This window comes from Mycobacterium sp. E2462 (genome assembly GCF_001672685.1).
Taxonomy (GTDB): domain Bacteria; phylum Actinomycetota; class Actinomycetes; order Mycobacteriales; family Mycobacteriaceae; genus Mycobacterium.
Genome location: NZ_LZKC01000446.1, coordinates 1 through 52,791 on the forward strand (window position 1 = coordinate 1; position 52,791 = coordinate 52,791).

55 protein-coding genes and 2 pseudogenes are annotated in these 52,791 nt (G+C 69.6%); 33 read left to right on the forward strand and 24 right to left on the reverse strand.

Features of this window, described 5'->3' with window-relative positions:
- On the reverse strand, positions 1–522 hold a 522-nt coding region (locus tag A5714_RS22930; protein ID WP_068289324.1), incomplete at its 3' end, for a peptide deformylase.
- A 202-nt stretch (positions 523–724) separates the two neighbouring features.
- Here A5714_RS22930 and A5714_RS22935 point away from each other — a divergent pair.
- The 7 genes from A5714_RS22935 (at position 725) to A5714_RS22965 (ending at position 6,074) form a co-directional block, all read left to right on the forward strand.
- Positions 725–1,033: a DUF3263 domain-containing protein gene (locus A5714_RS22935; protein WP_003873790.1), complete on the forward strand. Its 309-nt coding sequence runs from the start codon at positions 725–727 to the stop codon at positions 1,031–1,033.
- Positions 1,034–1,052: 19 nt separating this feature from the next.
- The gene (locus tag A5714_RS22940; protein WP_068071024.1) at positions 1,053–1,532 is read left to right on the forward strand and encodes a LytR C-terminal domain-containing protein; all 480 of its coding nucleotides are present in this window, start codon (positions 1,053–1,055) and stop codon (positions 1,530–1,532) included.
- A 184-nt stretch (positions 1,533–1,716) separates the two neighbouring features.
- Positions 1,717–2,430: a superoxide dismutase family protein gene (locus A5714_RS22945; RefSeq protein WP_068289225.1), complete on the forward strand. Its 714-nt coding sequence runs from the start codon at positions 1,717–1,719 to the stop codon at positions 2,428–2,430.
- Positions 2,411–3,574, forward strand: a complete 1,164-nt coding sequence (locus A5714_RS22950) for a glutamate--cysteine ligase (RefSeq protein WP_068289228.1) — start codon at positions 2,411–2,413, stop codon at positions 3,572–3,574. The genes A5714_RS22945 and A5714_RS22950 overlap by 20 nt, the downstream gene beginning before the upstream one ends.
- Positions 3,574–4,218 (forward strand): LON peptidase substrate-binding domain-containing protein, encoded by a 645-nt coding sequence (locus A5714_RS22955; protein ID WP_068289231.1) that lies wholly within the window; start codon positions 3,574–3,576, stop codon positions 4,216–4,218. Before A5714_RS22950 ends, A5714_RS22955 begins: the two co-directional genes overlap by 1 nt.
- A gap of 27 nt (positions 4,219–4,245) precedes the next feature.
- Positions 4,246–5,268: a TIGR03617 family F420-dependent LLM class oxidoreductase gene (locus A5714_RS22960; protein WP_068289234.1), complete on the forward strand. Its 1,023-nt coding sequence runs from the start codon at positions 4,246–4,248 to the stop codon at positions 5,266–5,268.
- Positions 5,265–6,074: an enoyl-CoA hydratase-related protein gene (locus A5714_RS22965; RefSeq protein ID WP_068289236.1), complete on the forward strand. Its 810-nt coding sequence runs from the start codon at positions 5,265–5,267 to the stop codon at positions 6,072–6,074. The genes A5714_RS22960 and A5714_RS22965 overlap by 4 nt, the downstream gene beginning before the upstream one ends.
- On the opposite strand, the gene A5714_RS22970 is transcribed toward A5714_RS22965, so the two are convergent.
- The 4 genes from A5714_RS22970 to A5714_RS22985 form a co-directional block, all read right to left on the reverse strand.
- Positions 6,028–7,371 carry an MFS transporter gene (locus A5714_RS22970; RefSeq protein WP_068289239.1) on the reverse strand — a complete coding sequence of 448 codons (1,344 nt, stop codon included), beginning with the start codon at positions 7,369–7,371 and terminating at the stop codon, positions 6,028–6,030. The genes A5714_RS22965 and A5714_RS22970 overlap by 47 nt on opposite strands.
- A gap of 232 nt (positions 7,372–7,603) precedes the next feature.
- On the reverse strand, positions 7,604–9,784 hold the full coding sequence (locus A5714_RS22975) for an AAA family ATPase (RefSeq protein ID WP_068289243.1): 2,181 nt from the start codon (positions 9,782–9,784) through the stop codon (positions 7,604–7,606).
- Entirely contained in the window at positions 9,781–10,647 is an 867-nt protein-coding gene (gene pssA / locus A5714_RS22980; protein ID WP_068071039.1) for a CDP-diacylglycerol--serine O-phosphatidyltransferase, read from the reverse strand. The genes A5714_RS22975 and pssA overlap by 4 nt, the downstream gene beginning before the upstream one ends.
- Entirely contained in the window at positions 10,644–11,366 is a 723-nt protein-coding gene (locus A5714_RS22985) for a phosphatidylserine decarboxylase (protein WP_082959927.1), read from the reverse strand. Before A5714_RS22985 ends, pssA begins: the two co-directional genes overlap by 4 nt.
- A gap of 66 nt (positions 11,367–11,432) precedes the next feature.
- On the opposite strand from A5714_RS22985, the gene A5714_RS27345 reads away from it, so the two are divergent.
- Positions 11,433–11,639, forward strand: coding sequence for a hypothetical protein (locus A5714_RS27345; RefSeq protein ID WP_068289245.1), 207 nt, complete (start codon positions 11,433–11,435; stop codon positions 11,637–11,639).
- Between the two features lie 24 nt (positions 11,640–11,663).
- Here the strand turns inward: A5714_RS27345 and A5714_RS26775 are convergent.
- Positions 11,664–11,912 (reverse strand): annotated as a pseudogene (locus A5714_RS26775) (MFS transporter); the annotation flags it as partial.
- A 3-nt stretch (positions 11,913–11,915) separates the two neighbouring features.
- Here A5714_RS26775 and A5714_RS23000 point away from each other — a divergent pair.
- Positions 11,916–12,653, forward strand: coding sequence for an MFS transporter (locus A5714_RS23000; protein WP_068289252.1), 738 nt, complete (start codon positions 11,916–11,918; stop codon positions 12,651–12,653).
- Positions 12,654–12,659: 6 nt separating this feature from the next.
- Here A5714_RS23000 and glp read toward each other — a convergent pair whose 3' ends face one another.
- Genes glp through A5714_RS23015 form a run of 3 tightly spaced genes read right to left on the reverse strand, consistent with a single transcriptional unit; the run spans position 12,660 to position 15,383 of the window.
- Positions 12,660–13,865 carry a gephyrin-like molybdotransferase Glp gene (gene glp / locus A5714_RS23005; protein WP_068289255.1) on the reverse strand — a complete coding sequence of 402 codons (1,206 nt, stop codon included), beginning with the start codon at positions 13,863–13,865 and terminating at the stop codon, positions 12,660–12,662.
- An 18-nt stretch (positions 13,866–13,883) separates the two neighbouring features.
- Entirely contained in the window at positions 13,884–14,819 is a 936-nt protein-coding gene (locus A5714_RS23010) for an SDR family NAD(P)-dependent oxidoreductase (protein ID WP_068289329.1), read from the reverse strand.
- 60 nt (positions 14,820–14,879) lie between these two features.
- Complete coding sequence (locus A5714_RS23015) at positions 14,880–15,383, reverse strand: cupin domain-containing protein (RefSeq protein WP_068289258.1); 504 nt, start codon at positions 15,381–15,383, stop codon at positions 14,880–14,882.
- Positions 15,384–15,413: 30 nt separating this feature from the next.
- Between A5714_RS23015 and A5714_RS23020 the strand changes: the two genes are divergently transcribed.
- On the forward strand, positions 15,414–16,106 hold the full coding sequence (locus tag A5714_RS23020) for a M24 family metallopeptidase (RefSeq protein ID WP_068289261.1): 693 nt from the start codon (positions 15,414–15,416) through the stop codon (positions 16,104–16,106).
- On the opposite strand, the gene A5714_RS23025 is transcribed toward A5714_RS23020, so the two are convergent.
- A complete protein-coding gene (locus A5714_RS23025) occupies positions 16,103–17,017 on the reverse strand; it encodes an SDR family NAD(P)-dependent oxidoreductase (RefSeq protein ID WP_068289264.1) in 915 nt (304 codons plus the stop codon). The two genes, A5714_RS23020 and A5714_RS23025, sit on opposite strands and share 4 nt — an antisense overlap.
- Before the next feature lie 102 nt (positions 17,018–17,119).
- Between A5714_RS23025 and A5714_RS23030 the strand changes: the two genes are divergently transcribed.
- From A5714_RS23030 to A5714_RS23040, 3 genes are all read left to right on the forward strand, one after another.
- On the forward strand, positions 17,120–17,683 hold the full coding sequence (locus tag A5714_RS23030) for a TetR/AcrR family transcriptional regulator (protein ID WP_068289267.1): 564 nt from the start codon (positions 17,120–17,122) through the stop codon (positions 17,681–17,683).
- A gap of 176 nt (positions 17,684–17,859) precedes the next feature.
- Positions 17,860–19,485, forward strand: a complete 1,626-nt coding sequence (groL, locus tag A5714_RS23035; protein ID WP_068073530.1) for a chaperonin GroEL — start codon at positions 17,860–17,862, stop codon at positions 19,483–19,485.
- Positions 19,486–19,651: 166 nt separating this feature from the next.
- A complete protein-coding gene (locus tag A5714_RS23040; protein ID WP_068289271.1) occupies positions 19,652–20,476 on the forward strand; it encodes an SDR family oxidoreductase in 825 nt (274 codons plus the stop codon).
- Here A5714_RS23040 and A5714_RS23045 read toward each other — a convergent pair.
- From A5714_RS23045 to A5714_RS23060, 4 genes and pseudogenes are all read right to left on the reverse strand, one after another.
- Positions 20,465–21,025 (reverse strand): carboxymuconolactone decarboxylase family protein, encoded by a 561-nt coding sequence (locus A5714_RS23045; protein WP_068289274.1) that lies wholly within the window; start codon positions 21,023–21,025, stop codon positions 20,465–20,467. The two genes, A5714_RS23040 and A5714_RS23045, sit on opposite strands and share 12 nt — an antisense overlap.
- 48 nt (positions 21,026–21,073) lie before the next feature.
- Positions 21,074–21,469, reverse strand: a complete 396-nt coding sequence (locus tag A5714_RS23050; RefSeq protein WP_068073537.1) for a hypothetical protein — start codon at positions 21,467–21,469, stop codon at positions 21,074–21,076.
- 127 nt (positions 21,470–21,596) lie between these two features.
- A pseudogene (locus A5714_RS23055) lies at positions 21,597–22,133 on the reverse strand (PPE family protein); the annotation flags it as partial.
- A 39-nt stretch (positions 22,134–22,172) separates the two neighbouring features.
- Complete coding sequence (locus A5714_RS23060) at positions 22,173–23,903, reverse strand: amidohydrolase family protein (protein WP_068289278.1); 1,731 nt, start codon at positions 23,901–23,903, stop codon at positions 22,173–22,175.
- A 47-nt stretch (positions 23,904–23,950) separates the two neighbouring features.
- Here A5714_RS23060 and A5714_RS23065 point away from each other — a divergent pair, with 47 nt between their 5' ends.
- Together A5714_RS23065 and A5714_RS23070 are read left to right on the forward strand one after the other, a co-directional pair.
- A complete protein-coding gene (locus A5714_RS23065; RefSeq protein ID WP_068289280.1) occupies positions 23,951–24,463 on the forward strand; it encodes a mycothiol transferase in 513 nt (170 codons plus the stop codon).
- A 9-nt stretch (positions 24,464–24,472) separates the two neighbouring features.
- Positions 24,473–25,333: a hypothetical protein gene (locus A5714_RS23070; RefSeq protein WP_068289285.1), complete on the forward strand. Its 861-nt coding sequence runs from the start codon at positions 24,473–24,475 to the stop codon at positions 25,331–25,333.
- Here A5714_RS23070 and A5714_RS23075 read toward each other — a convergent pair.
- Positions 25,330–27,063, reverse strand: a complete 1,734-nt coding sequence (locus A5714_RS23075) for a cytochrome c biogenesis protein DipZ (RefSeq protein WP_068289287.1) — start codon at positions 27,061–27,063, stop codon at positions 25,330–25,332. The two genes, A5714_RS23070 and A5714_RS23075, sit on opposite strands and share 4 nt — an antisense overlap.
- A 107-nt stretch (positions 27,064–27,170) precedes the next feature.
- On the opposite strand from A5714_RS23075, the gene A5714_RS23080 reads away from it, so the two are divergent.
- The 3 genes from A5714_RS23080 to A5714_RS23090 are packed head-to-tail and all read left to right on the forward strand — an operon-like array spanning position 27,171 to position 31,367.
- Positions 27,171–27,857 carry a TetR family transcriptional regulator gene (locus tag A5714_RS23080; protein ID WP_156671382.1) on the forward strand — a complete coding sequence of 229 codons (687 nt, stop codon included), beginning with the start codon at positions 27,171–27,173 and terminating at the stop codon, positions 27,855–27,857.
- A gap of 34 nt (positions 27,858–27,891) precedes the next feature.
- Positions 27,892–28,440, forward strand: a complete 549-nt coding sequence (locus A5714_RS23085; RefSeq protein ID WP_068073547.1) for an MmpS family transport accessory protein — start codon at positions 27,892–27,894, stop codon at positions 28,438–28,440.
- Positions 28,437–31,367 carry an RND family transporter gene (locus A5714_RS23090; RefSeq protein ID WP_068073548.1) on the forward strand — a complete coding sequence of 977 codons (2,931 nt, stop codon included), beginning with the start codon at positions 28,437–28,439 and terminating at the stop codon, positions 31,365–31,367. Before A5714_RS23085 ends, A5714_RS23090 begins: the two co-directional genes overlap by 4 nt.
- 145 nt (positions 31,368–31,512) lie before the next feature.
- Here A5714_RS23090 and A5714_RS23095 read toward each other — a convergent pair whose 3' ends face one another.
- The 4 genes from A5714_RS23095 to A5714_RS23110 are packed head-to-tail and all read right to left on the reverse strand — an operon-like array spanning position 31,513 to position 35,408.
- Positions 31,513–31,959 carry a DUF5078 domain-containing protein gene (locus A5714_RS23095; RefSeq protein ID WP_068289290.1) on the reverse strand — a complete coding sequence of 149 codons (447 nt, stop codon included), beginning with the start codon at positions 31,957–31,959 and terminating at the stop codon, positions 31,513–31,515.
- 57 nt (positions 31,960–32,016) lie between these two features.
- A complete protein-coding gene (locus A5714_RS23100) occupies positions 32,017–32,940 on the reverse strand; it encodes a crotonase/enoyl-CoA hydratase family protein (RefSeq protein WP_068289293.1) in 924 nt (307 codons plus the stop codon).
- A 41-nt stretch (positions 32,941–32,981) separates the two neighbouring features.
- Positions 32,982–33,293, reverse strand: coding sequence for a hypothetical protein (locus tag A5714_RS23105; RefSeq protein WP_068073553.1), 312 nt, complete (start codon positions 33,291–33,293; stop codon positions 32,982–32,984).
- 9 nt (positions 33,294–33,302) lie between these two features.
- Complete coding sequence (locus A5714_RS23110; RefSeq protein ID WP_068289296.1) at positions 33,303–35,408, reverse strand: prolyl oligopeptidase family protein; 2,106 nt, start codon at positions 35,406–35,408, stop codon at positions 33,303–33,305.
- A gap of 66 nt (positions 35,409–35,474) precedes the next feature.
- On the opposite strand from A5714_RS23110, the gene A5714_RS23115 reads away from it, so the two are divergent.
- Genes A5714_RS23115 through A5714_RS23140 form a run of 6 tightly spaced genes read left to right on the forward strand, consistent with a single transcriptional unit; the run spans position 35,475 to position 40,063 of the window.
- Positions 35,475–36,998 (forward strand): aldehyde dehydrogenase family protein, encoded by a 1,524-nt coding sequence (locus A5714_RS23115; protein ID WP_068289299.1) that lies wholly within the window; start codon positions 35,475–35,477, stop codon positions 36,996–36,998.
- Positions 36,998–37,468: a DUF779 domain-containing protein gene (locus A5714_RS23120; protein ID WP_068289302.1), complete on the forward strand. Its 471-nt coding sequence runs from the start codon at positions 36,998–37,000 to the stop codon at positions 37,466–37,468. The genes A5714_RS23115 and A5714_RS23120 overlap by 1 nt, the downstream gene beginning before the upstream one ends.
- A 19-nt stretch (positions 37,469–37,487) precedes the next feature.
- The gene (locus A5714_RS23125; protein WP_197513892.1) at positions 37,488–37,766 is read left to right on the forward strand and encodes a putative holin; all 279 of its coding nucleotides are present in this window, start codon (positions 37,488–37,490) and stop codon (positions 37,764–37,766) included.
- Entirely contained in the window at positions 37,759–38,343 is a 585-nt protein-coding gene (locus tag A5714_RS23130) for a hypothetical protein (protein WP_068289305.1), read from the forward strand. Before A5714_RS23125 ends, A5714_RS23130 begins: the two co-directional genes overlap by 8 nt.
- 32 nt (positions 38,344–38,375) lie before the next feature.
- Entirely contained in the window at positions 38,376–39,773 is a 1,398-nt protein-coding gene (gene lpdA / locus A5714_RS23135) for a dihydrolipoyl dehydrogenase (protein WP_068073559.1), read from the forward strand.
- Between the two features lie 5 nt (positions 39,774–39,778).
- Entirely contained in the window at positions 39,779–40,063 is a 285-nt protein-coding gene (locus A5714_RS23140; protein WP_068289308.1) for a hypothetical protein, read from the forward strand.
- Here the strand turns inward: A5714_RS23140 and A5714_RS23145 are convergent.
- Both A5714_RS23145 and ramB read right to left on the reverse strand, forming a co-directional pair.
- Positions 40,054–40,623 carry a carboxymuconolactone decarboxylase family protein gene (locus tag A5714_RS23145; RefSeq protein ID WP_068289311.1) on the reverse strand — a complete coding sequence of 190 codons (570 nt, stop codon included), beginning with the start codon at positions 40,621–40,623 and terminating at the stop codon, positions 40,054–40,056. The two genes, A5714_RS23140 and A5714_RS23145, sit on opposite strands and share 10 nt — an antisense overlap.
- Positions 40,620–42,044, reverse strand: a complete 1,425-nt coding sequence (ramB, locus tag A5714_RS23150) for an acetate metabolism transcriptional regulator RamB (RefSeq protein ID WP_068073563.1) — start codon at positions 42,042–42,044, stop codon at positions 40,620–40,622. Before ramB ends, A5714_RS23145 begins: the two co-directional genes overlap by 4 nt.
- A 162-nt stretch (positions 42,045–42,206) precedes the next feature.
- Here ramB and A5714_RS23155 point away from each other — a divergent pair, with 162 nt between their 5' ends.
- The 3 genes from A5714_RS23155 (at position 42,207) to A5714_RS23165 (ending at position 45,561) form a co-directional block, all read left to right on the forward strand.
- Positions 42,207–43,001 (forward strand): acyl-[acyl-carrier-protein] thioesterase, encoded by a 795-nt coding sequence (locus A5714_RS23155; protein WP_068073564.1) that lies wholly within the window; start codon positions 42,207–42,209, stop codon positions 42,999–43,001.
- Positions 43,002–43,268: 267 nt separating this feature from the next.
- A complete protein-coding gene (gene aceA, locus A5714_RS23160) occupies positions 43,269–44,555 on the forward strand; it encodes an isocitrate lyase (protein WP_068073566.1) in 1,287 nt (428 codons plus the stop codon).
- Between the two features lie 142 nt (positions 44,556–44,697).
- Positions 44,698–45,561 carry a 3-hydroxybutyryl-CoA dehydrogenase gene (locus A5714_RS23165; RefSeq protein ID WP_068073567.1) on the forward strand — a complete coding sequence of 288 codons (864 nt, stop codon included), beginning with the start codon at positions 44,698–44,700 and terminating at the stop codon, positions 45,559–45,561.
- Between the two features lie 133 nt (positions 45,562–45,694).
- On the opposite strand, the gene pcaA is transcribed toward A5714_RS23165, so the two are convergent.
- Entirely contained in the window at positions 45,695–46,567 is an 873-nt protein-coding gene (gene pcaA / locus A5714_RS23170) for a cyclopropane mycolic acid synthase PcaA (RefSeq protein WP_068289315.1), read from the reverse strand.
- A 187-nt stretch (positions 46,568–46,754) separates the two neighbouring features.
- Complete coding sequence (locus tag A5714_RS23175) at positions 46,755–47,441, reverse strand: TetR/AcrR family transcriptional regulator (RefSeq protein WP_082959932.1); 687 nt, start codon at positions 47,439–47,441, stop codon at positions 46,755–46,757.
- A gap of 223 nt (positions 47,442–47,664) precedes the next feature.
- On the opposite strand from A5714_RS23175, the gene A5714_RS23180 reads away from it, so the two are divergent.
- The 6 genes from A5714_RS23180 to deoC all read left to right on the forward strand — a co-directional run bounded on the left by A5714_RS23180 (position 47,665) and on the right by deoC (position 51,888).
- Positions 47,665–48,990 carry a DUF445 domain-containing protein gene (locus A5714_RS23180; RefSeq protein WP_068289320.1) on the forward strand — a complete coding sequence of 442 codons (1,326 nt, stop codon included), beginning with the start codon at positions 47,665–47,667 and terminating at the stop codon, positions 48,988–48,990.
- Positions 48,991–49,068: 78 nt separating this feature from the next.
- Positions 49,069–49,485 carry a helix-turn-helix transcriptional regulator gene (locus tag A5714_RS23185; protein WP_068073694.1) on the forward strand — a complete coding sequence of 139 codons (417 nt, stop codon included), beginning with the start codon at positions 49,069–49,071 and terminating at the stop codon, positions 49,483–49,485.
- Positions 49,486–49,727: 242 nt separating this feature from the next.
- On the forward strand, positions 49,728–50,357 hold the full coding sequence (gene hbhA / locus A5714_RS23190) for a heparin-binding hemagglutinin HbhA (protein WP_068073575.1): 630 nt from the start codon (positions 49,728–49,730) through the stop codon (positions 50,355–50,357).
- Between the two features lie 109 nt (positions 50,358–50,466).
- Positions 50,467–50,754 (forward strand): DUF2516 family protein, encoded by a 288-nt coding sequence (locus A5714_RS23195; protein ID WP_068073577.1) that lies wholly within the window; start codon positions 50,467–50,469, stop codon positions 50,752–50,754.
- Positions 50,755–50,758: 4 nt separating this feature from the next.
- Positions 50,759–51,199, forward strand: coding sequence for a DUF2599 domain-containing protein (locus A5714_RS23200; protein WP_068073579.1), 441 nt, complete (start codon positions 50,759–50,761; stop codon positions 51,197–51,199).
- On the forward strand, positions 51,196–51,888 hold the full coding sequence (gene deoC / locus A5714_RS23205) for a deoxyribose-phosphate aldolase (RefSeq protein WP_068073581.1): 693 nt from the start codon (positions 51,196–51,198) through the stop codon (positions 51,886–51,888). The genes A5714_RS23200 and deoC overlap by 4 nt, the downstream gene beginning before the upstream one ends.
- A 6-nt stretch (positions 51,889–51,894) precedes the next feature.
- Here deoC and A5714_RS23210 read toward each other — a convergent pair.
- The coding region (locus tag A5714_RS23210; protein ID WP_231975965.1) for an LmeA family phospholipid-binding protein at positions 51,895–52,791 on the reverse strand (897 nt) is incomplete at its 5' end.

Consider the following 52,791-nt stretch of genomic DNA (forward strand, 5'->3'; position numbering starts at 1 on the left):
CACGGCCCGCTTCGCGCCGCGGGCGTGCCGCCCGATCAGGCGGTCCAGGTAGAGAAAGCCGTCGAGGTGCCCGGTCTCGTGCTGCAGCATCCGCGCGAACAGCCCGGTGCCCTCCAGCGTGATCGCGCTGCCGTCGGCGTCGAGCCCGGTCACCCGGGCCCACTGCGCGCGACCGGTGGGGAAGGATTCGCCGGGGACCGATAGGCAACCCTCGTCGTCATTGTCCGGATCCGGCATGGTTTCCGGGATTTCGGAGGTCTCCAGCACCGGGTTGATCACCACGCCCCGGCGCCGCTGGGTCTGGCCGCGGTCGTCGGCGCAGTCGTAGACGAACACCCGCAACGCAACCCCGATTTGGTTGGCCGCCAGGCCGACGCCGTGCGCGGCGTCCATGGTGTCGTACAGGTCGGTGATCAGACCGGGCAGCTCGGGCGGCAACGCACCGTCGGCGCCGACGGCTACCGGCGTCGTCGGGGTGTGCAACACGGGGTCTCCCACGATGCGGATCGGTACCACTGCCATGGTCGGCTAAAGTACCGCACGCCCTGCGCCCGGAGGCCGGGCGATCCGGCGCGGGCAATCTCTCGCCAATCGGCCGACTCGCGGGTCTGGATGACGGCTTGAGGGTTTGGGCCGTGTTTCAATGATCGCCGAAACACGCGCTTAGCTAAGTCAAGTCATTCGAGCAGTTCGCAATTCGCCGAAAGGGTCCAGGGGTAGCGATATGGACAGCGCCATGGCGCGGGCAAATCGATCGGGGGACGATGCCGAGATCGCAGATGGCCTCACACGCCGCGAACACGACATCCTCGCCTTCGAACGACAGTGGTGGAAATTCGCGGGCGTGAAGGAAGACGCCATCAAGGAACTGTTCTCGATGTCGGCGACGCGGTACTACCAAGTGCTCAACGCGCTCGTCGATCGGCCCGAGGCGCTGGCCGCCGACCCGATGCTGGTGAAACGGCTGCGCCGGCTGCGCGCCAGCCGTCAGAAGGCGCGGGCGGCGCGGCGCCTCGGCTTCGAGGTGACCTGACTCGTTACAGTAGGGCTCGATGAAAGAGCGCGTACCCGACTCCACGGGATTGCCCCTGCGGGCCATGGTGATGGTGCTGTTGTTCCTGGGCGTCATCTTCCTGCTTCTCGGCTGGCAGGCCGTGGGCTCCTCCGGGAACGCCGACGACGACACGGCGTCGCCCGCGTCCAGCGCCACGAGCAGTGTGAGCGCGTCGCCCACCTCGCCGAGCAACAAGCCGGCGGGCAACCAGGCCGACGTGCAGGTTTACAACATCTCCTCGAAAGAGGGCGTTGCCGCCAAGACGAAGGACCAGCTGACGTCGGCCGGGTTCAAGGTGACCAAGGTGGACAACCTGACCGTGCCCGACGTGTCGGCGACGACGGTGTACTACACCGACACCGGCGACGAGCACGCCACCGCGGACGCCGTCGGCAAGAACCTCGGCGCCCCCGTCGAGCCGCGGATTCCCGCGCTCAACAGCGAACCGCCGGGCGTCATCGTCCTCGTCGCGGGCTAGCCGCAGGGCGTGCGGCGCGGCTCCTGCGCGCGCCATGCCGGCGCGCATCGTCGCCACGCTAGGTCCGATGGCGCGGCTCCTGCGCGCGCCATGCCGGCGCGCATCGTCGCCACGCTAGGTCCGATGGCGCGGCTCCTCCGCGCGCCATGCCGGCGCGCATCGTCGCCACGCTAGGCTTTTGGGCATGCCTCAGCTCGCCGGTCTCCGCCACGCCGTCGCCCGCCCGTCCGCGCTGCCCCCGCTGATCCTGGCCGGCGCCGCCCTGCTCGGCGCGTGCTCGTCTCCCCAGCACGCGTCGTCCGTGCCGGGCACCACGCCCGCGGTGTGGACGGGGTCGCCCGAGCCGTCGTCGGCAAAGTCCGCCGAGAACCCGGCGGCCGCCGCCCCATCGTCGGCGCCCAACATCACCACTCACCTCAAGGGTCCCGACGGCACCGAGATCGCGACCGCGACGTTCGTGTTCAACAACGGCTACGCCACCGTCACCATCGAGACGACGGCCAACGGCGTGCTGGCCCCCGGCTTCCACGACGTGCACATCCACCGGGTGGGCAAGTGCGAACCCAACTCGGTGGCGCCGACGGGCGGCGCCCCGGGCGACTTCCTCTCGGCCGGTGACCACCTGCAGGTCGGCGGGCGCACCGGCGAGCCGGCCAGCGGGGACCTGTCGGTGCTGCAGGTGCGCAAAGACGGGTCGGGGACGCTGGTCACCACCACCGACGCCTTCACCGAGCAGGACCTGCTCAGCGGCGAGAAGACGGCGATCGTGATCCACGCCGGAGCGAAAGACCAGCCCAGCATGCCGCCCAGCAGCGGGACGCCGACGTCGGACCAGATGGCGATGAGCGCCGGTGACGCCGGCAAGCGGGTGGCGTGCGGTGTCATCGGTGCCGGCTAGCCAAGCCCCGACCAGTGCCGCCACCCGCGGCGAGGCGCGCATCGACTTCGCCCGCTCGCCGCGGCCGACCATCGGCGTCGAGTGGGAGTTCGCACTCGTGGACGCGCAGACCCGCGACCTGAGCAACGAAGCCACGGCGGTGATCGACGAGATCGGTGAAAACCCGCGCGTACACAAGGAATTGCTACGCAACACCGTCGAGGTGGTCACCGGCATCTGTGACAGCGCGCCGCAAGCGATCGAGGACCTGCGCGGCACGCTCGGGCCGGCCCGCCGGATCGTCCGCGACCGCGGCATGGAGCTGTTCTGCGCCGGCACCCACCCGTTCGCCCGCTGGTCGGCCCAGGAACTCACCGACGGCGCCCGCTACGCCGAACTCATCAAACGCACCCAGTGGTGGGGCCGGCAGATGCTGATCTGGGGCGTGCACGTGCACGTGGGAATCTCCTCGCCGCACAAGGTGATGCCGATCATGACGTCGCTGCTCAACTACTATCCGCACCTGCTGGCGCTGTCCGCCTCGTCGCCGTGGTGGGGCGGCGAGGACACCGGGTACGCCAGCAACCGGGCCATGATGTTCCAGCAGCTGCCCACCGCCGGGCTGCCGTTCCACTTCCAGACCTGGAAAGAATTCGAAGGCTTCGTCTACGACCAGAAGAAGACCGGCATCATCGACCACGTCGACGAGGTGCGCTGGGACATCCGACCGTCGCCGCACCTGGGGACGCTCGAGGTGCGAATCTTCGACGGGGTGTCCAACCTGCGCGAGCTGGGCGCCCTGGTCGCGTTAACCCATTGCCTCATCGTCGATCTGGACCGCAGGCTGGAGGCCGACGAGTCGCTGCCGACCATGCCGCCCTGGCACGCCCAGGAGAACAAATGGCGCGCCGCCCGCTACGGCCTGGACGCCATCATCATCCTGGACGCGGAGAGCAACGAGCGGTTGGTGACCGAGGACCTCGACGACGTGCTGACCCGGCTCGAGCCGGTGGCCAAGAGCCTGCACTGCGTCGACGAGCTGGCCGCCGTCGCCGACATCCCCCGGCGCGGCGCGTCGTATCAGCGGCAGCGCCGCGTCGCCGAGGAGCACGACGGTGACCTGCGCGCGGTGGTCGACGTCCTGGTCGGTGAGCTGGACGTCTGATGACCGCCCCGGAATTCGTTGCGCTGGCCATGTTTCCGCTGGAGTCGGTGTTCCTGCCGGGCCAGCACCTCCCGCTGCGAATCTTCGAGCCGCGCTACGGCGCCCTGGTGCGGCACTGCCTGGAGGCGGGTGAGCCCTTCGGTGTGGTGCTCATCTCGCGCGGCCGCGAGGTCGGCGGCGGTGACGCCCGCTGCGACGTCGGGGTGCTGGCCAGCATCGTCGAGTGCGTCGACGAGGGCGCCGGGCGCTATACGCTCAGCTGCCGCACGGGAGCGCGAATCCTGTTGTCGCAGTGGCTACCCGATGATCCCTACCCGCGGGCGCACGCGACGGTGTGGCCCGACCAGCCCGGCGAACCGGTGTCCCGCGCCCAGGTGCTCGAGGTGGAAGACAAGGCGATGGCGCTGTTCGAGCGGATCGCGGACGCGCGGGGGGTGACGCTGCCCAGCCGTGAGGTGCTGTTGGGAGGCGACACGTCCGGTGACGCCGGGGACCGCCTGCTCACCCTGGCCGCCCGCATTCCGATCGGCACCGCGGATCGCTACTCGGTGCTGGCGGCGCCGTCGGCCGCCGAGCGCCTGGCCGCGCTGAGCGAGGCCGTGGACGCCGTCGCCGAGGTGGTGGAGTTCCAGCTCTCCGAATAGCCGACCGGTGACGGCTAGGGTGAGCCCATGAAGGTGCATTTGCAGGTCAACGGTTCCCCGGTGCGGGCGGCCGCCAGCGCCGCCGACATCGCCGCGACGGGCGCCGACGGCCTGTTCACCTTCGAGGGCCAGCACGACGTGTTCTTCCCGCTGCTGGTTGCGGCGGGCGCCACCGGTCTGGACTTGATGACCAACGTGGCCATCGCCCCGCCGCGCAGCCCGTTGCACCTGGCGCACGCCGCCTACGACCTGCAACTGGTCAGCGAGGGCCGGTTCCGGCTGGGCCTGGGCTCCCAGGTGCGGGCCCACATCGAAAAGCGTTACGGCAGTAAGTGGGAGCGGCCCGCGGCGCGGATGGCCGAGACCGTCGCGGCGATCAAGGCGATCTTCGCGGCGTGGGAGGGTCAGTCCCGCTTGGACTTTCGCGGCGAGTTCTTCACGCACACCATCATGGCGCCGAACTTCAGCCCGGGGCCGAATCCGTTCGGCCCGCCGCCGGTGCTGCTGGGTGCGCTGGGCCCGGTGATGACGCGCACCGCCGCGGAAGTGGCCGACGGCCTGCTCGTGATGCCGTTCAACAGCGCGCGCCACTTCGAGGAACGCACGCTGCCGGCCGTCGCCGAGGGCCTGCGGCGGGCGGGCCGCGCGCGAGAGGACCTGCAGATCATCGTCGCGGCCATGGTCGCGGTCGGCCGCGACGAGGCCGACCTGGCCGCCGCGATCGACGGTGTGGCGTCGCTGATTTCGTTCTACGGGTCCACGCCCGCCTACCTGCCCGTCCTCGAGGTCGAGGGCTGGGCCGACGTCCAGCCCGAGCTCAACGCGCTGTCCAAGCAGGGCCGGTTCGCCGACATGCGTCGGCTCGTCGGCGACGAGGTGGTGTCGCGGATCGGAGTCGTCGGCACCCCGGAGGATTGCGCGCGGCAGATCGCCGCGCGGTTCGGTGACCATGCCGCCGAGGTGTGTTGCTACTTCCCGGGTTACACCCCGCGGCCCGCGGACGTCGCGGACCTGATCGGTGCCTTGCACCGCACCCCGGCCCTACGATGAGCGCGGTGACGGTCGAGGTCGACGCCGGGGTCGCGGTGCTCACCCTCAACCGGCCCGACCGTCTCAACGCCTACACCGCCGACATGGGGGCGGCGCTGGGCCGGGCCTACCGTGACTGTGACGAGGACGACGACGTGCGGGCCATCGTCCTGACCGGTGCCGGCGCGGCGTTCTGCGCCGGTGCCGACTTCTCCGGCGGCGCAAGCCCATTCGGCGCCGCGGCCGAGGGCTTCTCCGCGTCGCCGATCGCCCCGGCCGCCTTCGAGCTGCGCAAGCCGGTGATCGCCGCGGTCAACGGCCACGCGATCGGCATCGGGCTCACCATCGCCCTGCAGGCCGATCTGCGCCTCGTCGCCGAGGACGCCCAATACGGTGTGGTGCAGGTCCGCCGCGGGGTGCTGCCCGACTGCATGGCGCACTGGACGCTGGCGCGGCTGACCAACCTCGGCGTGGCCGCCGACATCCTGCTGACCGGCCGGACTTTCGGCGGGGCGGAGGCCGTGCGGCTCGGCATCGCCAACCGGGCCCTGCCCGCGGCCCGGGTGCTCGCCGACGCGGTGGGGATGGCCCGCGACATCGCCGTCAACGTGGCCCCGATGTCGGCGGCGCTGACCAAGCGGCTGCTGTGGGACACCGCGATCAACGCCTACACGCCGCGCGACGTTGCGGCGCTGGAAACGCAGCTGCATCACCGGGTGCTGGGAACCCCCGACGCGGCCGAGGGGGTGGCCGCGTTCCTCGAGCGGCGGCCGCCGTCCTTCACCGCGCGGGTGTCGCGCGACTGGGCGCCGCTGCCCGAGCCGTGAGCACCGCCGCGAGGGTTGCGGCGACGAAGAACAGCGCCGCCGCGTCGCGCAGCAGCCGGGTGAAGCTGGCCTCGGTGAGCGCGCCCGCCGCGATCAACCCCACGCAGGCGACGGACGTCAGCGCCGACGTCCGGCCCACCGCGTTCTGGACGGCCGCCGCGATGCCGCTGCTCGCCGGGTCGACGGACGACAGGTTCAGGGTGGCCAACGGTGTGCTGGTGAGCACCAAACCGATTGCCACGACCAGCGTTCCGGGCAGCAGATGGGTCACGATGTGGAACCCGTGCGCGGCCGGTCGGATCAGTAGCAGCCCGAGCCCGGCCAGCAGCGGACCGGCGATCAGAAAGCGCCGGGCACCGATTCGCGCGGCCAGGTTTCCGACCCGCCTGGCGAACAGAAACGACATCAGGGGAGTGGGCAATGTCGCCAGGCCCGCGACCGTCGCGCAATAGTGGGCCACCTCCTGGGTGTACAGCGAGATGGCGAGGGACCCCATGGTGAGCGCGGCGTAGACGAACGCGGTCGTGAGGTTCGCGGCAAGGAAGTCGCGGTTGGCGAAAAGCGCGAGCGGCAGCAACGGATGGGCGGCCCGGCGCTGCCAGGCCGCGAACGCCGTCAAGGCGGCGACGCCGCCCAGCAGCGACGCGACCAGCGGGGGATGCCAGCCGTGCCGGCCCGCTTCGATGAGGGCATACACGGTGGCGGCCAATCCCGACGCCGACAGCGCGGCCCCCGCGACGTCGAGGTGGCCCGGCCGCGCGATGCGGGGCAGCGACGGCAGCCAATACGTCAGCGTGAAACCGACGACCATCGGGACCGCGGACAACACGTAGATCCACCGCCAACCCAGCAGGTCGACCGCCACGCCGCCCAGCAACGGACCCAACGCGAAAGCGGTTCCGGTCCACGCGGTCCAACACCCCACGGCGGCGGAGCGTCGGGAGGCGTCGAAGGTGGAGTTGATCAGCGCCAGCGATCCGGGCACCAGGAAGGCCGCGCCCAGGCCCTGGGTCATCCGCGCGGCGATCAGCATGGTCGGTGACAGCGCGGCCGCCGCCAACGCCGAGCCGATCCCGAACGCCACCAGTCCGAACCGCATCACCTGCACCCGCCCGAACCGGTCGGAGATCGCGCCCCCCGGCAGGATCGTCGCCGCGAGCGCCAGAAGGTAGCCGTCGACCACCCACTGCTGCAGGCACATGCCGCCGCCGAGGTCGCGCTCCGTCGCCGGCAGCGCCAGGTTCACCACCGAGCTGTCGAGGAACGCGACCATCGACACCAGGATCGCCACCAGCATGACCCGGCTCGTCGGCGCGGTATCGCGAAATCGATTGCGCGGCAGTGTGATTCGCGGAGGCGCGACCGGGGCGCCGGGAAGGGGTCGGGTCGCGGTCATGGCCGCGCCGCCGCGGGCCGCTGTTCGTCCATGCGTTCACTCCTTTGCGCGCGTCGGCAACACCGTTCGACATGAGGTATGCGCACTGGTTACGAGGCGAGGGCGGCGGCCGGTTCAGTCGCGATCCGCCGCGTTACGGGGCTTGGGCGAAGGCCCGCAGCGACTGCACCTGCGCGGCCTCCAGCGAGGGACGCACGGCCTGGCGCGCCGCCGCGATATCGGCGGCCGTCACGTCGGTGGCGTCGATGGAGCGGCGCATCGCGGTCAGGGCGGCCTCGCGCAGCAAGGCGACGCAGTCCGCGGCGCTGTAGCCGTCGAGCCCGGCGGCCACCTCGTCGAGGTCGACGTCGTCGCTCAATGGAACGGATTTGCCCGCGGTGCGCAAGATGTCGCGGCGCGCCGCGGCGTCCGGCGGCTCGACGAACACCAGCCGTTCCAGGCGTCCCGGGCGCAGCAGCGCGGGGTCGATCAATTCGGGCCGGTTGGTGGCGCCCAGCACGACGACGTCGCGCAGCGGATTGACGCCGTCGAGCTCGGTCAGCAGCGCGGCCACCACCCGGTCGGTCACCCCCGAGTCGAAGCTCTGTCCGCGCCGCGGCGCCAGCGCGTCGATCTCGTCGAGGAAGACCAACGACGGCGCGGAATCGCGCGCGCGCCGAAACAGTTCCCGCACCGCCCGTTCCGAGCTGCCGACCCACTTGTCCATCAGCTCGGAGCCCTTGACGGCGTGCACCGACAGCTGCCCGGTGCTGGCCAGGGCGCGCACAACGAAGGTCTTGCCGCACCCGGGCGGGCCGTACAGGAGCACCCCGCGCGGCGGGTCGACGCCCAACCGGGCGAAGGTGTCGGGATGTTGCAGCGGCCACAACACCGCCTCGGTGAGCGCCTGCCGGGCCTCGGCCATGTCGCCGACGTCGTCGAGGGTGACGTTGCCGACGGTCACCTCCTCGCTTGCCGAGCGGGACAGCGGCCGGATGACGGTTAACGCGCCGAGCAGGTCGTCCTGGTCGAGTCGGGGCGGCTCGCCGTCGGCGCTGGCCCGCGACGCCGCGCGCAACGCCGCCTCGCGCACCAGCGCGGCCAGGTCAGCGACGACGAACGCGGGGGTGCGGCTGGCGATTTCGTCGAAGTCGAGGTCGCCGGTCGGCACCGATTTCAGCAGCGCTTCCAGCAGCGATCGGCGGGTCCCGGCGTCGGGCAGGGGCAGGCTGAGCTCCCGGTCGCACAGGTCGGGCGCCCGCAGCCGGGCGTCGAGCTGGTCGGGGCGGGCCGACGTGGCGACGAGCGCGACACCCTCGGTGGCGACGGCGGTGCGCAGCTCGCCGAGGATCAGCGCGGCGACCGGCTCCGCAGTCGCCGGCAGCAGGGCGTCCACATCGGAGATCAGCAGGACGCCGCCGCCGTCGCGCACCGCGCGTGACGCGCCGGCCACGGCCTTGAGCCGGTCCTCGGCGGTCAGCGCGCCGATCTCCGGGCCGTCCAGAGTCACCATCCGGCGGCCGGCGCACACCGCCCGCACCAGCGTCACCTTCCCGACGCCGGCCGGGCCGGACACCAGCACGCCGAGGTTCGCGCCCGCACCCAACGCCCTGAGCAGGTGCGGCTCGTCGAGGGCCAGCTTGAGCCATTCGGTGAGCTTGGCGGCCTGCGGCTGCGAGCCCTTGAGTTCCTCCACGACCGTGTCGGGACTCGACACCTCCACCGCCGCCCGGGGCGCCGCCTGACCGCCGGCCGGCACGCCCGCGCCCCAGGACACCAGCGAGTTCGGTTGCACGCTGACCGGCCCGCTCGGGTCGACCCCGGTGACCGTCAGCAGCTCCGAGGTCCAGCTGATGCCGACCGCGGCGGCCAACGCGCGGGTGGCGGCGGACGTCGACGTGCCCGGCCCCAGATCGCGGGGCAGCAGGGACACCGCGTCGCCGACCGTGAGGACCTTGCCCAGCAGGGCCTGGCGCAGCGTGACCGGCGAGATCGACTGCGTCGCCAGCCCCGAGCCGGACAGGGTCACCGACCGGGCGCCGTAGACGGTGACCGCGCCGACGATCACCGCGGTGCCCTCGCGCAGGCCGGCGTTGGACAGCGTCACGTCGTCGAGCAGCGCCGTGCCGACCGGGGTGTCCGGCCCGGCCAACCCCACCACCGCCGCCGTGGTGCGCGACCCGATCAGCGCTACCGCGTCCCATTCGCGGATGCCGAGCGCGGCGACGGCGCTCGGGTGCAACCGGACGACGCCGCGGCGCGAGTCGACGGCCGAGGTGTTCAGCCGAGCGGTGAGCGTGAGCTGACGGGCCGCGTCCTCGCCCGGGCGGGTCATGGCAGGCGGCCGCCCGGCTTGCGCAGCCCCAGGCGGGCGACCGACCGGCGGTGCGGCTGGGCCCGCCGGGTCGCGCGCCGGGCGGCGCGGCGCTGCTTGGGCTTGTCGGCGAGCGCTTCGGGGTGCGCGGCGAGCCAGCGCTGGTTGCGGATCGCGAACGGCACGTGGCACAGGTAGGCGACGATGATCACCCAGATCAACACGTAGGGGGCCAGCACGGCGGCGGCCGCGCAGATCGCCAACGCCGCCAGCAGCGGGGCGGCCCAGCTCGGCGGCACCGCGACCGCGTGCATCTTGCGCATCGGGATCTTGCTGACCAGCAGCACCGACGTGCCGGCGATCCACACGCACAGGAACACCGGCGACGTCCACCATCCGTCGCCGAACTGCAGCTTCAGCCCGATCAGCCCGATCAGCGACACCGCGCCCGCCGGCGCCGGCATGCCGACGAAGAATTCGTGCGTGTAGGCGGGCTGGGTGCCGTCGTCGAGCAGCGCGTTGTACCGGGCCAGCCGCAGCACCACGCACACCGCGTAGAGCAGCACCACGATCCACCCGGACGGGGACTGCGCGAACAGCGTCAGGTACACGACGATGGCCGGCGTCACCCCGAAGTTCACGGCGTCGGCCAGCGAGTCGATCTCCTCGCCCATCCGCGACTGCGCGTCCAGGATGCGGGCGACCCGGCCGTCGAGCCCGTCGAGGATGGCGGCGGCGGCGATCAGCGCCATCGCGGCCTTCGGCTGGTGCTCGAGCGCGAACTTGATGGCGGTCAGGCCGGCGCAGATGGACAGCACCGTCATGGCGCTGGGCAGGATCTGCAGGTTCACCGGGGGGCGCCGGGCGCGCGGCTTGCTGATCACGGCAGCTCGGCCAGCAAGGTCTCGCCGGCGATGGCGCGCTGGCCCACCCGCACCCGCGGCTGCGTGCCCGCCGGCAGGTAGGTGTCCAGCCGGGAACCGAACCGGATGAGGCCGTAGGTGTCACCGATCGACAGCCGTTCGCCGACGCGGGCGTCGCAGATGATGCGCCGCGCCAGCAGGCCGGCGACCTGCACCGCGACGACGTCGGCGCCGCCGTCGGTGCGGATCCGCAGGCTGGTGCGCTCGTTTTCGGTGCTGGCGGCGGCCAGGTCCGCGGACCCGAAGCGGCCCGGCCGGTGGTGCACCGCGACGACCTGGCCACCGACCGGCGCCCGCTGGACGTGGGCGTCGAGCAGCGACAGGAAGATGCTGACCCGCGGCAGCGGCGCGTCGCCCATGCCGAGCTCGGCGGGCGGGGCGGCCGAGTCGATGACGCAGACCTCGCCGTCGGCGGGGGCGACGATCGCGCCGGGCCGGGTCGGCGGCACCCGCGGGGGGTGGCGGAAGAAGCCCGCGCACGCGCCCGCCGCGAGCAGGCCGGCCCGCCGCACCCACCGGTGGTTGCGGCCGGTGACGGCCAGGGCGAGGCCCGCCGCGACGAACGGTCGCCCGGCCGGGTGCAGGGGTGGGATCGCCGATCGCACCAGTTCCAGCGCGTGCGCGGGGCTGAAGGTCGGTTCCTCGGCGGTGGGGCCGACCGTGCGGGGGCGTTTTGCCACGCGGCCATCTTACGGAGACCGGAACCCGGTTGGTGTGCGCCCGCAACGGGAACGCTGCCCAGCACCATGCATCCGACCGAAGCCGCGAGCCTGCGCCGCGCGAAGATCGGCGTCACCGTCACTTTCCTCGCTCACGCCATGGTGGCCTCGTCGTGGGTCGCCCACATTCCGCAGATCAAGGGCCACCTGGGCCTCTCCGACGCCGCGCTGGGGACGGCGTTGTTCGGCGCGCCGCTCGACCGTCGCGGCCTGGGTGTTCATCGCCACGTCTAGTCCACCCTGAAACAGGCCCCACCCGACCAGCGCAGCGAACAGCGACGCCCAGGACCCGGCCAGCCCGATGGTGACCGACGCCGCGGCGTAAGCGATCACCGTGAGCCGGACCAGACGGCGGCTGCCCCATCGCGGCAGCGCCCAGTGGCTCGCCACGGTGGCCGCGACGGCGCCCAGCGGCGCGCCGAACAACGCCGTCCCCAGCGCGGCGTCGGAGAGGCCCAGGTGGCCCTTGATCTGCGGAATGTGGGCGACCCACGACGAGGCCACCATGGCGTGAGCGAGGAAAGTGACGGTGACGCCGATCTTCGCGCGGCGCAACTGCTGGTGCTCGCCGTCGTCGTCGTGGGCGGGGTGGAGGGGTGCACCGGCGCCCTGCTACCCGACCGCGAGCCCGAGCGGGCCCGGGACCGCCCGAAGCGCGGCTGGTTGAGCCCCACGGTCGCGATCCTGGCGGGCGTGTCGTTCGCGTCGTTCATCTGCGAGGGCGCGGCCGGGGACTGGTCGGGGGACTACCTGCGCAACGTGGTGGGCGCCGGGCCGGGACTGTCCGCGCTGAGCTACGCGGCCTACACCCTGACGATGGTGATCACCCGGTTCGCCGCGCTACGGCTGCACTCCCGCATCCCCAGCCGGCGGCTGCTGCCGGCGCTGGCCCTGCTCGCCGCGCTGGGCATGGGCGTGACGCTGGCGGTGGCCGACCCGGTCGTCAGCGTCGCGGGGTTCGCGCTGCTGGGCGCCGGGGTGGCGCTGCTGGTGCCGACCGCGTTCAGCGCCGCCTACCCCGCCGGCCGCGGCGGTTCGGCCATCGCGATCGTCGCCACGACCGGCTGGGTCGGCTATCTGCTCGGGCCGCCGTTGATCGGCCAGCTCTCGGGCCTGTTCGGCCTGTCGGCGGCGCTGCTGGTGATCCCGGTGATGCTGTGCGTCGCGGGCATCGCGATCCGCGGCAGCAGGGCCTTCGACGCGGCCGACGAGTTTCACCGCGAGGCCGCGGCCTCGACGGTCGGCTGAGGCGGCTCAGCCCAGGTCCCAGACCTGCACCTGCGCCCCCGCCGGCACCTCCACGACGTCCTCGGGGATGTCCAGCAGCGCGTTGGCCGTGGCCAGCCACCGCAAGTGGTGCGAGGCGGGCGGCCCGTAGCTGAGCACCCGGCCCGCCTCGGCGTCGAAGATCGCCCGCCGGAACTGGCGCTTGCCGCGCGGCGAGGTCAACGACTCGGTGAGGACGGCGGGCCGCTGCGGCCGCTCGGGATCCGGCAGGCCCATGGCCCGGCGCAGCGCGGGCCGGAGGAACACCTCGAAGGACACCAGCGAGCTCACCGGGTTGCCGGGCAGCGTCACGATGGGCGTGCCGGCGACGCGCCCCACGCCCTGCGGCATCCCGGGCTGCATGGCCACCTTGACGAAGTCGACGCCCTGGTCGCCGTCGCGGCCGAACGCGTCCTTGACCACCTCGTAGGCCCCGGCGCTGACGCCGCCGCTGGTGATGATCAGGTCGGCCGCGGCGGCGTGGCGGTCGAGGATCTCGCTGAACTGCGCGACGTCGTCCTCGGCGGTCGCGATCGCGACCACGTCGGCGCCCGCGTCGCGCACCGCTCCGGCCAGCATGATCGAGTTCGACTCGTAGATCTGGCCCGGCCGCAGCGGGACGCCCGGGGCCACCAGCTCGGAGCCGGTGGACACCACCAGTACCCGCTGCCGCGGGATCACCGCCAGCTCGGCGATCCCCAGCGCGGCGGCGAGCCCGAGGACGGCGGCGGAGACCAGCTGCCCCTTGCGCAACACGACGGTGCCGGGCTCGACGTCCTCGCCGGCCCGCCGGATGTGCTTGCCCGGTTCGCGGGCCGCCCGGATCGCCACCACGTCCGCGCCGGCGTCGGTGTCCTCGACCGGCACGATGGTGGTCGCGCCCGCCGGGACGGGCGCGCCGGTCATGATGCGGTGGGCGGTCCCTGGCCGCAGGGACAGGGCGTCGGTGCGCCCGGCCGGGATGTCCTCCGCGACGGGCAACAGCACCGGCCGGTCGGCCGTGGCGGCCGCGACGTCCTCGGCCCGCACCGCGTAGCCGTCCATCGCGGAGTTGTCGAAGAGGGGCAGCGCCAGCGGCGCGACGACGTCGTCGGCCAGGGCCAGGCCCTGCGCCTCGGCCAGCGGCAGGGGCCGGGCGGGCCGGGCGCGGACGAGGTCGGCGACGACGCGCTGGTGCTCTGCTACGGACCGCACCCGGCCATTATCGGCCCGTCAGATTCCGAAGCTGACGCCGGTGAGCTCTTCGGAGACCGACCACAGCCGGCGCTGCAGCTGTTCGTCGTGGGATTGCGCGCTGGAGGAGACCAGCTTCGGGTGGCCGCGCTGCTCCAGGAAGCCGTCGGGCCCGAAGTACTGCCCACCTTGGACGTCGGGGTCGGTGGCGGCCCGCAGCGTCGGCAGCGCGCCCTGGGCCGGGCTCTGGAAGAGCACCGGCCCCAGCACCGCCTTGAGCGGCTGGAAGATGCCCGGCAGGTTGCGGGCCAGCTCGGTGTTGGACCCGCCCGGGTGGGCCGCGACGGCGATGGTCTTGGCCTCCGGGTGAGCCGCCAGGCGGCGCTGCAGCTCGTAGGTGAACAGCAGGTTGGCCAGTTTCGACTGCCCGTAGGCGGCGACCCGGTCGTAGCCGCGTTCCCACTGCAGGTCGTCGAAGTGGATCGCGGCCCGCAGCCGGTGCCCGAGGCTGCTCACCGTCACCACCCGGGACTCGCGGACCTTGCGCAGGTGGTCGAGCAGCAGCCCGGTCAGCGCGAAGTGCCCCAGGTGATTGGTGCCGAACTGCAGCTCGAAACCGTCCTTGGTGGTGGCCTTGGGGGTCCACATGACGCCGGCGTTGTTGATCAGCAGGTCGATGCGGGGGTAGGCGGCGCGCAACGCGTCGGCGGCCGCGCGCACCGAATCCAGCGAGGTCAGGTCGAGCGCCTGCAGGGTCACGTCGGCGCGGGGGCTGGCGGCGTGGATGCGGGACAGGGCGGTATTGCCCTTCTCCAGATCGCGGACGGCGAGCACCACGTGGGCGCCGCGGTAGGCCAGCGCGGCGGCCGTGTGATAACCGATGCCGGTGTTGGCGCCGGTGACGACGGCGACGCGGCCGCTCTGGTCCGGGATGTCGCTCTCCGACCAATTCCGTCCGGGGTCGTTTGCAGGCATGGCCCAGAACTTACTCACCGCGACGGGATTCCGCCGGTCGGCGCGGGCCGCCGCGGCGGCTCAGACCCAATGGTTGTCGTGCCGGGCGAACCATTCGCGGCGCTCGTCGTCGGTCATGTCGGCCAGCGCGCCGAAGTTCTCGAAGTAGGCCTCTCGCGGCGCGCCGGGCGCGAACAGCATCAGGATCGACGCGGGTTCGTCGGCCTCGTTGCGGAAGCCGTGGATTCCGCCCGGCGGGACGTAGAGGAAGTCGCCCTGGTGGCCGTCGACCCAGTCGGTGCCGTCGTAGAGCCGCATGGCCCCGGACAGCACGAAGAAGGCCTCCGACATGGCGCGGTGAAAGTGCGGGCCGGGACCACCGCCCTGCGGGCCGATGTCGACCCGGTAGAGACCGTAGTCACCGGCGGTGTCGCGCTGGCTCGCCAAATAGTGGTAGGCGACCCCGGGCGTCTGGTAGTCGGGCGGCTCCCCGCCATTTTCAGAGGCCCGCTTGAGCCAGGCGCTCACCTCCGGCTCGTCACGGGTGTAGCGGGGCGGCGGATACGGCGGCACGACCAGGGACACCCGTCCAGCGTGCCAGTTAGCATCGCGTAAGTGGAGTCCGGCGAAGACGTTCGCGTGCGGCGGCTGCTCGACGCCCAGGACAAGGCCGCGCGGCTGTTCGACGAGATCGAGCGGCGCGGCATGATCCGGCCCGGGGTGGGCGAGAAGGCGCTATCCGACGAGATCCGCGACCTCGCCGCCGAGCTGTTCGGGGTGACGCGGCACTGGCACCGGCGCATCGTGCGCGCGGGCGCGAACACCCTGCTGCCGTTCAAGGAGCATCCGCCGGACCGGGTGCTCGCCGACGACGACATCGCCTTCGTCGATCTGGGCCCCATCTTCGAAGACTGGGAGGCGGATTTCGGGCGCACCTTCGTGCTGGGCGACGACCCCGCGAAAGTCGCGGTGCGCGAAGCGCTTCCGCGGGTGTGGCAGGCGGGGCGCGACTACTTCGCCGCCCATCCCGACGTCACGGGCGCGCAGTTGTACGACTACGTCGTCGGTGTGGCCGAAGCGCAGGACTTCGGCTGGGGCAGCCCGATCGCCGGCCACCTGGTCGGTGAGTTCCCGCACAAGAAGATCGTCGGCGACGGCGTGCAGTGGTACATCACGCCCGGCTCGACCAAACCCATGCGCCGCGCGGGCGGCGACGGGCGGCCGTGCCATTGGATCCTCGAGGTCCACCTGGTCGACCGCCCGCGCGGCTTCGGAGGGTTCTACGAGCAGTTGCTCGACCTGGGTTAGTCGACGGGGTAGACGACGCCGGTGAGCTCTTCGGACACCGCCCACAACCGGCGCTGCCGCTCGGCGTCGTGCGACTTGGCGCTCGACGCCACCACCTTCGGGTGGCCCTGCATCTCCCCGAAGCCGTCCGGCCCGAAGTACTGACCACCCAGCACGCCCGGGTCGGTGGCGGCGCGCAGCGTCGGAAGGGCTCCGGTGGCCGCGTCCTGCGAAATCAGCCCGAACAGCGGCGTCACGACCCGCTCGACCGGCGCCGGGATGTTGCGCGTCAGCTCGGTGCGCGACCCGCCGGGGTGCGCGGCGACGGCGACCGTCGTCCCGCGCGGGGCCAGCCGGCGCTGCAGCTCGTAGGTGAACAGCAGGTTGGCGAGCTTGGCCTGCCCGTAGGCGGCGACCCGGTTGTAGCTGCGTTCCCACTGCAGGTCGTCGAAGTGGATGTCGGCCAGCAGGCGGTGGCCGAGGCTGCTGACCGTCACCACCCGCGAGCCGGCGACCGGCAGCAAGCGGTCCAGCAGCAGGCCGGTCAGGGCGAAGTGGCCGAGGTGGTTGGTGCCGAACTGCAGCTCGAAGCCGTCCTTGGTGGTGCCCTTGGGGGTCCACATGACGCCGGCGTTGTTGATGAGCAGGTCGATGCGGTCGTGGGCGGAGCGCAGCTGGTCGGCGGCGGCCCGGATCGATTCCAGGGAGGTCAGGTCGAGTTCCTGCAGCGCGACGTCGGCGTCGGCGCTCTGGGCGGTGATGCGCGCGACGGCGTCCTTGCCCTTGTCCAGGTTGCGCACCGCGAGCACCACGTGGGCGCCGCGGGCGGCCAACGCCAGGGCGGTCTCGTAGCCGAGGCCCGTGTTGGCCCCGGTGATGACGGCGACCCGGCCGGACTGGTCGGGGATGTCCGCGGTGGTCCATTTGGCCATGGCGGCCTCCTTGAACTAGTAGAGTAAACGGGGCGGGCGCTCCGGTTGCCCCCACTATATGGAACGCACGCCCCGTTTTGTCAACAGCGAGGTGATGAACAGATGGCGCAACCCAGGCCGTTGCGCGCCGACGCGGCCCGCAATCGGGCGCGCGTGCTGGACGTCGCCTACGAAACCTTCGCGGCCGAGGGCCTGTCGGTCCCGATCGACGAGATCGCTCGGCGCGCCGGGGTGGGCGCCGGCACGGTGTACCGGCACTTCCCGACCAAGGAGGCGTTGTTCGCCGCCGTCGTCGACGATCGGCTGCGCCAGCTGGTCCGCAGCGGCTACGCGTTGCTGGAGTCGGGTGCGCCCGGCGAGGCCCTGTTCGAGTACCTGCGGACGCTGGTGCTGCAGTGGGGGGCCGCCGATCGGGGCCTGGTGGACGCGCTGGCCGGGCTGGGCATCGAACTCGACAGCGCCGCTCGGGACGCCGAGGACGCGTTCCTGGAGATGCTCGGCACCCTGCTCGAGGCGGCGCAGCGGTCGGGCACCGCGCGGCCGGACCTCGGCGTGCGCGAAGTGAAGGCCATCCTGGTCGGGTGCCAGGCGATGGAGGCCTACAACTCCGAGCTCGCCGAGCGGGTGACCGACGTCGTCATCGACGGTCTGCGCGCTGGGCGATAACCACCGCCACTTCTTGCACTCGACATGGGCGAGTGCTAAGAATGACGTTGGCACTCGCGACTGGTGAGTGCTAGGTCGGGACGGTGAGACCAGGCCCAACGACAGCCCGGTCGTCCGTCGCGGGCACTGCACCCGGCCAGAACGTGTCATCCCCAATCCGGAGGAATCACTTCGCAATGGCCAAGACAATTGCGTACGACGAAGAGGCCCGTCGCGGCCTCGAGCGCGGGCTCAACGCCCTCGCCGACGCGGTAAAGGTGACGTTGGGCCCCAAGGGTCGCAACGTCGTCCTGGAGAAGAAGTGGGGCGCCCCCACGATCACCAACGATGGTGTGTCCATCGCCAAGGAGATCGAGCTGGAGGACCCCTACGAGAAGATCGGCGCCGAGCTGGTCAAGGAAGTCGCCAAGAAGACCGACGACGTCGCCGGTGACGGCACCACGACCGCCACGGTGCTGGCGCAGGCGCTGGTCCGTGAGGGCCTGCGCAACGTCGCCGCCGGTGCCAACCCGCTGGGCCTGAAGCGCGGCATCGAGAAGGCCGTCGAGAAGGTCACCGAGACCCTGCTCAAGTCGGCCAAGGAGGTCGAGACCAAGGACCAGATCGCCGCCACCGCCGCGATCTCCGCGGGCGACCAGTCGATCGGCGACCTGATCGCCGAGGCGATGGACAAGGTCGGCAACGAGGGTGTCATCACCGTCGAGGAGTCCAACACCTTCGGCCTGCAGCTCGAGCTCACCGAGGGCATGCGGTTCGACAAGGGCTACATCTCGGGCTACTTCGTCACCGACGCCGAGCGGCAGGAAGCGGTCCTGGAGGACCCCTTCATTCTGCTGGTCAGCTCCAAGGTGTCGACGGTCAAGGACCTGCTCCCGCTGCTGGAGAAGGTCATCCAGGCCGGCAAGCCGCTGCTGATCATCGCCGAGGACGTCGAGGGTGAGGCCCTGAGCACCCTGGTCGTGAACAAGATCCGCGGCACCTTCAAGTCCGTCGCCGTCAAGGCTCCGGGCTTCGGCGACCGCCGCAAGGCGATGCTGCAGGACATGGCGATCCTCACCGGTGGTCAGGTGATCAGCGAGGAGGTCGGCCTGTCGCTGGAGAGCGCCGACGTGGCCCTGCTCGGCAAGGCCCGCAAGGTCGTCGTCACCAAGGACGAGACCACCATCGTCGAGGGCGCCGGTGACTCCGACGCCATCGCCGGGCGCGTGGCCCAGATCCGCGGCGAGATCGAGAACAGCGACTCCGACTACGACCGTGAGAAGCTGCAGGAGCGCCTGGCCAAGCTGGCCGGCGGTGTTGCGGTGATCAAGGCCGGCGCCGCCACCGAGGTGGAGCTCAAGGAGCGCAAGCACCGCATCGAGGACGCGGTGCGCAACGCCAAGGCCGCCGTCGAGGAGGGCATCGTCGCCGGTGGTGGCGTGGCCCTGCTGCACGCGGCGCCGTCACTGGACGAGCTGAAGCTCTCCGGTGACGAGGCCACGGGCGCCAACATCGTCCGCGTGGCGCTGTCGGCTCCGCTCAAGCAGATCGCCTTCAACGGTGGTCTGGAGCCCGGCGTGGTCGCCGAGAAGGTCAGCAACTCGCCCGCCGGCACCGGCCTGAACGCCGCCACCGGTGAGTACGAGGACCTGCTCAAGGCCGGCGTGGCCGACCCGGTCAAGGTGACGCGTTCGGCGTTGCAGAACGCCGCGTCGATCGCCGCGCTGTTCCTGACGACCGAGGCCGTCGTCGCCGACAAGCCGGAGAAGGCGGCCGCACCCGCGGGCGACCCGACCGGTGGCATGGGCGGCATGGACTTCTAAGTCCCCAGCACGAGAAGGCCCGGCTTCCCGCGAGGAAGCCGGGCTTTTTCGTGTCTCGAGCGCCGAGCGTGAAGCTAGCCGCACGTTCGACGCCGAGCGTGAAGCTAGTTGCACGTTCGGGCGCACTGAAACGGCCCCCGCCCGACGCACCCGTACGCTGAGGCGCGTGGCCCTTCCGCAACCCTCGCCCACCAGCACCGCCGTCGTGACCGGCGCCTCGTCGGGCATCGGCGCCGACATCGCCCGCGAACTGGCCGACCGCGGCCACGGCCTCACCCTGGTCGCCCGCCGCGAAGACCGGCTACGCGAGCTCGCCGACGAACTGCGCACACGCGTCCGCGTCGAGGTGATCGCCTGCGACGTCGCCGATGCCGGCGCGCGGGCCGGCCTGTTCGACGAGGTCGGCCGCCGCGGGCTGACCGCCGACATCCTGGTCAACAACGCCGGCATCGGCACCATCGGCTCGGTCACTAAGACGCCCGTCGACGCCGAGGTCGCCCAGGTGCGGGTCAACGTCGAGGCCGTCGTCGACCTGACCACCCGCGCAGTGCAGCAGATGGTGCCGCGCGGCCGCGGCGCGATCCTCAACGTCGGCTCCACGGCGGGCTACCATCCCTTCCCGGGGCAGGCCTGTTACGCCGCCACCAAGGCTTTCGTGAGGACCTACACCGAAGGCCTGCGCGGCGAGCTCGCCGGCACCGGCGTCACCGTCGCCGTGCTCAACCCGGGGCCGGTGCGCACCGAGTTCCTGACCAGCGCGGGCATGGACGAGCGGGCCTTCGCCGACGCGTTCCCCAAAATCCTCTGGAAGCCGTCGCGGGAGGTGGCCCGCGCCGGGGTCGACGCCCTGGACCGCGACCGCGGCACGGTGATCGCGGGCCTGCCCAGCCAGCTCAGCACCCGGCTGTTTCAGTTCATGCCGCGCCGCGTGCTGCTGCCGCTGCTGAAGAACCAGCATCCGGCGTTGCGCAGGGACCGGTCAGCGAGCTGACGGCCACGGCCGCATCCAGCCCTCCACGGGCAGGGCCAACGCGTTGCACAGTGTGCAGATCGTGCGGTACCAGCCGACGGCCGTGAGCAGCTCGATGCGTTGCTCGTCGTCGAGGTCGCGGCCCAGCGTCGCCCACGTCGCCTCGGCCCACGACCCGGTGCGCTCGAGCTCGTCGACCGCCTCGATCAGCGTCCGCTCGGCGGGGCTCCAGCGCGGGTCGTCGGCGCCGCCGGTCACCAGCGCATCGCATTCGTCGTCGCTGACGCCGGCGATCGGCCCCCAGAACGCCGCCTGGCCGCCCCACTCGTAGGCGCAGCCCACCAGCGCGCAGGTGCGCAGGATCGCGATGGTCCGGGTCCGCGCGGGCAGCAACGCCGCGACGTAGAGGGATTCGCCGAGCTTGCGCAGCCGGGACGCCAGCGCCGGATGGCGTTGCAGGCAGCGCACCAGCAGCAGCGGCTCGTAGGCGCGGTCCGGGTGGCCCCAGCTGTGGATGCTGGCGGCGTCTTCCTCGCTCCACGGCGGGGCGAGCGGCGCGATGCGACTCACGGATCAGACTGTACGGCCCGGTAAAGCCGACTCCGGGGGCGTCGTCGCCTACTCGGGCACGGCGAACACGACGCAGTCGTGCAGGCAGCCCTTCGCGGCGTCGGGGGAGTCAGCGTCGCGGTGCAGCAGCGCGCGCGTCGGCGTCACCTCGAGGCGCACGGTGTCGCCGTCGGCCTCGGCCGTCTCGGCCCGGCCGTCCACGATCAGCGAGTAGCCGCCCGGGTCGGTCGGCGGCCACAGCAGGGTGACGTCGGCGCGACGCGCCAGGTTCGCCCGGGTGCGCCCGCCGATGCGCCCCACGTCGAGCGTCGCCTCCCGCAGCGCGGGCCGCACGGTCACGGTGTGGACGCGGCCGCCGTCGTCAACGGTGATCAGGTATGCGTACGGGTAGTCGGGAAGCGCCGCGGCCAGCGCTTTGAGGTCGACCTTCTTCTTCGCGCGCATGGTGGTCAGGATAGGCGCGCTACTCCGGGCCCGGGGGCGTCAGCAGCCCCGCGATCCGCGAGGTGAAGCTGCGGGCGACGGCGGCCGAACTGGCCTGCCGGGTCGCCGAGGTGCTGGTCGACTGGAAGCCCAGCGTCTGCAGCACCTCCTTCCACGGCGGCAGCTTCGCCACGGCCGCCGAGGCGTCGGCGTGGTAGCCGAACATCGCCGCCACGTCGGCGGCCCACATCTGCTCGTACGCCGCCTCGATGTCGGCGATCGCGGGGGTGTTCTGCCCGAGGTGATTGTTGGCCGCCAATGCCGACACCAACGCCCGGTTGGCGGCCACCACCGCCGGCTGCACCGTGGCCGCCAGCGCGTTTTCGAACGCGGTCGCGATGGCCGAGGCCTGGGTGGACACCTGCTCGGCCTGCGCGGCGGCGGTGCTCAACCAGCTGACGTACCGGCTGGCCACCGCCAGCATCGCCGACGACGACGCGCCCTGCCATGCACCGCTGGCGAGGTCGGAGGTGACCGACGAAAATGACGATGCCGACGACGCCAGCTCACCGGCCAGCCCGTCCCACGCCGCCGCGGCAGCAAGCAGCGGCCCGGGGCCAGGACCGGAGAAAATTAGTGCCGAGTTGACTTCTGGCGGCAACCACGCAAAATGCGGGTTCGTCACGGACCTTAACTTAACTGGGATCAGGCGTTTTTCGTGGCGTTATCGCGAGTGTGTGGGGATGGGTTGGCGGCCGCGCACCAATTTGCCGGGGCGGGCGTCGGTGGGCACCCCGTTTTCGGCGATGATTTCCCCCGATACGACGGTCGCGACGTACCCGTCGGCGGTCTGGTCCAGGCGGCGCCCGCCCGCCGGAAGGTCGTAGGCGATCACCGGCTTGTGCAACCGCAGCCCCGCGTGATCGATCACGTTGAGGTCGGCCTTGAAGCCGACGGCGATGCGGCCGCGGTCGCCGAGCCCGGCCACCCGTGCCGGCACGGAGGTCAGCTCCCGCACGGCCTCGGCCACCGAGAACCGCCCGGCCCTGCGGTCGCGCGCCCAGTGGATCAGGAAGAACGTGGAATAGCTGGCGTCGCAGATCATTCCGTAATGCGCCCCGCCGTCGCCCAGGCCCAGCACCACGTCGTCGCGGTGCAGCAATTCGCCGACGGTGTCCAGCGAGTTGCCCTGCAGGTTGCTCGTCGCGACCAGCAGCATGGCGCGGCCGTCGTCGTCGAGCAACCGGTCGTAGGCCTCCTCCATCGGATTCACCCCGCGCGCCCGGGCGCGCGCGCCGATGCTGTCCGCCGGGTTGGGCTCGTAATTGGGGTTGTCCCCCAACGGGTAGATCCAGTCCCACATCTGCGCGACGTAGAGGATCGGGTGCCCCTCGCCGGGCTTGTCGGCCAGGATCCGGGCGCGCACCTCGGGCTTGCGCATCTCGGCCACCCGCTCGGCGAGCGGCAGGTGCGCGATCTCGCGGTAGCTGGGGTAGAGCACGAACGGGTTCGCGGTCAGCTGCAACCCGATGATCAGCCCGATCGGGCGGGGCAACAGCTGGGCGGTGATGTCGCCGCCGGCGGCGTTCGCCTTCTCGATCATGGTGACGGCGTCCGGCCAGGTCGGGTCGCCGGAGTTGGCGACCACCAGGGTGAAGGTGAGCGGCAGGCCGACGTCCTCGGCGACGTCGAACACCGTCTGTAACACCGGCTGGTAGCCGCCGGCCGGGATGTCGGGCACGAACTGCAATAGGCCGCCGCCGCCGTCGACGACACCGCGGGCGATCTGCTCGATCTCCTCGCGGGCGGCGTCGTAGCTGGGAATCGGCGAGCCGCTCTCGGTCTTGTGGATGGTGAGCCGCGACGAGGCGAAACCGAGCGCCCCCACCTCGACGGCCTCCTTGGCGAGCGCGCGCATCTTGGCCAGGTCCTCGGCGGTGGCCGGCTCGCGGTTCGCGCCGCGCTGACCCATCACGTAGACCCGCAGCGGGGAGTGGGGCAGGTACGCCGCCACGTCGATGTCGCGCCGGCCGGAGTCGAGCGCATCCAGGTATTCGGGGAACGTCTCCCAGGTCCACGGCAGGCCGTCGGTCATCACGACGCCCGGGATGTCCTCCACGCCGGCCATCACGTCGACGAGGACGTCGTGATCCTCCTGCCGGCACGGCGCGAAACCGACCCCGCAGTTGCCCATCACCACCGTCGTCACGCCCTGGGCCGACGACGGCGTCAGGCGCTCCGACCAGATGGACTGGCCGTCGTAATGGGTGTGCAGGTCGACGAAGCCGGGCGTGACGAGCAGCCCCGTGGCGTCGATCTCGCGTTCGGCGGCCTCGCCGTTGACGTCGCCGACGGCGGCGATCACGCCATCGCGCACCGCGACGTCGCCGACGAACGGCTCACCGCCCAGCCCGTCGACGATGGTGCCATTGCGGATGACGAGGTCGTAAGCCATGGGAACAATCTACGACTGTGCCGGTCGCTCGTGCCAGGATCGCACGTATGCCTACTACCGACGCGGCCACCCAGGAAATATTGCGGGACTTGTTCACCCGGCTGATCGAGCATGTCGACGAAGTAACCGACGGTCTGACCGACGAGGTGTCGTACTACCGCCCGGCTCCCACCGCCAACAGCATCGCCTGGCTGCTCTGGCACAGCGCGCGGGTGCAGGACCTGCAGCTGGCCGACGTGGCCGGTGTGGAACAGGTGTGGCTGCGCGACGGCTGGGTGGACCGCTTCGGCCTGGACCTGCCACGCAACGACACCGGGTACGGGCACGGCCCCGACGAGGTGGGCAAGGTGCGGGCGCCGGCGGAGTTGTTGAGCGGCTACTACCACGCGGTGCACAAGCTGACGCTGGAATACATCGCCAGCGTGACTGCCGAGGAGCTCGCGCGCGTCGTGGACACCAACTGGGACCCGCCGGTGACGGCCAGCGCCCGGCTGGTCAGCATCATCGACGACTGCGCGCAGCACCTCGGACAGGCCGCCTACGTGCGGGGCATTCAGTAGATTCGCAGCGTGCGATTCGCGGCCGCGTTGTCCAGGGCGGTGTTGTGGCTGGCCACCGCGCTGGCGTTGACGGTCGCGATACCCGCGGCCTGGCTTCAGCTCAACGTTGTCGACACCGACGGTTACGCGGCACTGGCCCGACGGGCGGCAGCTGACCCGTCGCTGCAGTCCGCCACCGCGGCCGAACTCACCACGCGCGCAATGGGTCTCATCCCCGCCCACGGTGGATCGCAGTACCCGGTCGACGCCTCGCAGGTCCGCGACGCCGCCCGCGCCTTCACGGCGAGTCCGGCCTTCCCGCCGCTGTTCGCGCAGGCCAATCGCGAGGTGCACGGCTGGTTGTTCGGCGAGCCCGGGTCGGGCGGTGAGCAGTTGGCGATCGACGTCGCCCCGATGCTCAACGACAGCTCGATCCAACCGCTGCTGCGCCGCCACAACGTCGCCGTGCCGGCGAAATTGACCGTGCCGGTGACGGTTTCGTCGCCGTCGGTGCGGCAGGGGCGGCTCAGCCCGCTGGCCGACTGGGGACCGTGGCTGAGCGTGGGTGCGGTGGTGGTGGCCGGGGTCTGCGCGGCCCTGACGCTCCTTGCCGCGCGGCGCCGCGGCAAGGCGTTGAGCAGCCTGGGCGTGTGCGCGCTGCTGGTCGGCGCGGCCGGGTGGGCGGCCCTGGAGATCGTCGGGCGTCGCGTCGGCGCCGCGCTGAACCGCACGACCGGCGACGTGCGCGGCATCGCGGAGGTGATGGTCGGCACCGCCGAGGCCGGCGCGCATCACTGGCTGAACGTCACGCTGGTCGCGGGCGCGGCCCTGGCGGCGGCCGGTGTGCTGGTCGCGGTGCTCGCCGGCCTCGTCAGGAGTCCCGGCGGCTAGCCGAAGGTGAACGAGAACACCTGCAGACCCGGGCTGACCCGCATGTCGAGCTGGTCGCCGTGCGCTCCGGCGTCGGTGACTATTTGGTGCAGGGTGGGCGCCCCGCCGATCGGCGTCGTGGTGGTCTGCCCGTCTCGCGTCACGGTGAGGGTGCCCGTGCCCCCGACGACGGCGTAGACGGCCTTGGCGGTGTAGTTCAGCCGGATGGCGGCGTCGTCGCTGTCCGCGGTGGCGCCCTGGTCGTCGAGCTTCCAGCGGCCGTGCAGCGCGAACTTGTCGCCCGGCAGCGACGCCGGGTAGTCGAACGCCGCGGTGCCCGCCTTGTAGTCGCCGGTGCCGCCGTAGTTCCCGGCCCGCTCCACGCCCAGGTAGGTCTCCGGCGTCAGCCGGGTCTGTGGGGTGGTGTCAGGCGCGTGGGCCGGCGAGGGCAACTGGGTACCGGGATGGGCGTCGACCAGCAAATCGCGGATCAGTTTCTCGGTGCCGTCGTAGTCGCCTTCGCCGAACTTTGTGTGTCGCACTTGGCCGTTCGCGTCGATCAGGTACTCGGCCGGCCAGTACAGGTTGGAGAAGTTGTTCCATGTCGCATAGTCGTTGTCCAGCGCGACGGGATAGTCGATATGCAGCCCGGCGGCGCCGCTGTCCACGTTGGACGGGACTCGCTCGAACGCGTACTCGGGCGTGTGGACCCCGACGACGACGAAGCCGCTGTCGCGGTAGCGGTTGTACCAGTCGACCACGTGCGGGATGGCGCGCTGGCAGTTGATGCACGAGTAGGCCCAGAAGTCGATCAGGACCACCTTGCCCCGCACCGCCGCCGGATCCAGCGGTTTGCCGTCCGGGGTGTTGAGCCATCCGGAGATGCCGGCGATAGCCGGTGCCGGTCCGCACTGCTGCAGCTGCGTGGCGCCGTCCATGCAATCGGTCAGCGCGCCGTTGACGCTGACCCCGCCCGCGCTCAGCTGCAGGCCGCTGGACCCGGGCGGCGGCGGCGTCGCCGGGCCGGAGTTCAGCGTGCGCTGGATGTCGTCGGCGCCGATCTTGTTCTGCATCGCCGTCGTGTAGTCGGGGACCGCGCGCTGCAGCATCGCCGGCAGGTTGAACACCAGCGCGACGGCCAGCACGACCATCATGACGCCGCCGGCGATCTGGATCGCGCGTTGGCGGCGGCGGAACGCGGCGATGCGTTCCGCGACGCGCCGCCCCGCCAACGCGAACGCCAGCAGCGGCACCGCGTTGCCGAGCGCGAAGGTGCCAGTCAGCACCAGCGCGCCGGCCCCGATCGATTGCGTGCCGCCGGCGACCACGATCGCGGCGAGGACCGGGCCGGCGCAGGGCACATACAGCGCGCCCAGCGTCAGGCCCAGCCCGAAACCGTCTGTGTTGGGCCCGATCTGACGCTGCGGCAGGTACGCGAACGGTCGTTCGATGAGGTGCTGCAGCGGCGGGAAGATCAACCCCAGGCCGATCAGCACCAGCACCACCAGGGCCGCCCACCTGATGGCGTCCTGCGGCAGGTGCAGCGCGGTCAGCAGCGCCGAGCCGATCAAGGTGGCCACCGAGAAGCTGCACACCAGACCCGCGATCACCAGGTACGGCCGGGCGGCCGAACTGATGCCGCGGGAGCTGCTCGCGCCGGATAACAGAATCACCGGCAGCACGGGCAGGATGCACGGCGAGATCCCGGTGATGAGGCCGCCGAGGAATCCGATCAACGCGATGGTCTGCATGGCTGCTTTCTGGATCGGCGGGTCATGCTCCTACCTTTACCCACTGGCGACGACCGCGCCGTCAGCCGTAACAAATCACGCGCTGTGCGTTATACAAATCACACAATGTGCGTTACGCTCGGCCGGTGGCGCAACTCACGTTCCAGCGCGCCCGCACCGAGGAGAAAAAGCGCCAACGTGCGGAGGCCCTCGTGGAGGCCGCGCGTTCGCTGGCGCTGGAAACGGGTGTCGCGTCCGTGACCCTGACCGCCGTCGCCAGCCGCGCCGGGATTCACTATTCGGCGGTGCGCCGTTACTTCACCTCGCACAAGGAAGTGCTGCTGCACCTGTCCGCCGAGGGGTGGGTGCGGTGGTCGAACACCGTGTCGGAGAGGCTCGCCGAGCCCGGCGCGAAGTCGCCGTCGCTGATCGCCCAGACGCTGGCCGACGCGCTGGCCGCGGACCCGCTGTTCTGTGACCTGTTGGCCAACCTGCACCTACACCTAGAACACGAGGTGGACGCCGAGCGGGTGGTCGAGGTGAAACGGATCAGCACCGCCGCCACGCTCTCGCTTGCTGACGCCATCGAGAGCGGGCTGCCGGAACTCGGCCGCTCGGGGGCGCTCGACATCCTGCTGGCCGCATACTCGTTGGCGGCCACGCTGTGGCAGGTCGCCAACCCGCCGGAACGCCTCACCGACGTTTACGCCGAGGAGCCGGAAGTGGTGCCGCCCGAGTGGAACTTGGATTTCGCCTCCGCCCTGACTCGCCTGCTGACCGCTACGTGCGTCGGCCTCATCACCGAGAAGCCATGAACACCACGACGTACCACAAGGACATGGAGCGCCCATGACGACCACTGAGCCAAGGACCGAGCCACTGCGCAGGCAGGGCTCCGCCGGCGGGGAGGGCGACGAGGCCGCCCCGCGGCGCGCCAGGAAGAAGGGGTTCTTCGCGCGCTTCTGGCTGGTGCTCACCATCGCCGCCGTCGTCGCGCTGTCGGGGTTCGTCGTCTACCGCTTGCACGGCGTCTTCGGCGTTCACCGCGGTTCCTTCGGGGGTGGCACCTCGGGCGAGGTCCTCGACCAGTTCAACGCTAAAACCATCACGCTCGAGGTCTGGGGCGCGCCGGGCAGCACGGCGACCATCAACTACCTCGACGAGAACTCCCACCCGCAGCAGGCGCTCAACGTGCCCTTGCCCTGGAGCAAAGTCTTGAGTTCAACGAAGCCCGGCATCCCGGCAAACCTGGTGGCCCAAGGCGACGGCAGCTGGATCGCCTGCCGATTTGTCGTCAACAACCACGACGGGCACGGTGACGTCATCAAGGCTCCGAATCAGTCGCCCCCCAACGAAACGGTGAACGCCTTCGTGTACTGCCTGGACAAGTCCGCATGAGCGAATCAGTCGAGGCTGCGCCGCGCGTCGAGCAGCCACTGATCCCGCCGTTCCTGCCGCGCATGATCCACCGGCTCGCGCTGCCGATCGTCCTGGTGTGGTTGGGCATCGTGTTCGTCACCAACACCGTGGCGCCGCAGCTGGAGGTCGTGTCCAAGAAGCATTCGGTGTCGCAGAGCCCCACGGACGCGGTGTCGTTCCAGTCGATGATGCGGGTTGGATCGACGTTCAAAGAGTTCAACTCCGACAGCTCCGCGATGATCCTGCTCGAGGGCGACAAGCCGCTGGGGGCCGACGCGCACCGCTACTACGACGAGATCGTCAAGCGACTCGAGCAGGACAAGAAGCACGTCCAGCACGTCCAGGACTTCTGGAGCGACCCGCTGACCGCCGCGGGATCGCAAAGCCACGACCAGAAGGCCGCTTACGTCCAGGTGTACCTCGCCGGCAACATGGGCGGCGGGATGTCCGCCGAGTCCAGCGACGCCGTCCGCAAGATCGTGGACTCGGTGCCGGCGCCGCCGGGGATCAAGGCCTACGTCACCGGGGCGGCGCCGCTGTTCGCCGACCAGTCGCACGCGGGTGAGAAGGGCGTCGCGGTAGTCACCATGATCACCTTCCTGGTGATCGTGGTGATGCTGCTGTTCGTCTACCGCTCGATCGTCACCGTTTTGATCATGCTGTTGATGGTCTTCGTCGAGCTGGCGGCGGCCCGCGGTGTCGTCGCGACGCTCGGCAACTACGGCATCATGGGCCTGTCGACGTTCGCCAACAACATGCTCGTGCTGATGGCGATCGCGGCCGGAACGGACTACGCGATCTTCGTGGTCGGCCGCTACCACGAGGCCCGCGGTCTGGGCGAGACGCGCGAACAAGCGTTCTACACCATGTTCCACAGCACGGCCCACGTCGTGCTGGGGTCGGGGCTGACCATCGCCGGCGCGATGTACTGCCTGAGCTTCTGCCGGTTGCCCTACTTCTCGTCCCTGGGCGTCCCGTGCGCCGTCGGCATGCTGGTCGCGGTCCTCGCGGCCTTGACGCTGGCGCCGGCGGTCCTGACCGTGGCGTCGTTCTTCAAGCTGCTGGACCCGAAGCGCAAGCTGCAGACGCGGGGCTGGCGCCGCATCGGCACCGCCATCGTCCGGTGGCCCGCACCCGTTCTCGCGGTGACCATCGCCGCGGCCCTGGTCGGCCTGCTCGCGCTGCCCGGCTACAAGACGGACTACGACACCCGCCACTTCCTGCCGGCGGACACCCCGGCCAACATCGGCTATGCCGCCGCCGACCGGCACTTCGATCAGGCCCGGCTCAACCCCGAGCTGCTGATGATCGAGACCGACCACGACCTGCGCAACCCGGCCGACTTCATCGTCTTGGACAAGGTCGCCAAGGCGGTCTTCCACATCCCCGGCATCGGCCGGGTGCAGACCATCACCCGACCGTTGGGCACGCCGCTCGACCACAGCACCCTCGGGTTCCAGATGGGTGCGCAATCGGCCGGCCGGCTCCAGACCCAGCACTATCAGGAAGAGCAGGCGCAAAACCTGCTGAAGCAGGCGGACGAGCTCAAGAAGACGATGGCCACGCTGCACGAGCAGATGCAGGTCACCCAGGATCTGAGCAACACCACGCACGAGACCACCAGGCTCACCAAGGAAACCGTGCAGATCACCGAGGCGCTGCGCGACGACATCGCCAACTTCGACGACTTCTTCCGGCCGATCCGCAGCTTCTTCTACTGGGAGAAGCACTGTTACGACATCCCGGCGTGCTGGGCGCTGCGGTCGGTGTTCAACGCGCTCGACGGCATCGACCAGGTGGCGCAGAACATCGTGAACCTCAGCGCGAATCTGGACAAGCTGGATCAGATCCAGCCGAAGTTGGTGGCGCTGATCCCGCCGCAGATCGAGAGCCAGCAGCGCAACCTCGACACCGTGATGTCGAACTATGCCATCACCAACGGCCTGAACGACCAGGCGAAGGCGCAGGCCGACAACGCCACCGCACAAGGCGACGCGTTCGACAAGGCCAAGAACGACGACACGTTCTACCTTCCGCCGGAGGCGTTCAAGAGCCCGGACTTCGCGCGAGGTCTCAAGCAGTTCATCTCGCCGGACGGGCACGCGGTCCGGTTGATCATCTCTCACGAGGGTGACCCGGCGACTCCGGAAGGCATCAGCCACATCGAACCGATCAAGCAGGCCGTGCACGAGGCGATCAAGGGCACGCCCTGGGAGGGCGCCAAGGTCTACCTCGGCGGCACCGCCGCGACGTACAAGGACATGCACGACGGTTCCGACATCGACCTGATCATCGCCGGCATCTCCGCAGCCACCCTGATCTTCATCATCATGCTGGTGATCACCCGAAGCGTCGTGGCGGCCTTCGTGATCGTCGGCACGGTGCTGTTGTCATTGGGCGCCTCGTTCGGCCTCTCGGTGCTGGTGTGGCAGTACATCCTGGGTATCAAGCTGCACTGGATGGTGCTGGCGATGGCGATCATCTTGCTGCTGGCGGTCGGCTCCGACTACAACCTGTTGTTGATCTCGCGGTTCAAGGAGGAAATCCACGCCGGGCTCAGAACCGGCACGATCCGCGCGATAGCCGGTTCCGGTTCGGTGGTGACGTCGGCCGGTCTGGTGTTCGCCGCCACCATGGCCACCTTCATGTTCAGCCCGTTGCTGGTGATGGCCCAGGTGGGCACGACGATCGCGCTGGGCCTGCTGTTCGACACCTTGATCGTGCGGTCGTTCATGACGCCGTCGCTGGCCGCCTTGCTCGGGCGCTGGTTCTGGTGGCCGCAGCACGTGCGTCCGCGGCCGGCCAGCACCATGCTGCGACCGTACGGGCCGCGACCCGCCGTGCGGGAGCTGCTGCTGAAGAACGTCGAGGAGCACCCGGCGGGCGGATTGGTGCAGCCGCGCTGATCGCCGCGGGCGGATCTCTCGGCGCATGCCCGGTGACGCCCGCCGGTCTGGCGGGCCGCCCGGCACGGTGCGCTACGGTTCAGGCGCAAAAAATCGCCGGTAGCGGCGCTCTAGGCGCTGCTACCGGCGAGATAACTGTGGGGGTTCAGGCCCAGTTCCACACCGACATGTCGCCGGGCGGGTACTGGTTGCACACGTCGGTGGCCTTGGCCACCACGCCCTTGTTGTTGAAGAACAGCTTCATGTGGTTGACCCACGCGAAGGTCAGCGGGTCACCGTTGTAGAAGTTCTCCGAGTACTGCCTGCGGTCGGCCGGCGACATCGAGAAGAACCAGTGCACCTTGTCCTGGGTGGCCTGCTGCACGTTCGGGTGGTTGTTGTAGTCGATCATGTAGCGCTGGTAGTACACCGGGCTGGTGTCGCGCGCGGCCGCCATGTACTGCTCGGCGTCGCAGGTGGTGTTGATCATGCGACGGGGGACCGGGAAGTCCTCCGTGGAATCCGCTACCGCGGTCTTCGGGAACGTCACAGCGGCCACCCCGAGAGCGAGGAAAACCGCACCTGCACGCAAGCGAGAACTCAGCCGAGACATATTCAAACGGTAACACTTTTTGCACGGCGGTGAAGAAATTTGTAGCAGAGCTCATTATCACTTGCCATCAGGGACGATGACGTGCGACGGGTCCGGCCGCAGCTCCGGCGGGGCCTGGCTGTAATCGCCGAACGGCCCGTCGCGGCGCTCGATCGCCGCGCGCACGCCCTGGTCGCGCGCCGTGCGGATGAACTCGAGGGCGTCGGGGGTGTTGCGCATCAGCCCGTCGAGGATGCCGCCCAGCGTCTGCGTGGAGGCCAGGCCCATGTTCTCGTAGGCCTGGTTGACGATCAGCTTCTGCGCCCGCAACTGGGACAGCGGGATCTGCGCCAGCTCGGCCGCGATCTCGGCGACCCGGGCCTCCAGCCGCTCGAACGGCACCGCCTCGTTGATCAGCTCGATCTCGGCGGCCTGTACGCCGGTGAGCGGCCGGCCGGTCAGCGAGTGCCACTTCGCCTTGGCCAGGCTCAGCCGGTAGAGCCACATGCCGGTGAGATAGGCACCCCACATCCGCGCGTACGGGGTGCCGATCACGGCGTCCTCGCTCGCGATCACCAGGTCGGCGCACAGCGCGTAGTCACTGGCCCCGCCGACGCACCAGCCGTGCACCTGAGCGATCACCGGCTTGGACGCCCGCCAGATCGCCATGAACTTGCTCGTGGGCGCAGTCTCGCGGGCGGTGACCATGGCGAAGTCCTTGCCGGGGTCCCACTGGCCGTCGGTCATCATGGCCTCGCCCCAGTGCTGAAATCCGCCGCCGAAGTCGTAACCACCGGAGAACGCCCGGCCGGCGCCGCGCAGCACGATGACCTTGATCGCCGGGTCCCGCTCCGCCAGGCCCACCGCCGCCTCGATCTCGTCGGGCATCGGCGGGACGATGGTGTTGAGCTGCTCCGGGCGGTTCAGCGTGATCGTGGCGACCGGTCCGGCCGTCGTGTACAGCAACGTCTGGAACTCGGGCGCGGCGCCGGGCGATGTCATGGTCCCAGCGAAGCCGCTGGGCGCCGCGCTGTCCAGCAGCCTTACTCGTCGGGCTGCTGGTTTTCCGGCGACGAGGCGTAGATGCGGTCACCGATCTTGAGGTACGGCGTGGTCAGATAGGCCGAGACGGCGACGATCGCGGAGAAGATCACCGCCACGACCACCGCGTTGGGCCACAGCCTGCCGGTCCCGGCCGCGAAACTGACGATGCCGATCGCCGACGTCACCCAGTAGAACCGCCGGCCGGCGCGGCGGTGCTTGACGAAGCGGTACCGGGCCTGCGCCGCCCCGGCCAGGATGAAGATCAGGCCGGTGGCCAGCAGGGTCAGTTCGATGCGATCGGTCGCGGACACGTCGCGAGTCTATCGGCGCCGGTCGTCACTGCCGGGCGCGAGCATGCGCCACAGGAACGAGTAGGTCAGGGCGGACTTGAACGCGGCCTGTTCGTTGTCGGCCGCGCCGGCGTGGCCGCCCTCGATGTTCTCGTAGTAGTAGACCCGGTGGCCCGCCGCCTCGAGCGCCGCGGTCATCTTGCGGGCGTGCCCCGGGTGCACCCGGTCGTCGCGGGTGGAGGTCGTCATCAGCAGCGGCGGATAGCGTCGCGCCGATGAAATGTTCTGATAGGGCGAGTATTCGGAGATGAAGGCCCAGTCGTCGGGGTTGTCCGGATCGCCGTACTCGGCCATCCACGAGGCGCCGGCGAGCAACAGGTGGTAGCGCCTCATGTCCAGCAGCGGCACGCTGCACACCAGCGCGCCGAACAGCTCCGGGTACTGGGTCAGCATGATGCCCATCAGCAAGCCGCCGTTGCTGCCGCCCTGGGCGCCGAGCTGGTCGACGGTCGCGATGCCGCAGCTCACCAAATCCGTTGCCACGGCAGCGAAGTCCTCGGCCACCTTATGCCGGCCCTCCCGCATCGCCTGGGTGTGCCAGTTCGGCCCGTACTCGCCGCCGCCGCGGATGTTGGCCAGCACGTAGGTGCCGCCCCGGGCCAGCCACAACCGGCCGAGCACGCCGCTGTAGGCGGGGGTGTTCGCGTTCTCGAAGCCGCCGTAGCCATAGAGCATGGTGGGCCCGGGGCCGGTCGCGTCGGTGGGCCGCACCACGAAGTAGGGAATCCTGGTCCCGTCGTCAGAGGTTGCGAAATGCTGTGCGACGGCCAGGTTTTCGGCGTCGAAGAAGGACGGCGCGGACTTGACCTGCTCGAGGGCTCCGTCGCCGGTGCCGCGCAGCAGGCGTGAGGGCGTGACGAATCCGCTGGAGTCGAGGAAGAACTCGTCACCGTCGTCGTCGGCGGTGACGACGACGGTGTTGGTCGCCTCCGGGATGCCGGCCAGCGGCTCACGTCGCCAGGGCGGCGGCGAAGCCGGGCGCTGCGGGTCGTCACGTGGGGGTGGCGTGACGATCTCGACCCGGCTGGCCACGTCGGCGAGGGTGACCATGAGCAGACGGTCGCGCGTCCACGCGTAATGATTCAACGCGGTGTGCTCGTCGGGCTCGAACACCACGCTCAATTGCGCTGTCCCGGCGAGAAACTCGTCGTAGTCCGCCGCCAGCAGGGACCCCGCGGCGTAGCTGGCGGATCCGAACAGCCAGTCGGTGCGTAGCTCGATCAGCAACCAGTTGCGGTGGACCGACACGCTGGCGTCGGTGGGCGCGTCGATGCGAATGAGCTCCGCGCCGCGCAACTCATAGACCTGCTCGTTCCAGAAGTCGACCGCCCGCGCCAGAAAGGTGCGTTCGAAACCCGGCGTGCGGTCCACCGACACCGCGACGCGCACGTCGGCGCGGTCGCCTTCGAAGACTGTCTCCGCGTCGGCCAGCGGCGTGCCCCGGTGCCACCGCTTGATCACCCGCGGGTAGCCCGACTCCGTCAGCGACCCGGCCCCGAAGTCGGTGCCCACGAACACCGTGTCGGGGTCGGCCCAGGTGATCTGCGACTTGGCCTCCGGCAGCGTGAACCCGTCGGCGACGAATTCCCGTGTCTGCATGTCGAATTCGCGCACGATCGAGGCGTCCGAGCCGCCGCGCGACAGGCCGACGAGCGCCCGCGTGTTTTCCGGGGTGATGACCCCCGCCCCCGCCCACACCCACTTTTCGTCGTCGGCCCGGCCCAACGCGTCGACGTCGATCAGCACGTCCCAGTCGGGGGTTGCGGCGCGGTAGCTGTCCAGCGTGGTGCGCCGCCACAGGCCGCGGGGGTTGGTGGCGTCGCGCCAGAAGTTGTACAGGTAGTCCCCGCGGCGCACCACGTACGGAATGCGGGCGTCGGTGTCGAGGACCTCGAGCGCCTCGGCGCGCATCCGTTCGAATTCCTCGTCGCGGAATCGCGCCAGCGTGGGCTCGTTGCGCGCGCGCACCCAGTCCAGGGCCCGCTCGTCGGTGACCTCCTCGAGCCAGAGGTACGGGTCGTCGGGCGCGGCTACGCCGGGGGCGGCGTCGGGGGTCTCGGAGGAGAGCGAAGGCATGGGACCCATTGTGGCCAACGGCGGTACTGTGAGGTGTATTACACGAGGGACGAGGGGTGAGAGCGAATGACCGTTTTCGCACGTCCGGGCTCTGCCGGGGCGCTGATGTCGTATGAATCCCGCTACGAGAACTTCATCGGCGGCCAGTGGGTGGCGCCGTTGGGCGGCCGCTACTTCGAGAACCCCACCCCGGTGACCGGCCAGCCGTTCTGCGAGGTGGCCCGCTCGGAGGCGGCCGACGTGGAGAAGGCGCTGGACGCCGCCCACGGCGCGGCCAAGGCGTGGGGCAAGACCGCGCCGGCCGAGCGGGCGGCGATCCTGAACAAGATCGCCGACCGCATCGAGGAGAACACCGCCGCCCTCGCGGTGGCCGAGGTGTGGGACAACGGCAAGCCGGTCCGCGAGGCCTTGGCCGCCGACATCCCGCTGGCCGCCGACCACTTCCGCTATTTCGCCGGCGCCATCCGGGCGCAGGAGGGCTCGCTGTCCCAGATCGACGAGGACACGGTGGCCTACCACTTCCACGAGCCCCTCGGCGTCGTCGGACAGATCATCCCGTGGAACTTTCCGATCCTGATGGCCGCCTGGAAGATGGCCCCGGCGCTGGCCGCCGGCAACGCGGTGGTGCTCAAACCCGCTGAGCAGACGCCGGTCTCGGTGCTCTACCTGATGTCGCTCATCGGTGACCTGCTTCCGGCCGGCGTGCTCAACGTCGTAAACGGGTTCGGGGCCGAGGCCGGCAAGCCACTGGCGTCGAGCAACCGGATCGCCAAGATCGCCTTCACCGGCGAGACCACCACCGGGCGCCTGATCATGCAGTACGCGTCGCAGAACCTGATCCCGGTCACCCTGGAGCTGGGCGGCAAGAGCCCGAACATCTTTTTCTCCGACGTGCTGGCCAGAGCCGACGACTTCCAGGACAAGGCGCTCGAGGGCTTCACCATGTTCGCCCTCAACCAGGGCGAGGTGTGTACGTGCCCGTCGCGCAGCCTGATTCAGGCCGACATCTACGACGAGTTCCTCGAGCTCGCCGCGATCCGCACCAAGGCCGTCCGGCAGGGCGACCCCCTGGACAGCGAGACGATGCTGGGTTCTCAGGCGTCCAACGACCAGCTTGAGAAGATCCTGTCCTACATCGAGATCGGCAAGGACGAGGGCGCCACGATCGTCACCGGCGGCGAGCGCGCCGAACTCGGCGGCGACCTGTCCGGCGGCTACTACATGCAGCCCACCATCTTCGCCGGCACCAACCGCATGCGGGTCTTCCAGGAGGAGATCTTCGGGCCGGTGGTGACGGTCACGTCATTCGACGACTACGACGACGCGATCTCGATCGCCAACGACACCCTCTACGGCCTCGGCGCGGGCGTGTGGAGCCGCGACGGCAACACCGCTTACCGGGCGGGTCGCGACATCCAAGCCGGGCGGGTGTGGGTGAACTGCTACCACCTCTATCCCGCGCACGCCGCGTTCGGCGGCTACAAGCAGTCCGGCATCGGCCGCGAGAACCACAAGATGATGCTCGACCACTACCAGCAGACCAAGAACCTCATGGTGTCCTATTCGGAGAAGGCGCAGGGCTTCTTCTGATGGTCACCGGGGTGGTGATGACCGCGCCGGCCGCCGAGCTGCTGGCGTCGCTGCAGGAGCGGCACGGCCCCGTGATGTTCCATCAGTCCGGCGGCTGCTGCGACGGGTCATCGCCGATGTGCTATCCCCGCGGCGACTTCCTGGTCGGCGACCGCGATGTGCTGCTCGGCGTGCTGGACGTGGGCGCCGACGGGGTGCCGGTGTGGATCTCGGGCCCGCAGTACCAGGCGTGGAAACACACGCAGCTGGTGATCGACGTGGTGCCGGGCCGCGGCGGTGGCTTCAGCCTGGAGGCTCCCGACGGGGTGCGGTTCCTGAGCCGCGGCCGCGTGTTCACCGAGGAGGAACGGGCGGCGCTGGCGGCCGCGCCGCTCATCACCGGCGCCGATTACGAGGGCGGACAGCGCCCCGCGTCCCGCGGTCAGGTGGTGACCGGCGGAGCTTCCGCGACCTGCCGCACCGGCGGCTGACGGCAGTACAGTCGTCACCGTGATCCCCCTGCCGCGGCCCTGGCTTCTGGCCAGCGCCATGCTGATTGGCAGCGCGGTCGGGTTTTTGGCGGGGGTGGCCTGCAAGGTGGTCGTGCACGCCGCCGTCCACCCGGGTGTCGCCGTCGCGGCCGCGGTCGGGGTTCCCAGCGTCGTCGGGCTGACCATGATGCTGCTGTCCGGACGGCGGTGGGTCACGACCCTCGGCGCGTTCATCGTGGCGGTGGCGCCCGGCTGGTTGGGTGTGCTGGTCGCCCTGCGGGTGAGCGCCGGTGGCTGACGATAAGGACGGGACCAACCCGGGCACCGAGGCGTTCGTGCCGGACTTCTCCGAGGACGACGACGAGGACACCTGCACCCGCTCGTGGGTCCCCGACTTCTCCGACGACACCGGGCCGCAGGCTGTAGAACCCGCCGCCGCGGCGACACCGGCCGAGGCGGCGGCGGTCGAGGCGCCCGACGAGCCGCCCGACGAACAGGAGGACGGGGCGGGCGCGGGCGGGCTGGTGCAATCGGTCACCGTGCCCGGCCGCTACGTCTACCTCAAGTGGTGGAAGCTGGCCCTGGTGCTGCTGGGCGTGTGGCTGGTGGCCGCCGAGGTGGGGCTCGGCCTGTTCTATTGGTGGTATCACTCGCCGGACAAGACACCGGCCGGGTTCGCCGCCCTGGTGTACGTGGTGGCGTGCATCGTCGCGGGCGTGATGCTGGCGATGGTGCCGGGCAAGCCGCTCGTGTCGGCCCTGTCGGTCGCGGTGATGTCGGGGCCGTTCGCCGCCGTCGCCGCTGCGGCGCCCCTGTACGGCTACTACTACTGCGAACGGGTGGGCCACTGCGTGGCCGGCGTCCTTCCGTATTAACGCCGCGCCCACGTGCCCACTAGGGTGGGCACGTGACTTCTCACTTTGACGTCGTCGTCCTCGGGGCCGGTCCCGGCGGATATGTCGCAGCTATCCGCGCCGCGCAGCTCGGCCTGAACACCGCGGTCATCGAGCCGAAGTATTGGGGCGGGGTCTGCCTGAACGTCGGCTGCATCCCGTCCAAGGCGTTGCTGCGCAACGCCGAACTGGTGCACATCTTCACCAAAGAGGCCAAGACCTTCGGTATCACCGGCGAGGCCAGCTTCGACTACGGCGTCGCCTACGACCGCAGTCGCAAGGTGGCCGAGGGCAGGGTCGCCGGCGTGCACTTCCTGATGAAGAAGAACAAGATCACCGAGATCCACGGCTACGGGAAGTTCACCGACCCGCACACGCTGTCGGTCGACCTCAACGAGGGCGGCACCGAGACCGTCACCTTCGACAACGTCATCGTCGCCACGGGCGCCAGCACGCGGCTGGTCCCGGGCACCACGCTGTCGGAGAACGTGGTGACCTACGAGGAACAGATCATGAAGCGGGAGCTGCCCGCGTCGATCGTGATCGCCGGGGCCGGCGCCGTCGGCATGGAATTCGGCTACGTCATGAAGAACTACGGGGTCGACGTCACCATCGTCGAATTCCTGCCGCGCGCGCTGCCCAACGAGGACGCCGAGGTGTCCAAGGAGATCGAGAAGCAGTTCAAGAAGCTAGGCATCACCATCCGCACCGGGACCAAGGTGGAGTCCATCACCGACGACGGGTCTGGGGTCACCGTCGTGGTCAGCAAGGACGGCAAGTCCGAGGAGCTCAAGGCCGACAAGGTGCTGCAGGCCATCGGGTTCGTGCCCAACGTCGAGGGCTACGGGCTGGACAAGGCGGGCGTCGCGCTCACCGACCGCGGGGCGATCGGCATCACCGACTACATGCGCACCAACGTCGAGCACATTTACGCTATCGGCGACGTGACCGGCAAGCTGCAGCTGGCGCACGTCGCCGAGGCCCAGGGCGTGGTCGCGGCCGAAACCATCGCGGGCGCAGAGACTTTGGCGTTGGGTGACTATCGCATGATGCCGCGCGCGACGTTCTGCCAGCCGCAGGTGGCCAGCTTCGGGCTCACCGAACAACAGGCCCGCGACGCGGGGCACGACGTGGTGGTGGCCAAGTTCCCGTTCACCGCCAACGCCAAGGCGCACGGGGTGGGTGACCCGAGCGGCTTCGTCAAGCTGATCGCCGACGCCAGGTACGGCGAGCTGTTGGGCGGGCACCTGATCGGCCACGATGTCTCCGAGCTGCTGCCCGAGCTGACGCTCGCGCAAAAGTGGGACCTGACGGCGACCGAGCTGGCGCGCAACGTGCACACGCACCCGACGCTGTCGGAGGCGTTGCAAGAGTGCTTCCACGGCCTCATCGGCCACATGATCAACTTCTGAGCGCCATGAGGAGCACCGTCCGGCCGGAGACCCTCGCGGGCGCCATCGGCGGCCTGGGAGCGGGTTACGTGCTGTGGCTGCTTGCCATTTCGATCGGCGAAGACACCGCGACGGCAAGCGTGTGGAGCCTGACGGTGTTGGCGGTGTCGGCCGCGGTGGGCGTGATCGCGGCGCTGTGGGGCCTCTGGCAGCGCCGACGCCGCAGGTACGGGCTGGCGGCGCTGGCGTTCGGGCTGCCGGTGCTGCCGCTGGTGTTGACGCTGGCCGTGCTGGCCGACCTCTACTTGTAGCCGGCCGGGTTGTCCAGGGGGATGGCCAGCGCCGACATGGTCGCGGCCAGGCCGTCGTATTGGCTTGCCAGCAAACAGAATTCGATGAGCTCGCGCCGGTCGAGGTGACTGGCCAGCGCGGCCCAGGTGTCGTCGGTGACGGTGCGCCTCTCGACGAACTCGTCGGTCGCCGTCAGCAGGGCGCGCTGGCGTGCGCTCAACCGGTCCGCGGCCGCGACCGTGGTGTCGGGCCAGCCAAAGATGGCGGCCTGCAGGTCCGCGTCCAGGCCCTGGTTGCGGGCCATCCTGCGGTGATGCTGCAGCTCGTATTCGCACTCCCGCAGGTGCGCGACGCGCAGGACCACCAGTTCGGCGTCGATCGCGGGCAGCCGGCCGCGCAGGAGGCGGCCGCTGTAGATGCTCCACGCCACAAACAGGGACCGGTGCTGCCCCAGCGTGGTGAACAGGTGCATCTCGGGCGCGCGGACGGTCCGCGCCGCCGCCTTGGCGAGCACCCAGTTGAGGGGGCCCAGCTCGCGGAACCGTCCCGACGGGATGCGGCCGACCGTCCCGCCCGTCACGGCTGCTTCACCAGGTAGGGCGACACCGTGCTGCGGTGCTCGTCGAGATCGAGCGCGTGGCCCAGCGCGGGGAAGGCCCGCTGCGGGCAGTTGTCGCGTTCGCAGACGCGGCAGCCCGCGCCGATGGGCGTGGCCACGACGTTGAGATCCCCCGACAAATCGAGTCCTTCCGAGTAGACGAGCCGGTGAGCGTGGCGCAACTCGCAGCCCAGCCCGATCGCGAAGGTCTTACCCGGCTGACCATACCGGGCGGCGCGCCGCTCGACGGTGCGGGCCACCCACATGTAGTTGCGGCCGTCGGGCATCTGCGCTATCTGCACCAGGATCTTGCCCGGGTTGGCGAAGGTCTCGTAGACGTTCCACAGCGGGCAGGTGCCGCCGCTGGAGGAGAAGTGAAAACCGGTGGCGGACTGGCGTTTTGACATGTTGCCGGCCCGGTCCACCCTGACGAAGGAGAAGGGCACGCCGCGCATCGAGGGCCGTTGCAACGTGGAGAGCCGGTGCGCGATGGTCTCGTAGCTGACCGAGTAGAACGAGGACAGCCGCTCGACGTCGTAGCGGAAATTCTCCGCGACGTCGTGGAACTGCCGGTACGGCAGCACCGTCGCGGCGGCGAAATAGTTGGCCAGGCCCAACCGGGCGAGCGTATGTGACTCGTCGCTGGTGAACTTGCCGTCGGTGACCAGGGCGTCGATCAGGTCACCGAATTCGAGGTAGGCCAATTCGGCGGCCATCTTGAACACCTGCTGCCCCAGCGACAGGTGGTTGCTGATCTCCAGCGTCTTGGTCTGCGGCTCGTAGCGGTGTAACACCGTGTCGCCCAAATCGATTCGACGGTTGATGTGCACCCCGTGCACCTCGGTGAGCCGGCGGTTCAACTCCCGGGCCAGGTCGCCGTGGTGCAGGCGCATCTTGCTGGTGAGGTCCTCGGCGGCGGTGTCCAGCTCGTGCAGATAATTCTGGCGCTGGTAGAAGTAGTCGCGGACTTCCTCGTGCGGCATGGTGATCGAACCGCTGCCGCTGCCGTCGGAGTAGCGCTCCTCGGTGGCGGCGGCGAGCTGGGCCGTGGTGATGCGGTAGCGGCGGTGCAGGTTGACCACCGCGCGGGCCAGCGCGGGATGCGCGCTGACCATCTCGGCAACCTCGGTCGGGTCCACGTCGATGTCGAGGTCCCGGTCCATCGTCACCTCGCGCAGCTCGGCGACCAGCCGGGTGTCGTCGTGCGAGGCGAAGAAGGTGGCGTCCACCCCGAACACCTCGGTGATGCGCAGCAGCACGGCCACGGTCAGCGGGCGGACGTCGTGCTCGATCTGGTTGAGGTAGCTCGGGGAGATCTCCAGCATCTGCGCGAGCGCGGCCTGGGAAAACCCACGCTCGCTGCGCAACTGGCGCACGCGTGACCCCACGAAGGTTTTCGACACGCTTTTCAGGGTACGACGCATTGCGAAGTTGCGCTTCGCAGAGTTCGCAGAGCTCGACGTCGGGTCAGGTTTGGCATTCGGCGCGCTGCGTTGGCATGATTCGCAACCAAGGCCCCAGGGCTAGCCTGAGGTGACCAACCAGGAGGAAATGGGAGCGACGCCGTGAGCCTGGACAAACAACTGATGCCGGTGCCCGACGGCCACCCCGACGTCTTCGACCGCGAATGGCCGCTGCGCGTCGCCGACATCGACCGCACGGGACGCCTGCGCCTGGACGCGGCCGCCCGGCACATCCAGGACATCGGCCAGGACCAGCTTCGCGAGATGGGCTTCGAGGAGACCCATCCCTTGTGGATCGTCCGGCGCACCATGGTGGACCTGATCAAGCCGATCGAGTTCGGTGACATGCTGCGCTGTCGGCGCTGGTGCTCGGGCACCTCCAACCGGTGGTGCGAGATGCGGGTGCGCATCGACGGCCGCAAGGGTGGGCTCATCGAATCCGAGGCGTTCTGGATCAACATCAACCGGGACACCCAGATGCCGTCGCGCATCGCCGACGACTTCCTGGCGGGCCTGCACAAGACGACCTCCGTCGACCGGCTGCGGTGGAAGTCGTACCTGAAGCCGGGCAGCCGCGACGACGCGGTCGAGATCCACGAGTTCCCCGTGCGCGTCACCGACATCGACCTGTTCGACCACATGAACAACTCGGTGTACTGGAGCGTGGTCGAGGACTATCTGGCGTCGCATCTGGCGCTGATGGCGCGGCCGCTGCGCATCACGATCGAGCACGAGGCGCCGGTCGCGCTGGGCGACAAGTTGGAGATCATCTCCCACTTGCACCCCGCGGGATCCACCGATCAGTTCGGCCCGAACCTCACCGATCGGCCTGTTACAACGCTCACATATGCGGTCGGCGACGAGACGAAAGCCGTCGCCGCGCTCTTCAACCGCTAACCGGACAAGCGTCCCGTTAAATGCCCAGCTGACCTGCGGATTCTTGTTACCGGCGGGTAGATTCTGAAACGGTTCAGTTCCCCCGCAGCTTCGCAAGATTCGCAAATACGGGTGGTGCCGTTGCTGAAATTGGCAACTGAAATGGGTGGACCTGCGGGAACATGGTGTGCCATCTTCGAGTTAGCACATCAGCGAAGTTAAGCACGTAGCTACCGCCGGTGAGGCCTTCTGCAATCCAGTAGTGAAGATCGTGAAGGAGCATGCCCAATGTCTGTCGTTGGCACCCCCAAGAGCGCCGAACAGATCAAGAAGGACTGGGACACCAACCCCCGTTGGAAGGGTGTCACCCGCACCTACAGCGCCGAGGACGTCGTCGCGCTGCAGGGCACCGTCGTGGAGGAGGCCACCCTGGCCCGGCGCGGCGCCGAGGTCCTGTGGGAGCAGCTGCACGACCTGGAGTACATCAACGCGCTGGGCGCGCTGACGGGCAACATGGCCGTCCAGCAGGTCCGCGCCGGCCTGAAGGCCATCTACCTGTCGGGTTGGCAGGTCGCCGGTGACGCGAACCTGTCCGGCCACACCTACCCGGACCAGAGCCTGTACCCGGCCAACTCGGTGCCGCAGGTGGTCCGCCGCATCAACAACGCGCTGCTGCGCGCCGACGAGATCGCCAAGGTCGAGGGCGACACCTCGGTCGAGAACTGGCTGGCCCCGATCGTCGCCGACGGTGAGGCCGGTTTCGGTGGTGCGCTCAACGTCTACGAGCTGCAGAAGGCGATGATCGCCGCCGGTGTGGCCGGTTCGCACTGGGAGGACCAGCTGGCCTCGGAGAAGAAGTGCGGCCACCTCGGTGGCAAGGTGCTGATCCCGACACAGCAGCACATCCGCACCCTGACCTCGGCCCGCCTCGCGGCCGACGTCGCCGACGTGCCGACCGTCGTGATCGCGCGCACCGACGCCGAGGCCGCCACGCTGATCACCTCCGACGTCGACGAGCGCGACCAGCCGTTCATCACCGGTGAGCGGACCAAGGAGGGCTTCTACCGGGTCCGCAACGGGCTGGAGCCCTGCATCGCGCGGGCCAAGGCCTACGCGCCGTTCTCCGACCTGATCTGGATGGAGACCGGTACCCCGGACCTCGAGCTGGCCGCCAAGTTCGCCGAGGGCGTCAAGTCCGAGTTCCCCGACCAGATGCTGGCCTACAACTGCTCGCCGTCGTTCAACTGGAAGAAGCACCTCGACGACAGCACCATCGCGAAGTTCCAGAAGGAGCTTGGCGCAATGGGATTCAAGTTCCAGTTCATCACGCTGGCCGGCTTCCACGCCCTCAACTACTCGATGTTCGATCTGGCCTACGGCTACGCCCGCAACCAGATGAGCGCTTACGTCGAGCTGCAGGAGCGCGAGTTCGCCGCCGAGGAGCGCGGTTACACCGCCACCAAGCACCAGCGCGAGGTGGGTGCCGGTTACTTCGACCGCATCGCCACCACGGTGGACCCGACCTCGTCGACCACCGCGCTGACGGGCTCCACCGAAGAGGGGCAGTTTCACTGAGACCAGCGGGCTTTGGCCCGAAGGACTGAGCCGCTAGAGGAACCAAGCCGTAGATCCGGCTGAAGTAGCATAGGCCCCGCCCAGCGATCCTGGGCGGGGCCTATTGCGGTGCAAGGCGATACAACGTCGAAAGAAGAAGACAGTGAGTGACGCAGGGATTCAGCGAGTGGGCGTAGTCGGGGCCGGTCAGATGGGGTCCGGCATCGCCGAGGTCTCCGTGCGCGCCGGCGTCGACGTGACGGTGTTCGAGACCACCGACGCCCTGATCACCGCGGGGCGCAACCGCATCGTGAAGTCGCTGGAGCGCGGCGTCAGCGCGGGCAAGGTCACCGAGCGGGAACGCGACCGGGCGCTGAGCCAGCTGACCTTCACCACCGACCTCAAGGACCTGGCCGACCGCCAGCTGGTCATCGAGGCGATCATCGAGGACGACGCCGTCAAGGCGCAGGTGTTCGCCGAACTCGACCGGGTCATCACCGACCCGGACGCGGTACTGGCGTCCAACACCTCCAGCATCCCGATCATGAAGATCGCCGCGGCCACCAAGAACCCGCAACGGGTGCTGGGCCTGCACTTCTTCAACCCGGTCCCGGTGCTGCCGCTGGTCGAACTGGTCAGCACGCTGGTCACCGACGAGGCCGCCGCCGCCAGGACCGAACAGTTCGCCAGCGCGGTGCTGGGCAAGCAGGTGGTGCGCTGCTCCGACCGGTCCGGTTTCGTCGTCAACGCGCTGCTGGTGCCCTACCTGCTCTCGGCGGTCCGCATGGTCGAAGCGGGGTTCGCCAGCATCGAGGACGTCGACAAAGCCGTGGTCGCCGGGCTGTCGCACCCCATGGGCCCGCTGCGGCTGTCCGATCTGGTGGGGCTGGACACGCTGAAGCTCATCGCGGACAAGATGTTCGAAGAATTCAAAGAGCCGCACTTCGCTCCGCCGCCGCTGCTGCTGCGCATGGTGGAGGCGGGCCGGCTGGGCAAGAAGACGGGGCAGGGCTTCTACTCGTACTGACGCGGCGTGCGGCGCCGCGCGAAACATGCTGGGGCGCAACGACACCCGATACGGTAGCCCTGGGCGGTAGGCGCGCGAAATCCCAAGCCGGCCAGCGCCGCCGGCGACGGCCAGCTGAAGCCGCCCTGGCGGTCTACTTTTGCAACTTCTCCAGCGTGAACTGGTCGACGTCGGTGTACCCCTGGTGGAACAGCTTCGCGCAGCCGGTCAGGTACTTCATGTAGCGGTCGTAGACCTCTTCGGACTGGATCGCGATGGCCTCGTCGCGGCGGGCCTCCAGAGCGGCCGCCCACGTCTCCAGCGTGCGGGCGTAGTGCAGCTGCAGCGACTGGACGCGCGTCAGTTCGAACCCCGCCGTCACCCCGTACTCGCCGACGGTCTGCGGCGTCGGAAGCCAACCGCCGGGGAAGATCTCGGCCAAGATGAATTGCGAAAACTGCACGATTTCGTGCGTCAGCTTCATGCCGCGCGCGCGGGCGTCCTTGAACGAAGGCCGAACGATGGTGTGCAGCAACATCACTCCGCCGGGCGGCAGCGCCTCGTAGGCCATCTTGAAGAAGCGGCCGTAGCGTTGCCGGCCGAAGTGTTCGAACGCGCCGATCGAGACGATCCGGTCCACCGGTTCGTGGAACTTCTCCCAGCCCTCCAGCAGCACCCGACGGGTGCGCGAGGTGTCCATCTCGTCGAACTTCTTCTGCACGTGCTGCGCCTGGTTCTCCGACAGCGTCAGGCCCACGACGTTGACGTCGTACTTTTCGATAGCCCGGCGCATGGTGGCCCCCCACCCGCAACCGATGTCGAGCAACGTCATGCCGGGTTCCAGCTTCAACTTGCCCAGCGCCAGATCGATCTTGGCGAGTTGCGCCTCTTCCAGGGTCATGTCGTCACGCTCGAAGTAGGCGCAGCTGTAGGTCTGCGTGGGGTCGAGGAACAACCGGAAGAAGTCATCGGACAGGTCGTAATGAGCCTGCACGTTGCCAAAATGCGGCGTGAGCTGGACGGACATCGCGAGGAGGGCCTTTCTATTTTCTGGAGGCAGGGGAGGGCGGCCGACCAGCGGGCCTCGCATCACCCCCGATGCATCCCCTGCATGCTAGCCCTTTGGGCAGCCATCGCGCCTTCCCCGGCGCACTCTAGCGTCACACGAAAGGGCCGAAATACCCAAAACGGCACCCGCCAGCAAATGGCATCTGCTATAAGGGGGATCCATCCCGGCGGTCGCGGGGCGGCACCATCGGCGAGGGATGCGGTTCGGCACGAAACTGCTCGAGCGATCCGCCCACCTCCACGATGCCCTTGAGGGCGTTCCAGCTCAGCATCGTCAAGTAATCGATCAACGCGTCCCGGCTCATCCGGGGGTCCGACATCCACGAGTGAGTGGCCAACTGCACGCCGCCGACGATCAGATAGGACCAGGGCTCCACGCCGCCGGTGTCCATGCCGGCCTGCTGCATCCGCCGGCGGATCATGACCGCCAGCATCCGGGCGATGATCCGCTCGGAATCGGCGATCACCTTGCTCTTGCTGGCCGAGTTGTTGGTCATCACGAACCGGTACGGCTCCGGCTCGTTGGCGACGGTCTCGACGTACACCCGGATGACCTCGCGGGCCAGATCGAACCCATCCAGGTTCGATGTGAGGGCGGCGGCCATGTTGGGAATCAGGGTGGTCTGTGTGAACCGCATCATCACCGCGGTCGTCAGGTCGTTCTTGTCGACGAAGTAGCGGTACAACACGGTCTTGGAAACGCCGATCTCCGCGGCGATTTCGTCCATGCTCAGAGCGCCGCCGTGCCGGCGAATCGCGTCGATCGTGCCGTCGACGAGCTCGTTGCGGCGCTCCACCTTGTGCTGGTGCCAGCGCCGCTTGCGGCCGTCCATTTTGACGCTCACAACCGAGATTTGCTCTGTCACTATCGTCAATTTCCGTTCACTCGACGCCCTCGATCTTACGGCGGTGAGGCGGGGTTTGAGTCCTCGGCACGGGCCCCCGGGGTTGCCGCGAGCTGTGTCGTCGCACCAATCGGCCGCGAAGATAGATGATGGTGTGGTGGTACACAGGGCCTCGCAAGGAGGCGAACCGACGGACGCGCCGGCAGCGGGCATGAACGAGGCGGCCCCGCACCCCGCGGCCGGCCAGGCCCGGCCATCTCTCGCGGAATCCTTTGCCGGCGCCGATCCGGAGGCGGACGCCGAACGGCGCGTCGCGCTGCGCCGCATGAAGGCGGTGGCGCTGAGCTTTTTGATCGGCGCCAGCGTTGTCTTCCTCGCGTGCCGCTGGGCACAGGCGCACGCCAGCCTGGGCGCCTGGGTCGGTTATGTCGGTGCGGCGGCGGAAGCCGGGATGGTCGGCGCCCTGGCCGACTGGTTCGCCGTGACGGCGTTGTTCCGCCACCCGCTGGGCATCCCCATCCCGCACACCGCGATCATCAAGCGCAAGAAGGACCAGCTCGGGGAGGGGCTGGGGACCTTCGTCCGGGAGAACTTCCTGTCGGCGCCCGTCGTGGAGACGAAGTTGCGCGACGCCCAGGTGCCCGGGCGGCTGGGCAAGTGGCTGTCGGAGCCGGCGCACGCCGAGCGGGTGGCCGGCGAGGCCGCGACCGTGTTGCGCGTGCTGGTGGAGCTGCTGCGCGACGACGACGTGCAGCAGGTGATCGACCGGATGATCGTGCGCCGCATCGGGGAGCCGCAGTGGGGGCCGCCGGTGGGGCGGGTGCTGGCGACGCTGCTGGCCGAAAACCGGCAGGAGGCGTTGATCCAGCTGCTGGCCGACCGGGCGTTCCAGTGGTCGCTCAACGCCGGGGAGGTCATTCAGCGGGTGATCGAGCGCGACTCCCCGACGTGGTCGCCGCGGTTCATCGATCACCTCGTGGGCGACCGCATCCACCGCGAGCTGATGGACTTCACCGATAAGGTGCGCCGCAACCCCGACCACGAACTGCGCCGTTCGGCGACCCGCTTCCTGTTCGAGTTCGCCGAGGACCTGCAGCACGACGACACCACGATCGCCCGCGCCGAGGCCGTCAAGGAGCAGTTGATGGCCCGAGACGAGATCGCCAACGCCGCCGCGACGGCGTGGAAGACCCTCAAGCGGCTGGTGCTCGAGGGCGTCGACGACCCGTCGAGCAGCTTGCGGACCCGCATCGCCGAGACGGCGATCCGGGTCGGCGAATCGCTGCGCGACGACGCCGAGTTGCGCGACAAGGTCGACAACTGGCTGGTCCGGGCCGCACAGCACCTGGTGTCCCAATACGGGGTGGAGATCACCGCCATCATCACCGACACGATCGAGCGCTGGGACGCCGAGGAGGCCAGCCGGCGCATCGAGCTGCACGTCGGGCGCGATCTGCAGTTCATCCGCATCAACGGCACCGTCGTGGGGTCGCTCGCGGGCCTCGTCATTTACGCCATCGCCCAGCTGCTCTTCTAGTGGTGCTAACAAGTGCTTGCAAATGCAAGCACTTGTCCGTAGTCTGTGGTCGACCACCACCAGACGCAGGAGTACGCCATGGCAACCGAGGAGAAGCTCTCCGCCAAGGTGTCCAGCGCTGCTTCGGACATGGCGTCGGACATCGGCAGCTTCATCCGCAGCCAGCGTGAGCTTGCCCAGGTGTCGGTGCGTCAGCTCGCCGAGAAGTCCGGCGTCAGCAATCCCTACCTCAGCCAGGTGGAGCGCGGACTGCGTAAACCGTCCGCCGACGTGTTGAACCAGATCGCGAAGGCGTTGCGGGTGTCCGCCGAGGTGCTTTACGTGCAGGCCGGAATTCTCGAGCCCAGCGACAAAAGTCAGGTGCGGGACGCCATCATCACCGACACCTCGATCACCGAGCGTCAAAAACAAATCCTGCTCGACATCTACGCATCGTTCGCCCACGAAAACGAATCCAGCAGCACCGAGGAGTGTCCGACCGAATCAGACGAGTGACTGGCCGCCGGGCAGGGCGTTCACCAATCGCCAGCGAGTCGCGATGTATAGACGACCGGCCGCCGCGGTTATCCCAGAGGAAGGGAATTCCACGATCCCTCCGACTGCTCCCGACGAAATCCGCGTCGACGGTCACCAGCTTTCAAGGAGGCGCTTGAACCGAGCTTCCCGACTTCGACAGACCAGACCGCACCGACACGAATGACGCTGATCGTGAAAACAACACCATGAAAGGAAAAGACATGGCGGAAAATTCGAACATCGAGGAATTGCGGGCCCCGTTGCTTGCGGCCCTGGGCGCGGCCGACCTGGCCCTGGCCACCGTCAACGAGCTGCTCGCCGGCCTGCGGGACCGCGCCGAGGAGACCCGCGCCGACACCCGCAGCCGGGTCGAGGAGAGCCGCGCTCGCCTGACCAAGCTGCAGGAAGACCTGCCCGAGCAGATCACCGAGCTGCGCGACCGGTTCACCAGCGAAGAGCTGCGCAAGGCCGCCGAGGGCTACCTGGAGGCCGCCACCAACCGCTACAACGAACTGGTCGAGCGTGGCGAGGCCGCCCTGCAGCGGTTGCGCAGCCAGACCGCGTTCGACGACGCGTCGGCGCGCGCCGAGGGCTACGTGGACCAGGCCGTCGAGCTGACGCAGGAGGCGCTGGGCACCGTGGCGTCGCAGACCCGCGCGGTCGGCGAGCGAGCCGCCAAGCTGGTCGGCATCGAGCTGCCCAAGAAGACCGACGAGACGGCTCAGAAGGCGCAGAAGGCCGTCGGCAAGGCGCCGGAGAAGGCTGTCGCCAAGAAGGCGCCGGCCAAGAAGGCCCCGGCCAAGAAGGCTCCCGCCAAGAAGGCGCCGGCCAAGAAGGTCACCCAGAAGTAGGACCCCGGCCGCCCGACGGCGGCCGGCCGCACCACACAGTCGGCTCAGAGTTGTTCGAGGGGGCAACTCTGAGTCGACGTTTGGGTTGACGCCCGCCTACCCTGAAGGCGTGAGTCAACTCGTGGGCACCGTCATGCTGGTCCTGCAGATCGCCGTCCTCATCATGGCGGTCTACGCGTTCGTGCATGCGGCGCTGCAGCGCCCCGACGCCTATACCGCCGCCGACAAGCTGACCAAGCCGGTCTGGCTGGTGATCCTCGGGCTGGCCGTCGTGATGACATCCCTGCTCTACCCCGTGTTCGGCGTGCTCGGCATGGCGATCGCGGCCTGCGGGGCAGGCGTGTACCTGGTGGATGTGCGGCCCAAGCTCCTCGAAATCCAGGGCAAGTCGCGCTGACGGGGTGAGGGCCCTGTTGGTCGCGGCGACCGCGCTGCTGGCCGCCTGCTGCCCCGCGCTCGCGCACGCGAATTCCGGGGCGCTGACCGCGGGCCCGGCTGCGCCGTCGGTTCCGTCGCCACCCTTCGTGGACCACACCGAGTGGTCGCTCTGGCAGGGCCGCAGCAGCCTGCGGGTCTTCCCGTCAGCGTCCGGGCGGCTGGCCGCCCGGCAGCCCGGCAGCGGCGCCCTCGCCGACGAGGCGTGGGGCGAGGTGCTCGCCGCCGCACCCGACGCCGACACCCCCGGCATGCGCGCGCAATTCGACTGCCACTGGCAATTCGCCGAGTTGGCGCAGCCCGGCAAGCCCAGCTGGAACCTGGAGCCGTGGCGCCCCGTCGTCGACGACACCGAGATGGTGGCCTCGGGGTGCAACCCCGGCGGCCCGGAGGAGAGCTTCCCGTGAGCCGATACAGCCGGGCCGACGTCGCCGCAAGGGTCGACCACACCCTGCTCAAGCCCGAGGCCACCGAGGCCGACGTGGCCGCGCTAGTGGCCGACGCCAAGCAGCTCGGCGTCTACGCGGTGTGCGTCTCGCCCCCCATGGTGCCGGCCGCGGTGCGGGGGGCCGGGGGCCTGGCCGTGGCGAGCGTCGCGGGGTTCCCGTCGGGCAAGCACCTGTCGGCGGTCAAGGCTTACGAGGCCGCCCAGGCGGTCGCGTCCGGCGCGGCCGAGGTCGACATGGTCATCGACGTGGGCGCGGCCCTAGCGGGCGATTACGCCGCCGTCCGTTCGGACATCGCCGCCGTGCGCGACGCCGCAACGGGAATCGTGCTGAAGGTGATCGTCGAATCGTCGGCGCTTCTCGCCCTGGCCGACGAGCGCGCCCTCGCCCAAGTGTGCCGGGCGGCTGAGGACGCCGGCGCCGACTACGTCAAGACCTCGACCGGCTTCCATCCCAGCGGCGGCGCGACGGTGCCGGCGGTCGCGCTGATGGCCGAGACCGTCGGTGGGCGGCTGGGGATCAAGGCCAGCGGCGGCATCCGCACCGCCGCCGACGCGATCGCGATGCTCGACGCCGGGGCCACCCGGCTCGGCCTGTCAGGCACCCGCGCCGTGCTCGACGGACTCGGCGCGGACCCGTCGACCCCGTAGCCCTCGTCAGAGGTTGGCGAAGCAGGGGTCGTTGTTGTCGCCGGCCGGGATGCTCGCGTTCTGCGTCGAAAAGTGGCTCGTGACACCGGTATCCGTCACCTGCACGCTGTCGGCGTGGATGCCCAGCGGGTAGTTCTTGGTGAGGTTGGAGGTGAAGTCGTCCAGCGTCGACTGCACGGTCTCCTTAGGCAGCGTGAAGCCGAGCGCGTTGAAGCTGGCGATCTGCAGCTGCAGCCCGGTGCCCGACACCACCGGCTTGGCGGTGATGTTCTCCAACATGCCCTTCATCTCGATCGTGCCGTCGGCCGGGTGGGTGGTCACGCTGTTGGTGACGAACGGGCCCAGCACCGGGATCGCGTTCTGCACCGTCTGCTTGATGCCGTCGGTGGTCCAGGTGATGGTGGCGTCCAGCGAGCCGATGGTGCCCTTGGAATTGCCCGAGTCCTTGATCCGGACGTCCTTGATGTTGAGCGCCAGCTTCATGCCCTTGGCGTCACGGAGCTGGTTACCGGCCGTCTGCACCGAGATGTTGGTGTAGTGCTTGGTCGCCTGCTGCCACAGCATCAGCGGCGTCACGCCGAACGACGCGGTCGCCTGATCCTTGACCTCGCAGGCCACCGCCTGGGCCACCTTGGTGTCCGCGACATGCCGGACGTACAGTTCGGCGCCGACGAACCCGGCGATGACGAGCGCGAACACGATGATGAAGACCAGCGCGACCGACAGCGGGTCGCGAAGGAAGCGGCGCTTCCGCTTTCCCGACGCGGGGTCCTCGTCCGGGGCGGCGAGCCGCTCGGTGGGGGCGGCCGGGGTGGCGGCCAGCGAGTCGCGGGCCGCGACCGCGGCGACGTTGCGCTGCGGGTTCATCCGAAGCACCAGCCAGGTACGCCGCACGAAGGACGT

Bases quoted from the DNA above. Each gene is read 5' to 3' on its own strand.
- A5714_RS22935 (WP_003873790.1), top strand. From the start codon at position 725: ATGGACAGCGCCATGGCGCGGGCAAATCGATCGGGGGACGATGCCGAG.
- A5714_RS22940 (WP_068071024.1), top strand. From the start codon at position 1,053: ATGAAAGAGCGCGTACCCGACTCCACGGGATTGCCCCTGCGGGCCATG.
- A5714_RS22945 (WP_068289225.1), top strand. From the start codon at position 1,717: ATGCCTCAGCTCGCCGGTCTCCGCCACGCCGTCGCCCGCCCGTCCGCG.
- A5714_RS22955 (WP_068289231.1), top strand. From the start codon at position 3,574: ATGACCGCCCCGGAATTCGTTGCGCTGGCCATGTTTCCGCTGGAGTCG.
- A5714_RS22960 (WP_068289234.1), top strand. From the start codon at position 4,246: ATGAAGGTGCATTTGCAGGTCAACGGTTCCCCGGTGCGGGCGGCCGCC.
- A5714_RS22965 (WP_068289236.1), top strand. From the start codon at position 5,265: ATGAGCGCGGTGACGGTCGAGGTCGACGCCGGGGTCGCGGTGCTCACC.
- A5714_RS22970 (WP_068289239.1), bottom strand. From the start codon at position 7,371: ATGCTGGTGGCGATCCTGGTGTCGATGGTCGCGTTCCTCGACAGCTCG.
- A5714_RS22975 (WP_068289243.1), bottom strand. From the start codon at position 9,784: ATGACCCGCCCGGGCGAGGACGCGGCCCGTCAGCTCACGCTCACCGCT.
- A5714_RS27345 (WP_068289245.1), top strand. From the start codon at position 11,433: ATGCATCCGACCGAAGCCGCGAGCCTGCGCCGCGCGAAGATCGGCGTC.
- A5714_RS23010 (WP_068289329.1), bottom strand. From the start codon at position 14,819: ATGCCTGCAAACGACCCCGGACGGAATTGGTCGGAGAGCGACATCCCG.
- A5714_RS23025 (WP_068289264.1), bottom strand. From the start codon at position 17,017: ATGGCCAAATGGACCACCGCGGACATCCCCGACCAGTCCGGCCGGGTC.
- A5714_RS23030 (WP_068289267.1), top strand. From the start codon at position 17,120: ATGGCGCAACCCAGGCCGTTGCGCGCCGACGCGGCCCGCAATCGGGCG.
- groL (WP_068073530.1), top strand. From the start codon at position 17,860: ATGGCCAAGACAATTGCGTACGACGAAGAGGCCCGTCGCGGCCTCGAG.
- A5714_RS23050 (WP_068073537.1), bottom strand. From the start codon at position 21,469: ATGCGCGCGAAGAAGAAGGTCGACCTCAAAGCGCTGGCCGCGGCGCTT.
- A5714_RS23060 (WP_068289278.1), bottom strand. From the start codon at position 23,903: ATGGCTTACGACCTCGTCATCCGCAATGGCACCATCGTCGACGGGCTG.
- A5714_RS23065 (WP_068289280.1), top strand. From the start codon at position 23,951: ATGCCTACTACCGACGCGGCCACCCAGGAAATATTGCGGGACTTGTTC.
- A5714_RS23075 (WP_068289287.1), bottom strand. From the start codon at position 27,063: ATGCAGACCATCGCGTTGATCGGATTCCTCGGCGGCCTCATCACCGGG.
- A5714_RS23085 (WP_068073547.1), top strand. From the start codon at position 27,892: ATGACGACCACTGAGCCAAGGACCGAGCCACTGCGCAGGCAGGGCTCC.
- A5714_RS23090 (WP_068073548.1), top strand. From the start codon at position 28,437: ATGAGCGAATCAGTCGAGGCTGCGCCGCGCGTCGAGCAGCCACTGATC.
- A5714_RS23095 (WP_068289290.1), bottom strand. From the start codon at position 31,959: ATGTCTCGGCTGAGTTCTCGCTTGCGTGCAGGTGCGGTTTTCCTCGCT.
- A5714_RS23100 (WP_068289293.1), bottom strand. From the start codon at position 32,940: ATGACATCGCCCGGCGCCGCGCCCGAGTTCCAGACGTTGCTGTACACG.
- A5714_RS23110 (WP_068289296.1), bottom strand. From the start codon at position 35,408: ATGCCTTCGCTCTCCTCCGAGACCCCCGACGCCGCCCCCGGCGTAGCC.
- A5714_RS23115 (WP_068289299.1), top strand. From the start codon at position 35,475: ATGACCGTTTTCGCACGTCCGGGCTCTGCCGGGGCGCTGATGTCGTAT.
- A5714_RS23120 (WP_068289302.1), top strand. From the start codon at position 36,998: ATGGTCACCGGGGTGGTGATGACCGCGCCGGCCGCCGAGCTGCTGGCG.
- A5714_RS23140 (WP_068289308.1), top strand. From the start codon at position 39,779: ATGAGGAGCACCGTCCGGCCGGAGACCCTCGCGGGCGCCATCGGCGGC.
- aceA (WP_068073566.1), top strand. From the start codon at position 43,269: ATGTCTGTCGTTGGCACCCCCAAGAGCGCCGAACAGATCAAGAAGGAC.
- pcaA (WP_068289315.1), bottom strand. From the start codon at position 46,567: ATGTCCGTCCAGCTCACGCCGCATTTTGGCAACGTGCAGGCTCATTAC.
- A5714_RS23175 (WP_082959932.1), bottom strand. From the start codon at position 47,441: ATGGACGGCCGCAAGCGGCGCTGGCACCAGCACAAGGTGGAGCGCCGC.
- A5714_RS23180 (WP_068289320.1), top strand. From the start codon at position 47,665: ATGAACGAGGCGGCCCCGCACCCCGCGGCCGGCCAGGCCCGGCCATCT.
- A5714_RS23185 (WP_068073694.1), top strand. From the start codon at position 49,069: ATGGCAACCGAGGAGAAGCTCTCCGCCAAGGTGTCCAGCGCTGCTTCG.
- hbhA (WP_068073575.1), top strand. From the start codon at position 49,728: ATGGCGGAAAATTCGAACATCGAGGAATTGCGGGCCCCGTTGCTTGCG.